Consider the following 45,058-nt stretch of genomic DNA (forward strand, 5'->3'; position numbering starts at 1 on the left):
GATTGAACGGACATGAGAACGATCATCGTCGCCGACGACGACTCGATGTTCCGGGAGCTGGTCACCGAGATCCTCAAGCAGGGCGGCTACAAGGTCCTCGCCGCGGAGGACGGGTTGGCCGCCTGGAACCTCATGCAGAAGCAGAAGGTGGACCTCGCGGTGCTCGACCTCAACATGCCCAACATGGACGGTCTCGAGCTCACGAAGAAGATCCGCGGCGACGCGCGCTACAAGGATCTGCCGGTGCTGATGCTCACCATCCGAGCGCTCATCGAGGACCAGGTCGCCGGCTACGACCGCGGCGCCGACGACTACCTGACCAAGCCCTTCGACAACAAGATGCTGCTGACCCGCGTGAAGGTCCTCGAACGCCGGATTCTCCCCCAGTAGACCGTCCAACCCCGGATCGAGCGGTGCCGGACAATCCCATTAAGTCTTCGTGATTTATTCGTGAATATCCGGGATTATCCGGCTATCTTCCCTATAGGCGGGAAGCAATCCATCACGATGACCCTGAAGACGGCATTCCAGCGCATCCTCCTCGCGGCGCTCGCGGCGTCGGCCGCGGCGCCGGCGTGCGCGGCGGGTATTCCTCCCGACGCCGTCACGGACCTGCGCGTGGCCTCCATCGTCTCGACCGGGCTCAACGCGTCGTCGATGACGGTCACCCTGCAGTGGACCGCGCCCGGCGAGGACGCCTCGCTCGGCGTCCTCAACGACAGCACCTTCAGCCTCCGCTACTCCCTGGCGGCCATCCCGGACGACGCCGCCTACGACGCGGCGTCGTTCGTCGTCGACCTCGCCACTTCCGGCGTCGAGCCGGGCTCGCTGCGGACCGCGCAGATCCAGAACCTCTCGGCGACGACGTCGTACTACTTCGTGCTCAAGACCACGGACTCCGAGAAGCTCACCGCGCAGCTCTCGGTGGCGGCCACCGCCCCCTCCTACCGCCTTGTCCAGGACGGCACGCAGGGAGACTCCTACTCCGTCGCCTGGGGCGACGCGGACAACGACGGCCGCCTCGACCTGGCGATCTCCAACTACGGCGGGGCGATCGTCCTGCAGAGCAACAACGGCGACGGGTCCTTCACGACGGACTGGCTGACGGGAGCCGCGAAGAACTCGTACGGCATCGCTTGGGGAGACCTCAACGGCGACGGCTGGCTCGACCTCGCCGTGGCCAACGCCGGGGCCCAGGACGAGATGATCCTCTGGAACAACGGCGACGGCACCTTCACGAACACGGATCTCGCGGGCACGGCCGGAGACTCGCGCGGCATCGCAGTGGGCGACTACGACAACGACGGCCGCCTCGACATCGTCGTCTCGAACTACGGCTCGACGATCATGCTCCTGCGCAACAACGGCGACCGCACCTTCACGCAGAACGCGCTGGCGGGCACTTCGGGGAACAACGTCGGCATCGCCTGGGGCGATTACAACAACGACGGCAAGCTCGATCTGGCGGTCGCGCGCAACGGCGGCCAGAACGCCGTGATCCTGCGCAACGACGGGAACGGGGTCTTCACCGCCCTGGGAGGGGTCCCGGCGACCGGCGGGAACTCCTACAGCGTCGCCTGGGGCGACTACGACGGCAACGGCACGCTCGACCTGGTCGTCGGTCAGAACGGCCTCGATGAGGGCCTCCTGCGCAACAACGGGAACGGCACCTTCACCTCCGTCGGCATGGCCGGCAGCGCGGCCTTCACCTACGGCGTGGCCTGGGGAGACTTCAACAACGACGGCCGGCTCGACGTCGCGCTCGGGAACTACGCCCAGGACAAGGCGATCCTGCGCAACGACGGGGGGAGCTTCACGAAAGTCGTGCTCCCCGTCTCCAACGGTTCCACGATCGGCGTCAGCTGGGGCGACGCCGACGGCAACGGGACGCTCGATCTGGCTGCGGCCAACTACCTGAGCGAAGACGAGTTCGTCCTCCGCAACGACACGGGGAGCGTCCTCCACGCGCCCTCCGCTCCGGCGACCGGCTTCGCCGCGAGCTTCGCCGAATACAGCGCCTTCTCCAGCAGCGGCATCCTGACCCTCTTCTGGGGGGACGCCTACGACGTGGAGACTCCGACCGCGGCGCTGCGCTACTTCGTGCGCGTGGGTACGACGGTCGCCGGCAGCAGCACGACCTACAAGCTGCCGGCCCGCTACGGCCTCGACGGCTACTCCGGCGGCGGCTCCTCGCTCTACAGCACGCGGGTCTCCTCGAGCGCGCGCGGCCTCCAACTGGAGATGCAGCGCGAGACGACGGTCTACTGGTCCGTCGTCGCCGAGGACGGCGGTCTCCTCCGTTCCGCTGAATCGGCGGAGCAGATCGCCGGCCTGGCCGCTCCCGGAGCCGTGACCGACCTGCGGGCGGTCTCCGTCTCCACCGGCCTCGGGGCGTCCTCCGTCACGGTCATGCTGCAGTGGACCTCTCCGGGCGAGGACGGCTACGCCGGCGCGCTCGCGGGCGCTGTCTATGAGATCCGCTACTCCTCCGTGGAGGCCCTGACGAGCACCGATACCTATATGGCGGCGCCGCTCGTCGTCACGATCCCCACGACGACCGCGGCGGGACAGCCCCAGAGCGCCTACTTCACCGGGCTGGATGCGATGGCGACCTACTACTTCACGCTGACCACCAGGGACCGGATCAACGTCCGTTCCTCGCTCTCCAACGCGACGACCGCGTACCCCTTCATCGTGCGCTTCACGGCGAGCGGGGGCGACGCGCGCGGCATCGCCTGGGGCGACTGCGACGGGGACGGCTGGCTCGACGCGCTCGTCACGAATTCGGGCTCTTCCGTGTGGCTCGCCCGCAACGACCGGGCCGGCGGCTTCACGGTGAGCGCGCTGGCGGGAACCTCCGGCAACGCCCGCGGCGTGGCCTGGGGAGACTACGACAACGACGGCCTGCTCGACGCGGCGGTCGGCCTGGCCAACGGGGGCGGCGGCGTCCTTCTCATGACGAACACGGGCGACTGCGGCTTCACGTCGGGGGTCCTCCCGCTCTCCGCGGGACAGGACGTCCGCGGCGTGGCGTGGGGCGACTACGACAACGACGGCCGGCTCGACCTCGCCGTCGCCGTCGCGGGGGCGGCCGGAGACTTCGTCATGCGTCAGGAGGCGGACCTCAGCTTCTCGAGCGCGCCGCTCGGCGGGACCACCTACGACAGCCAGGGCGTCGCCTGGGGAGACTACGACAACGACGGCTACCTCGACCTGGTCTTCGCGAACTACAGCAACCAGAAGCCGGTCCTCGTCCGCAACCGGGGGGACGGCGGCTTCAACGCCGGCGTACAGGTCGGCGCCGCGAACCTCTTCGGTCACGGGGTCGCCTGGGGCGACTACAACAACGACGGGAAGCTCGACTTCATCGTGGCCGTAGAGGGCGACGAGGTGCTTTACCGCAACGACGGCGGCGGGGCCTTCACGGCCATCTCCATCACCGGCGTCGGCGGCACGACGGTCGGCCTCGGGCTCGCCGACTACAACAACGACGGACGCCTCGACTTCGCGCTCGGCAACGCCGCGGGCGAGACGAAGACGCTCGTGAGCCCGCGCTCGAACGGGACCTACTTCTTCCAGAACCTCCCGCGCACCGGCGCCGCCAGCCAGGGCGTGAGCTGGGGCGACTACAACAACGACGGGAAGCTCGACCTGGCGGTCGCCAACGGCGGAGGCGTGGAGTCCTGGATCCTCCGCAACGACACGGGGGTCGTCACCGCTCCGCCCGCGGTGCCGACCGGCTTCTCGGCGTCGTTCGAGGAATACGCCTCGTTCTCGTCGAGCGGCGTCGTCACGCTGACCTGGAACGATTCCACCGATGCCGTCACCTCGACGGCGGCGATGCGCTATTTCGTCCGCGTCGGCACGACGGTCGCCGGCAGCAGCACGACCTACAAGCTGCCCGCCCGCTACGGCCTCGACGGCTACTCGGGCGGCGGCTCTTTCCTCTATAGCACCAAGGTGTCTTCCACCACCCGGGGCCTGCGCCTGCTCGGGCTCTCGAAGGAGACCACGATCTACTGGGCCGTGGAGGCCGAGAACGGAGGGCTCGTCCGCTCCGCGGAGAGCGCGGAGCAGACCTCGAACCTCTCGGCCCCGGCCGCGGTCGGCGACCTCGCGGCCGTGCAGGACTCCTATGTCTCCGGCGTCGAGACCTCCTCGACCCCCTGGATCAGCCTCAGCTGGACGATCCCCGGCGAGGACGGCTGGAGTACTCCGCTCGGCGGCTCGACGCGCTACGACGTGCGCTGGAGCACCTGGGCTCCCATCGCCGGCGAGGCCGACTACATGAAAGCCGTCAATCAGATGGTCCTCTCCGCCTCCGGAGACAGCCCCGGCGGCATGCGCACCCAGATCATCAGCGGCGCGGTGAACACGACCTACTACTTCGCGATGACCACCCTCGACAGCAACGGGGTGCGCTCCGGACTCTCGAACGTCGCCTCGGTGCTGCCGGCGACCCTGCGCATCAACATCGACGACGTGACGCCGACATCCGCGCTGCAGAACAACACGACGGCGTTCCTGCGCGTCCGGCTCTGGACCCACAACGGGTCGGTGAGCTGGACGAAGCTCCGCATCCGGCGCATCGGGACCCTCGCGGACGCCATGGTCAAGAATGCGGCCGTCTACCAGGATTTCAACGGCAACGGGGTCTTTGATTCCGGCGACCTGCCCGCGATGCGGACGCTCCCCGCGGCCTTCGTCTCGAGCGCGGCGGCGATCACCTTCTCGCCGGTACAGAGCATCGGGGCTTCGACGAAGACCTACTTCGTGGCCCTGCAGCTCGACAACAACTACATGCCCGTCGACGGCGCGACGGTGGCGGTCCGCCTCGACGCTCAGGCGTTCACGATCAAGGGCGGAGGCATCGACGCGCCCGAGTTCCCCGGCGTCCAGCTCGATGGGGTCTCCGGCCGCATCTCGGCGCCGTACAAGGCGGTCCTCAATCCCAGCAAACTCACCGTGGAGGCCTGGGTCCGCACGACCGATGACCGCATCGACCGCTCGATCGTCACGCGCGCGAGCCTGGGAGGGGCGAGCGGCTGGAGGCTCTGGCTCAACGGCGGCGGCTGCGGCGCCGGCGTTCCTACGCTCCTGATCGGGACCGACGTCCTCTGCGCGAACAAGGAGGGCGTGCCGGTCTCCATCGCCGACGGCGCCTGGCACCATATCGCCGGCGCCTACCATCCCATCGCCGGCAAGCGCGTCTACGTCGACGGGATCATGCTCTCAACGGAGCCGGCCACCGGAGCGCTCTCGGACATCACCAGCGACCTCGGGGTCGGCGGAGCGAACAGCCATATCGGCAACAGTCTCCTCGGTGAGATCGACGACGTGCGCATCTCGAACGAATATCGCTACGCCACCTCCTTCGTCCCGACGCCGCGCGCGGACATCGACGGGAACACCGTGGTCCTCTACCACTTCGACAACTTCGGCGGCACCGGGACCGTCGTCACGGACACGGCCGCCAACGACGACGGCGTCCTCCAGCCGGGCGCGGTCGGCTTCGGGCGCTCGACCTCGACGGTCGTCGTCGATGCCCAGGACCTCATGCTCTCGACCGCCGTGTCCGCCGCGCCGCCCACGCTCTACCGCAACGCCGTGAACATCCCGATGCTCAAACTTCAGTTCTGGACCGCTCAAGACTTCGTGACGATCAATCAGGTCTCGATCAAGAACGAAGGGTCCGGCTCCCCGGCGGGCGTCACGAACATCCGCTTCTGCCTCGACAACGGCAACGGGGTCTACGAGCCGGCCCTCGACACGGCCCTCACGCTGGGGCAGGACTTCACCATCGACAAGGCGACCTTCGACCTGGTCGGAGAGGGGAAGTCCCAGCTGATCTCCCATTCGACGAAGACCTATTTCCTCGTCTGGGACGTCACCGGCGGCGCCGACCTCAATCAGACCCTGGGGGTCTCGCTCTCGACGCAGGATTTCGTCCTCAACGGCGGCACCGACGCCGTCTCGACCGTGGACTTCCCTCTGATCTCCGCGGTCGCTCCCGTGCTCTCCGCGAGCGCGTTCGTCTACCCGGAGACGACGACCGGCACCTGGGTCAACGTCTCCTCTGTGGTGTTCACCGCCGACTTCTCCCTGGGGAACGTCAACCATTTCCATTATCTCTTCGACCGCATCCCGAACACGAGCATCAGCGGCGTCGAGCCCATGTGGACGACCGGCAAGGCCACGGTCACGGCGACGACCGATGCGAACGACTGGTGGTTCCACGTCCGCGCATTCGACGCCCTCGACGTCGCCGGCTCTCAGCAGGACATCGGTCCGTTCTACATCGATCGCACCCTCCCGGGCGGAGCTTCCTTCTCTTATCGCGATTCCACCGGAGGTGTGTACCTCGAGGGTCAGGTCATCGACCTCGCTTCCCCCGTCACGGCGCAGATCACCGTGCAGGACGCGCTCTCGGGTCTCGCGCCGCTCGGGCCGGCGCCGCTCGCGCCGGGTCCCGGGACCCTCTCGCTCTGGCACCTCGACGACGCCTCCGGGATCGTCTGGCGCGACAGCGGCACGCTCAACATCTCAGTGTCGAGCGTCGGGGTCGTGACGAGAGCCGCGGGTCGTTTCGCGGCCGGCGTCTATCTCGACGGAGGTGGAGACCTCCGCAACGCGGCGCCGACCGGGCTCCCCACGGGCTCGCGCACCCGCACGGTCGAGGCGTGGATCAACCCCGTCTCGACCCAGGGCGCCAACGGCATCGTCACCTGGGGCAGTGCAGGGGCGCTGAACCTCCAGCGCCTCTACCTCAACAACGGGCGCCTCGCCGTCGACATGGGCGGGGGGCCCTACACCCCCGGCGCGGTCCTGAGCACCGGCGTCTGGCAGCACGTCGCGTTCAGCTACGACGGCATCGTGGGCACGCTTTACGTCGACGGGAACGCGATCGGCAGCAACAGCTTCGGCGCGGCTTCGACGGCCCTGGGCACCCTCTACATCGGCAACACCGAGAGCGGCGGACGCTTCAAAGGCTGGATCGACGAGGTCCGCGTGCTGGCCCGGGCCATGGACTCCGGCGAGGCCCGCGACGACGCGGTCCGCGGCCATCCCTACTACGTCGCGTATTCCTCGACCGCCGGGAACGCCTGGCAGGTCGTCGTCGCGACGGTTCCGGGCTCGGGCGCCTTCGTGGGCATGACCGGGAGCCAGGGCTCGACGGCGGCGCAGACCCTCTCGGTCTCGAGCATGAGCCTCAACGTCTCGACGAGCAACGCCGTCGGCGCACTGGCGACGAACCAGGTCCTCTTCTACGTCGCCGACCGCTCCGGCAACTACGGAGTCGCGGGACCCTACGGGGTCGTGCTGGACTCCAACACGGCCGTGGCCGTCTCCACTCCGAACCTCCCCGCGGACGGTTCCTATACCGGGACCATGCCGTACTTCCAGTGGACCGGCCCGAGCACGACGACGGTCACGGGCATGGGCGGGCCGGGCGGCTCCAACGGGCGCTTCTATCTGCAGGTCTCGGCCAACGACCCGGACTTCGCCCCCGGAAGCATCGTCCTCAGCATCTCGACCCCGGCGCTCGTCTCCGACACCGGGATCTCGCGCGTCACCGGGGTCTACCTCTCGACGCACGCCCTCGTCGAGGGGAACCTCTACTATCAGCGGGTGCGCTCGCTGAGCTCACTCGGCGTCTACGGTCCTTGGAGCTCGAGCACGACCTTCCGCGTCGACAAGACGACGCCGACCGCCTCGCTCTACCGTCTCTTCAATTCGACCGGAGGGGCGCTCTCGGAGACGCAGTACACGAACCTCACGCAGGGGAGCAGCGCCCAGATCGTGCTCGACGACAACCTGTCCGGCTTCACGAACGGCCGGGAACTCCCGGTCATCCCCGGTACGCGGGGACTCTGGCACTTCAGCGAGCGCGAGGGTCACCAGCCCGTCGACTCGAGCGGCCGGGGGAACTCGGGCACGATGATCGGGGTGAACGCATCCTCCGCCGCCTACGGCGTCACGCCCTTCGGCGTCGGACTGCGCTGCGACGGACTGCAGGCCATGGACGTCGCGGGCGCGGACTTCGACTTCGCGGCCTCCACCGCCTTCACCTTCGAGTTCTGGATGAATCCGGACTATCTCTCCGGAACGCAGGTCATCGGCGGCGTCGGCAGCATCTTCCCGCCCGGCGGGAACTGGCTGCTGCGCCTCAGCGACGACCGGCTCTTCTTCACGAACAACACGGCGGGCGGCTACCTGAGCCCGGCGGGCTTCCTGAACGCAGGGATCTGGCAGCACGTGGCGATGGTCGTGCGCGGGACGCGCATCAAGTTCTACGTCAACGGCGTGCTCGTGAACACCGGCATCTCCCCCGCGGGCGGCAACGGCGGCCCCTACGGCCGCGCCTTCACGCTCTGCGCCGCCAACCGCAGCACAGGACAGCGCGACGGGCTCTTTACGGGCGCGCTCGACGAGGTCCGGGTGCTGGATTATGCCGCCGAATCCTCGCAGATCGCCGACGACTATGCCTTCTCGCGAGCCGGACGCTGGGCCGTGGAGGTCTCCTCGAACGCCGGGACCAGCTGGGGCGTCGTGAGCGCGACCTGGTCCTCGGCCGGCTGGCCGTACATCGCGCTCAGCGGCGCGGAGGGGAGCGTCGGACCCGAGACCCTCGCGATCCGGAACCTCTCGCTCACGCATTCGACGAGTTCCGCGGTCGGCGCGTTGGCCACGAACCAGGTCCGCTTCAACGTCCCCGACCGCGCCGGGAACATGCTCGTCAGCGGGCCCTACGGCCTCATCGTGGACACGGTCGCGGCCGCCGCCGTCTCCACTCCGGCCTTCCCCGTCAACGGAGCCTACGTCCGCCAGCAGCCGAACTTCATCTGGAACGGACCCAGCACGACGACGGCGGCGGGGATGGGCAAGCTCGTCTTCTACCGCCTCGAGGTGGACGTCACCCCGAACTTCAACGCCCCCGTCGTCTCGGTGAGCACCCCCGTGATCATCCAGAGCACCTCCGCGGCCTACACCTTCGCGGACTATCTGTCCACCTACACGCTGGTCAACAACGCGACCTACTACTGGCGCGTGACGGCCCAGGATTTCCTCGGCCAGCGCTCCCCGCCTCTGAGCGTCGCGTCCTTCGTCACGGATTTCAGCGCCCCCGCGGATTCGGCCTTCCGTTCCCTCAGTTCGACCGGAGGGGCCACGGCCGAGAATACGGCCAACGACATCGCGGTGAACGTGACCGCCGCGGCGACGCTCATGGACTCGGTGTCCGGCCTGCAGGTCACGGCGGCCGGAGGACGGACCAGCTACGGCGTCGTCTACTCGACGGACGCCGGCGCGACCTGGTACGACGGCGGGGTCGGCGATTCCTACCTGGACGCGAGCATCTCCACGATGACGGCGCTCGTTGCGTTCCAGAACCGGCTCTACGCCGCCGCCAGCGGCTCCGGAGGAAGCGTCGGGAAGGTCTTCGTCTACGACGGCGCCTCGTGGTCGCAGTCCCAGCTCTTCGGCGCGGAGGTGCGAACGCTCAAGGAATATGCGAACAAGCTCTACGCCGGCCTCGGAGACGGCACCGTCTACACCTTCGACGGCTTCGCCTGGACGGGCCCGCTCGCGACCCTCGACGGCCGCGTCAACGCCTTCGCCGAGTACAACGGACGCTTCTACGCCGGTACGGGCCCCGCCGGCCGGATCTGGGTCTACGACCCCCAGGTCGGCCTCTGGTACCCGTCCTATAAGGCGTCCGATCCGGAGATCCACTCCCTCGAGGTCTACAACAACCGGCTGTTCGCCGGCGGGAACCCCAACGTCTACGGTTTCGACGGCAGCAGCTGGACGGTGTCGCTCTTCACGGGCGGAGCGACCTACTCGCTGAAGACCTACGCCAACCGCCTCTACGCCGGCACGAACCTCTCCGGCCGCATCTACTCGTACGACGGCGGCGGCTGGGGGATCACGCTCGACCTCTCGGAGATCGACGCTCACGCGGTCGAATCCTTCGGCGGCCGGCTCTATGCAGGCGCCAACGACGCCAGCAGCCCCGGCCGGCTCTACGCCTACGACGGCAAGGGGACGCAGATGATCATGCATACTTTCCCCACCGTCAACGACCGGGTCTATGCCTTCGGGGAATACAACGGCCGTCTCTACATGGGCGGCGCCGACTCCTCGTTCAGCGGCAAGGTCTGGGTCTCGACCCCGCTGCCCGTCTCGCTCACCGGGACGGACGGGACGATGGCCGCACAGACCGTCGCCGTGACGGGTCTGGACCTCGCGCAGTCCCTCAACGCCAGCGTCTGCGCGGGTGTCGCGCCCTGCGCCGCCACCAACCAGGTGCGCTTCGCGGCCGTCGACCGCGCGGGCGGGGTCGCGGCGGCGGGGCCCTTCGCCATCCTCGTCGACCCGCTCCTGAGCCCGCCCACCGCGCTCTACCCCGCGTCCGGCGCGTTCATCCGCACGAGCACGCCGACCCTCGTCTGGATCGAGCAGAACGCGATGCCGCTCCATGACGTCTACATCTCGAGCCAGCCGGGCTTCGTCCCGCTGAGCGCGCAGAGTCTGACGAGCAACCCGTCCTATCTCTCGCCGATGGGCCTCACCGCCGCGACCACCTACTACTGGCGCGTTCGCGGCCAGGACGCGATCGGCATCTATTCCGGCTTCTCGGCCTCGCCGATCTTCCAGATCGACCAGACGGCGCCCTCCGTGCTCGACTTCCGCCACTTCAGCTCCACCGAAGGGGCGCTCGGTCAGGGTCAGTACACGTCCCTGACGACCGGAGTGACCGTACAGGTGACGGTCCAGGACCTGGATGCGGGCATCGACCGCGGTCCCGCGCTGAGGACCATCGACGGCACGAAGGCCCTCGTACCCTTCGACGAGGGGCAAGGGGGCGCCGTCACGAGCATCGACGGCGGGATGCGCATGCTCTTCAGCGGCGCCGCAGATTGGGCGCCGGGTCTGGTCAACTTCGCGGCGCGCTTCGACGGCGCGAGCTCCCTGGCCAGCACGGGGACCGCGAGCCTGCCCGCCGGCGACACCGCGCGGACCGTGGAGCTGTGGGTGTACCCTGAGAACGCCAACGGCGGCGGACTCATCGAGTACGGCGGGAACTTCCGCCTGCACATGAGCGGGGACTGCCTGAGCGCGGCGGCGGGGAACTCCCTGCTCTGCCTCGACCAGGGGAACGACTCCGCCTTCACGTTCACGCCCAACGCGTGGCACCACATCGCGTACACCTACGACGGTCTCGGGCACAACACGCTCTACGCCGACGGCGGCATGATCGGGAGCTTCATCCAGTCGCACGCGACGGGCTTCGGGCGCCTCTTCGTCGGCACCGCGACCGCCTGCGGACCCTTCACGGGCCGCATCGAGGAGCTCCGCGTCCTCGACCGCGCGCTCACGGCGGCCGAGGTCTCGGCGGACTACCGTCAGGCCGGCCGGATCCGGGCGTCCTATTCGGTCGACGGCGGCGCGAACTGGACGCTGGTCAGCGCGACGGCGCCCGTCGGAGGGGTCCGCGTCGCCGTGAGCGGCGGCGCGGGCAGCCGCTCCGCGGAGACGGTCTCGCTCGAGGGTCTCTCGCTGGTGCAGTCGACGACGACGGCGACCGGCGGGGCGGGGACCGATCAGGTCCGCTTCTACATCGACGACCAGGCCGGCAACGAGACCGTCGCCGGTCCCTATACGGTGCTGGTGGACACCACCGTCCCCCAGCCCTCGGTCGCGACCCTCTTCGCGCTTTCGACGACGAGCCTGTATACGGCCGTCTCGGCGACCGATTCCTTCAGCGGCATCCGCGACTTCCAGTTCGAGACCTCCTCCTCGTCGATCTTCGCGCCGCCGGTCTCGACGTCCCCGTACACGACCTCCTCCACCTATTCGTTCACGGGTCTCGCGGCGGCGACGACCTACTACGTCCGCGTGCGCGCACGCGACAACCTCCTCAACGTCTCCCCCGTCTCGGTGGCCCTGGCGACGTCGACCTTCGGCACGGTCTATTTCACGACGGGAGCGATCGCGCCCGCCTCGGCGATGCAGAACAGCGACGTGCCGATGCTGCGCTTCGCCCTGGCCGCCCCGCCCGCCTCGACCTCCAAGTTCTATTCGCTGCGCGTGCGGCGCTCCGGAACGGTGCCGGACGCCGGCATCGTCCGCGCGAGCATCTATAACGACTCCAACGGCAACGGCGTCTTCGACGGGGGAGTCGAGGTCGAGCTGGCCGGCGCGGCCTTCACGGCGGGTGAGGCGTTCATCGACCTGGCTTCCGCCGGCAACACGCAGAACATCGACCCGTCGTCGAAGACCTACTTCCTCGTCTACCGGATGCAGACCGACGCTCCGCCGACGGCGACCATCGGCGTGGACACGATGACGCCCTACGACTTCTCCCTTCAGTTCCCCTCGAGCCCGGAAGGGCCGTTCCCGACGTACGTGACGCCGATCCCCGTCACCGACGGACCCAACGGGGTGAACTTCACCGCCACGAACATCGCCCCCGCCGCGGTCCAGGCCGCGCAGGCCGATGTGCCGCTGCTGCGCCTGCTCGCGCAGGCCGACAGCAACGGGACGAGCATCATGGACCAGGTCGTCGTGCGTCTGGTCGGCACGCTGCCGGGCAACCAGCTCACGGGCCTCACGCTCTGGTACGACAAGCTCGGGCTCGGGACCTTCGACAAGGCCAATGACGACAAGCTCTCCGACGGCGCGACCTTCTCGAACGGCTACTCGACGCTCACGCTGAACGCGCCGGTCTCCTCGCGCACGGTGACGAGCGCGCCGGCCTACTACTTCCTCACCGCGAACGTCGGCATCAGCGCCCCCCAGGGCTCCTGGTTCCAGGTCGCTCTTTCGACCCCTCCGGACGTCATCCTGGACAACCCGGCCGACACCGTCTCCTTCGCGACGCTGCCGCTGATGTCGAGCACGGCGACCGTCGTCGTCAACAACCTCCTGAGGATCTCGGCGACCGACCAGACTCCCGCGAGCTTCATCCAGGGGGACCTCTACTCGGTCGTGCGCGCGTCCATGGCCGTGGACATCGGCTTCGCGCAGCTCAACCGGGTCACCGTCGACCGCACGGGCACCGCCCAGGACTCCGATCTGACGAACGCCTCCGTCTACCGGGACCAGACCGCGGACGGCAACGCGCTCAACCCCTCCGTCGACATCTTCCTGGGTTCGGCGCCCTTCGTCGCGGGCCGGGCGACGATCGACATCACGACCTCGAGCATCAACCAGGGTACGACGGCCGTGTTCTTCATCGCCTATCAGCTCAGTCCCGGCGCGAACCCGGGCCGCACCCTCGGCGCCTCCCTGACGAACGCCTCCTATTTCCGAGTCCCCAACGCGCAGACCGTCGTCACGAGCACCTTCCCGATCACGACGGGGACGCGGGGCATCGTCGCGACGGTCAACCAGCTGCTCATCCCCCTGGCCCAGTCGGCGGCGCCCGGCGGCGCCGACCAGGGGGGCAACGACATCCCGATGCTCCGCCTGGACCTCGTCTCCAGCCGCAACAACTTCAGCTGGCTGAGCCTCATCGTGAACAGCAGCGGCACGGCGCTGGACGCGGACGTCCGGAACGTGCGCGTGTACCGCGACGACGGCGACGGCGTCTTCTCGAGCGGCGCGGACACGGCGATCACGGATAGTTCCCAGAGCTTCACCGGCGGCTCGGTGAACATCCCGCTCTCGATCCCGCAGACGATCACCGCCTCGACGCACGCGTACTTCATCACGGTGAGCCTGATGCCCTCCGCCGTCCCGGGACGCACCATCGGCGTGCGCATCTCGTCGACCTCGAGCTTCAATCTGAGCTCGCCGAACTTCGTCTCGTCACAGACGGCGACGTTCCCCTTCGACGGCGGACCGGTCGTCATCAACCAGTTCGCCAACACCGTGACGGTGACGACGGTCAGCGTCGCCTCGATCCTGGGGGCCACGCCGGGGACGCAGGACGTCGCCCTCATGGCGCTGACCCTGCGCACCGACGTCTCGAACGCCGGCTGGACCACCCTCAAGGTCGACCAGGCCGGCAGCGCCATCGACGCCGACTTCGGCGACGTGAAGGTCTACTACGACGTCAACAACGTCGGGGCCTTCGACTCGTCGAATCTCACGCAGTATCTGCTCATCACCTCCACCGGGCAGCGCTTCGGGCAGGGCATGGCGGGGAGCATCACGCTCGGCTTCAACCTGCCGCCCACCCTTGGGACGACTCCTCAGCGCTACTTCGTCACCGTCGACCTCTCGACCGCCGCGACCCCCGGCCGCACGGTCGTGCTCCGCGCGATCAACGAGACCTATCTCGCGGTCACCGCGCCGAACCAGGTCGGTCCCACGAGCTTCGCGTCGCAGCCGCTGACGGTCAACGCCCCGCCCGCCCAGATGCACATCCTCGCGCTGAGCTCCGCCCCCGCGAACGTCACGCAGGGCTCGGCGAACGTCCCGATGATGGTGCTCAAGACGTGGATGTCGGCGTACACGGGGGCGTGGACACAGCTCCGTCTGGACCGCTCGGGCTTCGGGCTCGACGCCGACGTCACCGGCGTCAAGCTCTTCCGCGACGCCAACGGCAACGGCACGCTCGACGTCGTCACCGACGAGCGCCTGAGCACCGCGGCCTTCAGCGCGGGCACGGCGGTCCTCAGCTTCGCCACGCAGACGGTGACCGCTTCGACCCAGACCTTCTTCCTGACCTACGACGTCTCGGTCACCGCGGTCGCCGGTCACACGATCGGGGCGATCTTCGGAGCGCCTGGGCTCTTCAACATCGCCGCGCCCAACAGCGTGTCGGGGACCGACTTCCCGCTTCAGTCGGCGGAGTCCGTCGTCATGCCGACGCAGGCCGGCCTCTACGTCGGCGGGCAGGACAAGGCCCCGGGCCAGCTCACGCAGGGAGCGACGAACCAGCTCATGATGACGCTCTCGCTGAACACCAGCGCGTATGCGGTGCTTTGGAGCGGCCTGACGCTGCGCTCCTCGGGGACCGCGAGCGACGCCGACATCAAGGCCGTGCACGTCTGGCGCGACGTCAACGGCAACAGCCTGCTCGAGCCGGGCACGGACCAGGACCTGAGCTCCGGCCTCAACGGCTTCCTCGGCGGGGCCGCCATCGTGAGCCTGACGGTCCCGCAGACGATCGGGACTTCCCAGGCGCGCTACCTCATCACCATCGACGTCGGCGACTATGCGACCCCGGGCCGCACCTTCGGGCTCGCGCTCGATACCACGGCGGCCTTCACTCTCAACGACCCCAACACGGTCGTCCCGGTCGGTTTCCCCTTCACCTCGACGACGATCCCGATCAAGAAGCAGCCCGAGCAGCTCGTCGTCTCCGCGTCGAACCTGCTCTCCTCCGGGATCAACCAGGGCGCGCTCTCCGCGGTCGTCCTCCTGAATGTCCGGGCCTCGCGCAACATCGTGAATTGGACGAACCTGCGCCTCGCGCGCACCGGCACCCTGGGCGATGCGGGGGCCGGGCAGATCCGGGTCTACCGCGACCTCGACGGCTCCGGCGCCGTGAGCGCGCCCGACCTCCTCGTGGGGACGGGGACCTTCGCCGCGGGGTCGAGCACCATCCTGCTGTCTTCGGCGCAGGCCGTCGGCGTCGCGACGCAGAGCTACGTCCTCGCCTTCGCCGTCGACGCGGCCGCCACCATCGGCGCGACGCTGGGCTGCACCTTCTCCGACTCCGGCTTCTTCACCGTCGCGAGTCCCGACGGCGTCTCCTCCTCCGGGCTCCCCTTCTCGACGCCGCTGGCGAGCATCCTCGACGCCCGCACGCCGCAGACGCCGGTCGTGGCGGTGGATGGGCCCTTCACGAGCCAGTTCGAGTACCTCCACTTCAACTGGACGTCCTCGGTGGCGGCCGGGACGCTCAGCGGCGCGTTCTATTCGGTCGGGACGACCGCGGGCGCCGCGGACATCGTCCCGTTCACGCCGCTCTCCGCCGCGATGACGGATGTGCAGGCGACCGGCTTCGTGCTGCGCACGGGCTCGACCTACTACATCACGGTGAAGACCCAGTCGGACTCGGGCTACTTCAGTCAGCCGGGGACCTCGATCGGCGTCCTCGTCGACTTCACCGTCCCGCCCGCGCCGACGCCGGTCGTGACCGTCGGACAGAGCACGCTGCTCGTGAACTGGGGCTCCGTCCCCGGGGGGCCCTCGGGCATCTCCGGCTACATCATCGAGTACCGGAAGGGCGGCAGTCCGCTCTGGCTCAACGCCAAGACGGGTACGACCAGCAAGGCCGCCCACTTCGCGCCGACGGCCGTGAAGAACGCGGGCATCCCCGTCGAAGAGCTCGTGACCGGGGTCTCCTACCAGGCCGTCGGCATGCCCTCGGGAACCCTCTACATGCGCATGCGCGCGGTCACCGGCGCCGGAGTCGCGAGCGCGCCCAGCCCCGAGATCAAGGCGCAGGTCGGCGGCCTCCCGCCCGAAGGGATCAGTTCCGTCTCGAACTACCCGAACCCCTTCGACTCCCGCAAGACCAAGACGACCATCACCTACGCGCTCAGCGCGCCGGCGGACGTGACGATGCGCGTCTACAGCGTCTTCGGCGGGCTCGTCTTCGAAAAGAGCTACGGCGCAGGCTCTCCGGGCGGCTCCTTCGGCACCAACGAGATCACCTGGGACGGCGCCGGTTCCTCGGGCCAGAAGGTCTCGAAGGGCATCTACCTCTGCGTCCTGCAGTCCGGCGGAGCCAAAGTCATCCTCAAGATCGGCGTCATCCACTAGTTCCACGCCGGCCTCCCGAACAGAATAAACCGCGTATATCGCGATTCTTCCACGGAAACATGAAGATTCCGGAGAATCTTCGGAATGTCTTCGTGTTTAAAAGTGAGAGGCCGTTACACTAATAGTGTGAAAGTCCGAGGCATCGTTCTCGGAGCCCTTCTGCTTTGGGCCGCGTCCGCTCCCGTCCTCGCCGACGAGACGGCGGGCCGCGCCGGGCAGATCTTCAACTTCGGCGCGGGCGCGCGCGCGCTGGGGATGGGCTCCGCGCACACGGCTCTCGTCAGCGACGCCTCCTCCGTCTACTACAACCCCGCGGGACTCGGCCTGCTGCAGGCGCGCGAGGTGACCTTCATGCACGCCGCGCTCTACGAGGGCGCCGCCTACGATTACGCCGCCTATGCTCAGAACAAGCGCCGCAAGGCCGGCGGCTGGGGCGTCGAGTTCATCCGGCTCAACGTCGGCGGGGCGGAAGGGCGCGACGAGAACAACAATTCCACCGGGGGTTTCGGCTACTCCGAGATGGCGCTCGGCTTCGCGACGGCCTGGCGCGGCGTCCTCTATCCGCTGCTCTCCCTCGGCATGAAGGGCAAGATGCTGCGGCGCACGATGGGCGGCGCCTCGGGGGACAGCCTCTACGGCGTGGACCTCGGCGCGCAGATGGGACCCTACGCGGGCGATAAGCTCAGCTTCGGCTTCACCGCGCAGAACGTCATGTCTTTCAAGCAGGGGGACACCGACGACAGCCTCAAACCCGCCTTCCGCGTCGGCGCGGCCTACCGCGTCGTGGGCCCCCTCGCGCTCGCCGCGGACTACTCCGACGCCGGAGAGCTGCGCGTCGGCACCGAGTACACCATGGGGATCATGGCGCTGCGCTTCGGGCTCGTCGACCAGGCCCTCTCCTTCGGCGGCGGTTTCCTCTTCCGCAGCCGCTATTCCGTCGACGTCGCGATGCTCAACCACCCGGTTCTCGGGATGTCGCAGCGCATCTCGGTCGGCTACCGCTTCGCGCCTCAGGTCCAGGCGCGCAAGATGCAGTACTTCGCGAGCGAATACCTCAACAACGCGCAGGGGGAGCTCAAGAAGCGGAACTATCTCAAAGGCCTGCACGACCTCGAGACCGCGCTGGGCATCGACCCCAAGGTCGGAGCCGAGTGGCGCGCGCGCGCCGAGCGCCTGCACCGGCTCGTCAAGCGCATGGACCTCGAAGCCCATCCCGAGGACAGCGAGACCCTCGCCGAGGATTCGCCGGCCGCTCTCGTCGCCGCGGCGGCCATCGACGCCTACGCGTCCCGCGAGGAGGACCGCGCGACCGTGCTCGCGCACGCGGCGCTCGGCGCCGAGCCGGGCAAAGGCGTCTACGGACGACTCCTCGACGCCGTGGCGAACCTCAGCGGCCGCACCATCGACCGCGACCAGGTGCTGCCGCCGCTGCGGCTCTCCGAGCTCAAGATGCGCCGCGCGATGGAGGCGATCTACGCGCGCCGCTTCGAAGCCGCGATCACGCTGCTGCGCGAATCGCTCTGGCTGCAGCCCGGCAACGCGCTGGCCTGGACCCGACTCGGCTCCGCGTATTTCGCGTCCAGCGACAAGGAACGGGCCGCCGAGGCCTGGCGGAAGGCGCTCGAGATCAACCCGAACGACGACAAGCTGCGGGGCTTCATGACCCAGCAGGGGCTCCGGCCGTGAACGGCAACATCTCCGAAATGAATCCCGGCGTCCTCCCCGCTACACTCACGGGGGGGGAACCCCGGAAGGAGCGGACATGGGCGTAGTCGTCGTCGTCCTCGTCCCCGTCCTGTTCCTCACGCTGGCGGCCAGCATGGTCGTCGTCGGCCAGCTCTCGAGCTTCTTCCAGTTCAACAAGTATTCGCGCAAGCGGCAGACGGACCGCCAGGAGATCATGCGCTTCATGACGCAGCTGGCGACGGCGCAGAGCCAGGTCTTCCAGCGCAGCAGGGAGCTGGAGGGGCTTTCGGCGCGCCTGCAGGTGAACAACCAGGAGCTCGCGCGGCTGAACAGCATGAAGTCCAAGTTCCTCTCGATGGTCGTCCACGACATGCGCACCCCGCTGGCCTCCATCAAGGGCTTCGGCGAGATGCTCAGCCGCCAGAAGCTCGAGCCCACCCAGACGAAGTACGTGGACTACATCGTCCGCGGCACCGACCAGATGAACCGCCTCATGGCCGACCTGACCGACCTGGCCGTCATCGAGGCCGGCAAGCTCAAGATGGACAAGCAGCCCTTCGACATCTCGAGCATGCTCAACGACATCGTGCCCGCCATCGGGGTCATCGCGCAGAAGAAAGGCGTGCTCTTCGTCGCGCCCGAGATCGCGCCGGACTCCACGGTCGTCGGCGACCGCTTCCGCCTCGTGCAGGCGCTGATGAACTTCCTCAACAACGCCGTCAAGTTCACCCCTGCGGGCGGCAAGGTCGAGCTCCTCGTGAGCGTGAGCCTGCGCACCGCCACCTTCAAGGTGAAGGACAGCGGTCCCGGCATCCACCCTTCCGAGCGCAAGAGCGTCTTCGAGAAGTTCTACCAGTCGCAGTTCATGGACCAGAAGTCCCGCAAACAGGGCTGGGGGCTCGGGCTCTCCATCGCGCAGGAGATCGTGAAGTCCCACTTCGGCGAGATCGGGGTGGACTCCGCGGGCCTCGGCAAGGGCGCCACCTTCTGGTACCGCATCCCGCTCAAGCCGCCGAAGTTCCCGGCGCTCGCCCGCGCCGGAGCCGCGGCCCTGCTGCTCCTGCTGCTCCCTTTCGGCGGCCGCGCTCTGGCGCAGCAGCCGCAGACCGCGCTGCCCATCGAGGAGAAGGCGCGCTACGAGAAGGCCCTGCAGGAGAAGGCGGAGTCGGTGCTCCTCCATCTGCTCGGGCCGAGCCGCGCGCGGGTCGTCGTGGACGCGACCCTCGACTTCACCCGCATCGAACGCTTCGACGTGAAGAGCGGCGCGGTCTCCCCCGAGGACAAGAACATCCTCTTCCTCTGGCAGAACGTCGGCGCTCAGGTCTCGGGGCCGGAGCTCCTTCCCGGGGTCCCGACGCAGGACGCCATGGCCGGACCTTCGCAGACCCGCTCCTACGAGCGTCAGAACTCCTTCCCCTCCGCCTTCGTCAAGCGCCTCAACGTCATCCTGATCCTCGACCGCACGGTGGACGTCAAGCAGGGCGACGAACTCTCCAAGATCGTCTCGGACGTGCTCGACGTCCAGCCCGAGCGCGGCGACGCGCTCACGGTCGTGCGCGCGCCCTTCGCCCCGGCCTGGCGGACGATCTGGTACACCCCGGAGGCGGCCAGCCTCCTCTTCAAGTACGGACTCATCAGCCTCATGACCCTCATCACCCTCGTGGTGGTGGCCGCCTGCTTCCTGAAGCTCGCCGAGGCCATGGACTCCATGGCGCAGGCCCAGGCCCACCAGCTGCAGATGGACTTCGGCGGGCAGGGGCAGCCTGCGGCCGAGGAGGAAGAGGAAGAGAAGAAAGAAGAGGGGCCCGTGGAGGCGGCGGTCGCTCAGACGAAGATCGTCTTCAACGTGCGGCCGGAACAGGTGGACACGCTGAACGTCCTGCTCCGGGGACAGGACGCCGAGAACATCGCGCTCGTGACGGCGCACCTGCCGCCCGACACGAAGAAGGCCTTCCTCGCGAAGCTCCCCCCGAGCGTGTATGGGACGGTGCTCGCCCAGCTCGGACGGGTGCGCTTCGTGGACCAGGAGATGGTCGCCACCATCAAGGAGGAGCTCGAGCGCCGTCTGGAGAGCGCCATCGGCGGGAGCGCGAACCTCTTCGACATGCTCGAGAGCTCGACACTGCCGGAGAAGCGCGAGCTCCTCAAGCTCCTCGAGGCCCAGGACCCCGAGCTCGCGCGCCAGGTGCGCGCCAAGATCCTCCTTTTCGAGGACATCTCCGACATCGAGGAGAAGGACTGGTCGCTCGTGCTCTCCTCGGTCACCCTGGAGGAGTGGGCGTTCGCGCTCTACGACGCGCCCGAGGAGCTCGTCACGGCCCTCAAGGCGCAGATGCTCCCCAAGACCTGGAGCATCCTCAGCCAGCTCATGCAGGTCGGCCGGCCCTCGGAGGCGGCCGTCGAGAAGGCCCACGAGCGCATCGTGGCGGCGGTGGCGAAGCTCGTCGCCGACGGGCGCATCACGAACCCCGTCAGCCGTCACATCGAGATGCTCGCGGAAAGGCCGAAGGAAGAGGCTCCCCCTCCGCTGATGGAGGGGGCGGGACAGCTCGGTTAGGCGTACTAAAGGATAGCCATGGCCAAAGTCGATTCCCTTCTGGCGCGTCTGCGCGGCGAGGAGGCCCCTCCTCCGGAGGAGGCGCCTCCCCCCGCGCCCGCCGCCGCGCCGGTCTCCGACGAACTGCTCGCGCCTCTGCGCACGAAGATCTCGGAGCTCGAGCAGAAGCTCACAGCCCTCCAGGCGCCGCCCGCGCCGCCGGCCGAGGAGGCGCCCGTCGAGGAGCCGCCGCTCCCGCCGCCGCCGACCCCGCCGGCGCCGCCGACCGAGCTGACGCTCTTCCTGCACACCAAGGTCGAGCTGCTCGAGCGCAGGCTCGAGCTCGCCCAGCAGGAGGCCATCCGCGCGAACATCGTGCTCCGCGAACGCGAAGAGGCCCAGCGCAAGGCGCAGAAGGAGGTCGAGGAGCTCTTCCATTCCATGCGCGAGCAGCAGCGGGCCGTCGCCTTCGACCGTCAGCTGCGCGAGCAGTACGCGCTCGCCCAGCACCGCATCGAGGACCTGGGGGCCCGCCTGGCGATGGCCGAGCTGCGCATGCTCCCCGTCCAGGACGTCCTGGCGTTCCTCGAGAAGGAGAACGGCGCCGAGGAACTCCAGGCGCTGCTTCGCGCGCGAGTCGAAGGAGCGAAGGCCGCCGGCCTCAAAGAGGCTGCGCGCGCTCCGGCGGCGTCCGCGCCGTCGACGGGCGGAGCCGGACCGGACGCCGCGCTTCCTCCCATCCCCGTTCTCTCGCCGACTCCCGCCCCTCGGCCGGACGCCGGTGAGGCGTCCGCCGCGCCGGCGCCCGATCCCGAGCGAGCGCCGCAGAGGCCGCTGGCGCCTGCGGACCTGCGGCCCATGCCTCTGCCCGAACTCGCCGTGGTCATGGGGAAGATGGCCGACCTCGAACGCCGCCTCGAGGAGTCCGAGAAGGCGCGCATGAGCGAGAGCCAGAAGCGCCTCTCCTGGGAGAGCGGCGTGCTCCAGGCGCTCAAGCAGTCGGCCGGCAAGTGGTTCCGCGGCGGCGGCCCGGAACTGCTGGTGGAGGCCGCCCTCGAGACTCTTGTAGAATCGATGCAGAAGCGCGACGAACTCTCCGCGGAGATGACCCGGACGATCGAGGCCCTCCGCCAGGAGCCGCCGGGTTCGATGGCTTCCGGGGCTCTGCGCGCGCGGCTCGCGGAGCTGCGCCGGAGCCTCGACGCCGTCCAGCTCGAGATCGACAAGCGCATGGCCGTCGTCAACGCCTGGGTCGAACGGCACCAGGGCGGCAAGGGCGCATAGAGGAACGACATCATGGGAATGGACCTGACCACCAGCATCGGCCTCTTCGGAGTGCTCATCATGCTGACCCTCGGGCTCGTCTCCGGCGAGCTGGGCGGCATCTTCCTCAACTGGCACGGCATCGGCATCGTCTTCGGCGGCACCGCCATCGCGATGCTCGTGAACACCCCCGCGCGCTACATCCGCGAGACCATCGGCTCGGTGCTCAACCTCATCCGCAAAGACCCCTATGGCGACCCCTCCGAGCTCGTCCCCATCCTCGTGCGCCTGGCCGAGCAGGTGCAGGCGCGCGGGCTCGGCGCCCTGCGCGGCGTCGACGAGAAGACCGGGGGCGGCTTCCTCTTCCAGGCGGCGACCACCGCGATGGAGTACAACAACGCCGACTTCGTGCGCCGCGTGCTGGAGACCGAGGTCAACAACAAGGTCGACCGCTACAACGAGGTCATCAACGTCGTGCGGACGGCCGGCGTCCTTTCCCCGATGTTCGGCCTCATCGGAACCCTCATCGGCATCGTGCGCGTGCTCAAGCAGATCTCCGACCCCGACAAGGTCGGCCCCGCCATGGCCGTCGCCATCACCACGGCCTTCTACGGCATCCTGCTGGCCAACATGGTCTGCGTGCCCGTGGCCGGAAAGATGCGCTTCCGGCTCTGGGAGGAGATCAAGGTCAAGGCGATGATCATCGAGGGCGTCGTGGGCATGATGCAGGGCACGGTGCCGCTCGTGCTCGAGCGCCGCCTGCAGGCGTTCCGCTAGGGAGAGGCATGGCCGTCTACCGATTCCGCAAAGAGGAGCTCGAGGCGCACCTCAACCGAGGAGCGCTCTGGGCCGTCGTCTACGGCGACCTCATGAGCTACCTCATGATCCTCTTCCTCATCATGCTTTCCTACACCCTCGCCAAGAAGGTGAACCCCGAGAAGCACCAGGTCGAGGAGTCGATGATGCAGATCCAGCGCGTCTTCGGCGGCAAGGTCGACCCCGCGCTCCAGGAGCGCGCGCTCCAGCGCGACAAGGAGTTCTTCGCCTCTCAGCGCCTGCAGGAGCAGGCGCAGAAGGAGGGGACGGCCGGGAGCATGAACGTCATCGCCACCGAGAAGCGCGTGCGCATCGAGCTCAAGGAAGGCGTTCTTTTCGATTCCGGGAGCGCGGAACTCAAGGAGAGCGCGGTCCCGATCCTCAAGTCCATCGCCACCGAGATGGTCGATCTCAAGAACGAGATCCGCGTCGAAGGCCATACCGACAACGTCCCCATCCACCGCGGGAAGTACAAGTCCAACTGGGAGCTCTCGATGGCGCGCGCCTACGCCGTCCTCAAGGTCCTGCAGGAGGCGGGGGTGTCGCCCGAGCGGCTCTCGGGCATCGGCTATGGCGAGTACCGCCCCATGGCCGCCAACGACTCGCTCGAGAACAAGGCCAAGAACCGGCGCATCGAGATCTCGCTGCTCCGCGCCGAATAGACCGCCCGCGCCGTCCTCCCTCCCCTGTTCTTCGGCGTACTTATGTATGATTCCCGCAGGCCGCACCCGCGGCGGCCATCGCCGTTCAATCAGGAGGGAACATGCCCCGCGCCCGCGCCCGCCACATCCTCGTAGAGTCGGAGAAAGCCTGCCTCGACCTCAAGAAGCAGCTCGAAGGAGGCGCCGATTTCGCGGAGCTCGCGAAGAAGCACTCCAAGTGTCCCTCCGGCCGCAGCGGGGGAGAGCTGGGGGAGTTCGGCCCAGGCGAGATGGTCCCCGAGTTCGACAAGGTCGTCTTCAGCGCCGAGGTCGGGAAGGTGCAGGGCCCGGTGAAGACCGAGTTCGGCTACCACCTCCTCGAAGTCACCCAGCGCGCGCCCTGAACGGGGGCGTGCGCGGGGTCTGCGGATTCGTTTCGCAGACGAAAAGGTCAGGCGGCCTCGTTGGGGCCGCCTGACCTTATCCTATACTATCCGGCGTGAAGGTCCTGCTCGTCGTCAGGGACGCCGCGGTCGCGGAGCGGGTCGCTCGCGCTCTGCGCGCGGAGGCCGCGGCCGTGGAGACGCGCGCGCACGTCCCCGTTCCGCCGCAGCCCTACGACCTCGCCGTCCTCGACCTCGCCGCCTGCCGCGACCTCCAGGCCGCCGCCGCGGCGCTGCGACTCTGCGCTCCCGCCTTCGTCTGCCTTGCCGCCGAGAAGGACCTCTACGGGCCGGCGCTGAGCGTCGCGCTCGCCTCCGGCGCCTCGGACGTCGTCCCGCTCACGCTCGAGGGCGCCGCGCTCGCGCGGCGCGTGCTCGCCGGCCGACGGCCTTCGAGCGGGGAGCTCGAGGAGGGGGGACTGCGCATCGACGTGGGGCGGCGCACCCTCCGGCTCCGATACGGCCGGGGCTGGCGGAGGCCCGTGGAGCTGCCGCTCTATGAGTTCGAGCTCCTGAAGCTCTTCCTCGAGAGCCCCGGGATCGCCCTGCCGCGCGCGGCCCTGCTCGAGCGCCTCTGGCCGGGCGGGAAGGCGGAGGCGATGAACCCCGAGACGCTCGACCGGCACATCCAGCGCCTGCGCCGCCGCCTGGGTCCCGCCGCGCGGCGCCTGCGTTCGGTGCGCGGGGTCGGCTATGTCCTTGAAAGGGAGTGACCATGGAAGACGACCGGATCGATAAGGAGCAGCTGCCGCTCAAGGAGACCTTCAAGCTCCTCTTCGGGGCCTCCCGGGGCTTCTGGCTCGTCAACGTCGTGAACTTCGGGGACGGCATCGCCTACTTCGGGATGCTCAACCTCATGACCCTCTTCCTCGGGAGCATGGTCCTGCACATGAGCGACAAGCTCACCGGGCTGAGCGTCTCGATGTTCACCGGTCTGGTCACGCTCTTCATGTTCGGCGGCGGGTTCATCTCGGACCGGATCGGCGTGCGCCGCGCGCTCACGCTCTGCCTGGGGATGCTCCTCGGCGGCCGGGCGCTTCTCGTGCTCTCTCCCGCGTTCGGCGGCGCCGCGCACGCGGCGGCCTGGGCCGGGCTCATCGTGATGGCTTTCGGCGAGGGCGTGATCCAGCCCGCGCTCTACGCGGGCGTCAAGGAGTACACCGACGCGCGCACCGCGACCATCAGCTACAGCCTCCTCTACGCGATCATGAATCTCGGCATCATGGCCGAGAGCTTCTTCTCTCCTTTCGTGCGCACCGACGCGCCTTTCCTCGGAGGCGTGAAAGGCCTCGGCTGGGGCATCCCGGGGGTCTTCTGGCTCTGCATCGCCATCACCGCGCTGATGCTCGTCTCGCATCTGGGCCTCTTCACCGCGAAGGTGGAGCGCGAGGACCGCGACCCCGCGGCGGTGCCGAAGGCGGAGGGACCCGAGAAACCGTTCGGCGAGATGCTCCGGGAGCTCCCCTTCCTCGACGCGCGCTTCATGTTCTTCATCTTCATCCTGCTGCCCGTGCGCACGCTCTTCGCGCACCAGTGGCTGACCCTGCCCGACTACATCATGCGCGCCTATCCGGCCGCGGTCGGCGCGAAGTACGAGTGGATCAGCGGCCTCAACCCGCTCATCATCGTGATCTTCGTGCCGCTCATCGCCGCCCTCACCCGGCGCGTCAGCGTCATCACGATGATGGTCATCGGCACGACGCTCTCCGCGCTGACGACCTTCCTGCTCGTGCCCGGCCCGAACCTCCACGCCCTCATCGCGTACGTGCTGCTCTTCTCGCTCGGCGAGGCGGTCTGGTCGTCGCGCTTCCTCGAGTACGTCTCCGAGATCGCGCCGCCCGGCCGGGTCGGCGCGTACATGGGGCTGGCCGGCATCCCGTGGTTCCTCGCCAAGTTCACCACCGGGCTCTACTCCGGCACGATGCTCAACCGCTTCGTGCCGCAGAGCGGACCGCAGGATACCGGCACGATGTGGCTCATCTACGGGGCCGTCGCCTGCCTGAGCCCGCTGGGCCTCATCGCGGCCGGGCGCTGGCTCATGCACCGGCCCGCGAAGGCCTCCGCATGATCGCCTGCCCGAATACGAACGCGAACCGCAACGGCTGCAACTGCACCTACGACTGCTCCAAGAAGGGGAATTGTTGCGCCTGCCTGTCCTATCACCGGGACATGGGCCAGTTCCCGGCCTGCTTCTTCTCCGCGGAGGCCGAGCGGACCTACGACCGCTCCTGGGCGGCCCTCCAGCGCGACCGAGCGAAGTCCCGCTGAGCGGGTCCTATTCCTCATAGGACCACCGTCCGGGCCGCAGGGGTCCTTTCGACCCCTGCGCCGGCGCGCTGGACCGGCTAAGATATCCCGGATGACACGCTTGAGCGTCGGCGCGCCTTTGGCCCTCCTTTTGCTCTCGTCCGGCGTCTTCGCCCAGTCCGGCGCGCATAAGCGTCTCGAGCTCCCGGCCTCCCTGGCGGTCATCCAGGCGGGCGCGCCTCCGGCTCCCTGGCTCCAGCGCGCGATCCCTCCCCAGGGCGTCTGGGAAGTCCCCTCCATCGGCGGCGCGCACGCCGTGACGCCGTCCCCGCTCCGGAAGACCGGCCTCAGCGTTCCGCCCGAGACGCGCGTGACTCCTCTGGGCCCGGTCAACGCGCTGGGGGAGCCGGACGTCCGTCTCGACCTTTCCGCGCTCAAGGACCGACACTGGCACGGGGCCGACGGCTTCGACACCCCCGCGGGCCGCGTCTCCATGACGATCTCCTTCAGTCTCCAGGGAAATCCGTACCTCGCGGTGAGGGCTCCGGACTGGAAGGAGCCCGTCTTCCATCGCTTCGAGATGGGGATGAGGGGGGACTGGCGCATCGGCGGGACGGCGTACCGTCTCGACTTCGACGTGAGCATCTTCCGCCCCAAGGCCAGCAACATCGTCCAGGTCTTCCGCGCCGGGGAGGACCTGCCCGTCTATAAGCACACCATCCTCGAACTGCAGAAGAAGTCCTACATCACCGGCGCGGCCGCCTCGCTGGGGCGCCACCATTACCGCTTCTTCCATGCCGACGACGTGGATTCGTCCGCCAACCCCACGCGGCCCGACCCGCGCCGCCAGGGCCTGGTCTTCATCGAGAACGCCGGAGTCGGCACCGGAGGCTTCGCGGCCTACATCGTGGACGCCTCCATGGTGGGCCCCGAGGCGCAGGGCTTCTTCTTCGACAACGGACAGACCGTCGCTATGCGGACCACGCCCGACGGGACACTCGAGGTATTCGACCTTTCCAAGTGACGCCACAGACCCTTCCTCCATTTTGAGGACCCTTCGCCCTTCACCCCCATACCGCAGGAAGTGGAGTTGCAGGACCCAGAAAGAATACAGGCCCGCGGACCCTTTTATGAGGGGCCCAATACCTCCGATCTCCGGTCCCCTTCGGCCCAAGGTGGAACCGGCTCCGGCTGATACACTCTTGTTCTGGGAGCCCATGGAACCCCTCCGGGGCCCCCAGGAGGCCGCACGATGAAGAGCACCTTCGTCCTCGCGCTGCTCGCCGCCCTCTGTGGAACGGCGTCCGCGCAATCCCTCACCGACGGCGCGTTCGCCGCCCAGCTGCAGGGAATCCGCGTTCAGGCCCTGCGCGGCGGGAAGACCGTCGCCGCCGGCATCCAGGCCGCCGACCGCAAGGCCGCTCCGAAGCGTCTGTTGGACTCCGTCCTGGTCTCGATGAACGACCAGCCGGGCACCGCCGCTTCCCTCGTGGAGTGGCTGCGCGACAACAACGCCGTCGTCGAGTTCAACGACCTGGTCCAGGACGGCAGCGCACACGCGTGGCTGGGCGACTCCGCCGCCGATCGCAAGGTCCCCGCGGTCTACGTCAGCCCGCTGGCCATGGAGCCCGTTTCCCACCGCTACCTGGGCATCCTCATCGCCCGCGAGACGGCCGAGCTCATGCTCAAGGACTTCCCGGAGTCCGCCGAGAAGCGCTACATGGTCGCCAGCCGCGCGGCCGAGACCTTCTTCGAACTCGGCGGAACGCGCATGGACATGGAGGACATCGACGGGCACCGCGACGAGAAGGTCGCGGCGACCCTCCGCCTCTGGGTCGAGAACGACCCCTCCGGCGGGGTCCAGGTCCTCAAGTCTCGGGGAGTGCAGACGCTCAAGGACCTCGAGGCGGGCCTGGCTTCCGAGTCGAACCGCCTGGTCCAGCTCATCGGGGCCATCGACGGGATGCTCGTCGTCCCCAACGACCCGAACGCCCCCTCGCTGCAGGCGGAGCTGGACGCGACCCGCGCGGAGCTCGGCCGCGTCTCCTCAAAGCAAGCGGCCGTGAAGGCCGCGAAGGCGCAGTTCGAGACGTTCTCCCAAGACGAGAAGGCTTACCTCTGGGAGCACCAGGGGTCTCTACAGTAGGACAGCTGCTGCTGGTGACACTTCCTTACTGCCCTCCCCTACGGGGAGGGGCAGGGGAGGGGGGAATCCAGCAATAGTCCGCCGTACGACGGCCTCCAAAAGGAGCGCCCGACCCCATCAGGGGTCCGGGCGCTCTTTTTTCGTGGAGCTCAATCCGCCGGGAAGGGGAGTTAAGGAAACTGACTCAATCTTTTCTCCGATCGATCATATACCGAGACCCCGATTCAGCCTTCGCGAACTTCTTGAGCTCCGAGCCGATCCGGCTGACCTGTCCGTAGGAGGCGATGGGGCGCAGGCGGTTGTGGCAGACGCCGATGGCGATGGAGAGCAGGGGATATTCCGTGATCCGTCCCTGCCGGTCCCGCGCGGTGATGCGGCCGCGTTCGCGGTCTTCGGGCTTGTAGAAGGTCGGAGCCGTCTGGTCGAACTCGTTGACGACGCGGCGGCAGTAGGCCTCCATGAGGTCGGGACGGGTGAGCAGGATGAAATCGTCTCCGCCGATGTGGCCGAGGAAGTCCGCCCCGCCTCCGAGTTCCCGGACGATGCCGACGAGCAGCGCCGCCGTCGCCTTCAGCACGCGGTCGCCGGCGTCGTAGCCGTAGTTGTCGTTGTAGGCCTTGAAGCCGTTGAGGTCGAGATAGAGCACCGCGAAGGGCTCTCCGGAGGACACCGCGGCGCTGATGCGGTTCTCGATCATGACGTTGCCGGGCAGGCGCGTCAGCGGGTTGGCGTCGAGGCCTTCCCGGGCGCGCCGCAGGATCATGCGGATGCGGGCGAAGAGTTCGGTCATCTCCACCGGCTTGGTGATGAAGTCGTCGGCGCCGATGTCGAGGCCTTGGACCTTGTTCTCGCGCTGGCCGGCGGCCGAGAGGATGACGACGGGCAGGTGGCGCAGGCCGGGGTCGGCCTTGAGCTCGCGGCAGACGCTGAAGCCGTCCTTGCGCGGCATCCAGAGGTCGAGGATGGCCACGTCCGGGAGCTCCTCCCGGATGGCGGCGAGCGCGTCCTCCCCGTTCGCCGCGGTGCGGACCTCGTAGCCCGCGTGCTCGAGCGCGTCCTTCATGAGCAGCAGGAGGTCGGGTTCGTCGTCGGCCACCAGCAGCCGAGGTCTGCGCTCAGCGTTCACTGCGCGAGGATACCTTAATAGCGCCGCGGAAATCAAAAAAACCCGCGTTTGACCGCTTTTCGCTATCTAAGGTAGAATCAGCCCTCGCTCTTTGCATGCAAACGGAACCTGCAGGTCCGAACAAGCTCCCCGGGCGCGGCTGGAACGCGCTGGGGGCCGGCGCCGAACTCGCCGTCTCCGCGCTCGCCGGCTGTCTGCTGGGGCGCTGGGCCGACGGACGCTTCGGCACGGGGCCTTGGCTGCTGTTGACGGGCTCGCTGCTGGGGATCGCCCTTGGACTCTATCAGTTCATCCGCCAGACTTCGCCCTCTGCGCGCGGTCGTCCTTAGCGCGCTGACGGGCGCCCTGGGGCTGGGGGCGCTGGCCCGGCTCGAGGGCCTCCCCCGTGAGGCCGCGGCGGGGCTCGCCGCGGCGGGGCTCGTCTCTGCCGCGGCCGCGGCGCTGCTTCTCCTCGCAAGGAGGCGGATGCGCGGGTTCCTCTGGGCGTACGGCGCGGGCGCGGCCCTGCGGCTGGGCGGGCTGATCGCGCTGATGGGGGCGTCCCGCGGACGGACCGCCGCCGCGCAGGCCGCCCTGCTGCTGACGTACGCCGCCGGCGCGTTCGTGCTCACCCTCGTGGAGGCATGGCCCGCCGCGGATGGAAGGGATTTTTGAACTTCGAAGCCATCGTCGGACATCACGTACTCGACCACACGATCCTCCCGCTCTTCACGGCGGGGGGGGTCCGCTTCGCCCTGACCAAGCATCTGCTGATGCTGTGGGGCGCCGGGGGCCTCCTTCTGCTCCTCGCGCTTCTCTCGCGCGGGAGTTCGCGCCCGGCCCGCCTGCTGCGCGGCGCGCTCGAGGCGACCGTGCTCTTCATCCGCGACGGCGTCGTCGACCCGGTGCTCGGGCACGCGGGGCGTCCCTACCTGCACTACTTCGCGACGCTCTTCCTCTTCATCCTCTTCTGCAACCTCGGCGGGCTCATCCCCTACGGGGCGACGGCGACGGGCAACGTCGCGGTGACCGCCGCCCTGGCGAGCTGCACCTTCGGGCTCATCCTGCTGGCCGGCACGCGCGCGCAGGGGCTGGGAGGCTTCCTGGTCCACCTCGTCCCCGGCGGGCTTCCCTGGCCGCTGATCCCCTTCATGTTCGTCATCGAGGCGCTGGGGCTCGTCACGAAGTGCTTCGCGCTCACCATCCGTCTCTTCGCGAACATGATCGCCGGGCACATCGTCGCTCTGGGCTTCTTCTCCCTCATCTTCACCTTCGCCGCGGCGGGCAAGTGGGCCGGCCTCGCCGCCGCGCCGTTCTCGGTCGCGCTCGTGGTCTTCGTGTACCTCCTGGAGGTGCTCGTCTGCACGCTCCAGGCCTACATCTTCACGATGCTGACCGCCGTGTTCGTGAGCGGGGCGCTGCATCCGCACTAGCTCTCCGTACACCGCCTCCGAGGGGGGCGAGGTCGCAGGGGCCCCGACGGGCCCGAAGGAACAGCCGCACAGGAGACATCACATGATGCACATCGGACTGGGATATCTGGGAGTCGGACTGGCGGTGGGCCTCGCCCTCATCGGCGCGGCGGCCGGCATCGGCAAGCTCGGCGCCGCGGCCCTCGAGGGCACCGCGCGTCAGCCCGAGGCGCAGGGCTCGCTGCAGATGATGATGATCATCGCGGCCGCGCTCATCGAAGGCATCGCGCTCTTCGCGCTGGTCATCGCCTTCCTCGCGGTGAGCACGCTCAACAAGGTCGCCTCGGCGGGCGCCGCTCCGGCCGCGGTCGAAGCGCCGGCGCAGCACTGAGCGCGGGCCCCCGCGAGGGGGCACGGAGGACGCGATGGATACGCTGCTCAACCCGGACCCCGGGCTCTACATCTGGACGGTCGTCAGCTTCCTCATCCTCGTGGGGCTGCTGAAGGCCTTCGCCTGGGGGCCGCTGCTGAAGGCCGTCGAGGAGCGCGAGGAGCGCCTGCGCGCCGAGCGCGAATCCGCGGAGGCCGCGCGCCGGGACGCCGAGCGCATCCGTTCGGAACTCGCGGCCCAGCTCGCGGGACACGAGGCGCGCCAGAAGCAGGCGCTGGCCGAGGCCCTGCGCGAGGGCGAGGCCCTGCGCTCCCGCCTCAAGGACGACGGCGAGGCCGAGGCGCGGCGCATCGTCGAGAAGGCGCGCGGACAGCTCGAAGAGGAGAAGGCGCGGCTCATCGGCGAGCTGCGCCGCGAGGTCGCCGCGCTCTCCGTGCTCGCCGCCGAGCGTCTCGTGCGCAAGAGCGTCGACAAAGACGTGCAGAAGCGCGTCCTCGACGAGTTCCTCGGCGAGGTCGGCGGGCTCGGAGGACGCAAGGGATGAAGCCGGGCGAGCGGGTCCTTGCGCGCCGCTACGCGGCCGCTTTCGTCGCAGCGGCCGCGCGGACCGGCGTCGAGGAGCAGGCCGTCGCCGAGCTCTCCGCGGCCGCCCGGGGTCTTTCGGGAGCGCTCGCGGGCTTCCGTCATCCTCGGCGCACGCACGCCGAGAAGCGCCAGGAGCTCGGACGCCTGGCGGGGAGCGTCTCGGCGGTGACCCTGCGCTTTCTGGAGCTGCTGCTCGAGAAGAAGCGCATCGACCTGCTGCCGGCGTCGGCCGTCGAGGCCGCGATCGTCCTCGACGAACGCCGCGGGATCCTGCGCGGGAAGGCGCGGACCGCCGCGCCGCTGCCGCCGGAGGCGGCCGGGACCCTGGCCGCGGGCCTCTCCCGCTTCACCGGGCGCAAGGTCGTGCTGGAGACGGAGACGGACGAAGACCTGATCGCCGGCGCCTCGGTGCGCGCGGGAGACTGGGTGCTCGACGGAAGCCTGCGCGGACGCCTGAAGCGGCTGAGCGAGAACTTGAGCAAAGGATAAATCATGGCGATCAGACCGGAAGAGATCACGGGAATCCTCGAGAAGAAGATTTCGGGCTTCGAAGGCGGCGTCGCGGCGGCCGAGGAGGGCTTCGTCCTCCAGGTCGGCGACGGCATCGCGCGAGTCTACGGACTCGAGAACGCGATGGCCGGCGAGCTCCTGGAACTGCCCCACGGCGTGTTCGGGATGGTGCTCAACCTCGAGAAGGAGAACATCGGCTGCGTCCTTTTCGGACGCGACGAGCAGATCCGCGAGGGGGACCCGGTCCGGCGCACCGGCCGCATCATGGAGGTCCCCGTCGGCGAGGCGCTCATCGGCCGCGTCGTCAACCCGCTGGGCCAGCCCATCGACGGGAAGGGGCCCATCGCCGCGAGCGGCCGCCGGACGGTCGAGGTCATCGCCCCCGGCGTCTGCGAGCGTCAGCCGGTCAACGTCCCCCTCCAGACCGGGCTCAAGGCCGTCGACGCCATGATCCCCATCGGACGCGGCCAGCGCGAGCTCATCATCGGCGACCGCCAGACCGGCAAGACGGCCATCGCCATCGACGCGATCATCAACCAGAAGGACGCCCCCAACCGGCCGATCTGCGTCTACGTGGCCATCGGGCAGAAGCAGTCGACCGTCGCCTCCGTCGTGAAGATCCTCGAGGACCACGGGGCGATGGACTACACCCTCGTCGTCTGCGCCGCCGCGTCCGACCCCGCGCCGCTCCTGTACATCGCGCCCTACGCCGGGTGCGCGATGGGCGAGGAGTTCCTCTGGAAGGGCAGGGACGTCCTCGTCATCTACGACGACCTCTCCAAGCACGCGCAGTCCTACCGCCAGCTCTCGCTGCTCCTGCGCCGCCCGCCCGGCCGCGAGGCGTACCCGGGCGACGTCTTCTACCTCCACTCGCGTCTGCTCGAGCGCGCCTGCCGCCTCTCGAAGGAGAAGGGCGGCGGCTCGCTGACCGCGCTCCCCATCATCGAGACGCAGGCCGGCGACGTCTCGGCCTACATCCCGACCAACGTCATCTCCATCACCGACGGGCAGATCTACCTGGAGAGCGGCCTCTTCTACTCGGGCATCCGCCCGGCGGTGAACGTCGGACTCTCGGTCTCGCGCGTGGGGGGCGCCGCGCAGGTGAAGGCGATGAAGCAGGTGGCCGGCTCCCTGCGCATCGACCTCGCGCAGTACAACGCGCTGGCGGCTTTCGCCCAGTTCGGTTCCGACCTCGACAGGGCCTCGCAGCAGCAGCTCGCGCGCGGACAGCGCATGGTCGAGCTCCTCAAGCAGGACCAGTACCGGCCCATGCCGGCCTCCGAACAGGTCGCCGTCCTCTTCGCGGGCGTCTCGGGCTTCCTCGACGACCTGCCGATCGCCTCCGTGCGCCCTTTCGAGGGGGCGCTGCTCGAGGAGCTGCGCGTGCGCCGCAGCGACCTTCTGCGCGACATCGCGGAGAAGGGCGTTCTCGACGACGAGCTCAAGGGCCGCCTCAAGCGGGCCTGCGAGGAGTTCAAAAAGGGGTACACGCCATGATGAAGGTCTTCGCCGCCGCCGTCCTCACCGCCGCCCTCGTCCTGCCTGCCGCGGCGCAGGCGCCGAACGTGCCGGCGCCCGCCCAACCGCCCCAGCAGATCATCAACCTCAGTCTCATGGAGGCGCTCATCACCGTCGAGCGCGTCGACATGGCGGGGGTCTTCAGCTTCGTCCCCGAGGTGAACACGCCGCTCGCCTTCGCCGACTACCTCCTGCGCAGCCCCGGGTCCCTCAAGCGCTTCATCAAGAAGTGCCGCAAGGATTACAAGGTCGCCCAGGGGATCAGCGAATGGGACAAGCAGGTCCTCCTCTACATCGTCGGGCTCAACCCCTCGTCCGTCGCCCTCGGTTTCGAGCAGGTCCCCGAGGGGAGGATGAAGGAGGTCGGCGAGCTCTGCATGCTGCCGGGCATCCCGCTCCAGGTCATCGTCCAGAGGAGGGGGAAGTGAAGAAGGCGCTCGTCACGGGAGGAGCCGGCTTCATCGGCTCCAACCTCTGCCTCGAGCTCGAGCGGCTCGGCTGGCGGGTCGTCGCGCTCGACGATTTCAGCTCCGGCCATTTCGAGAACCTCCGCGGCTTCCGCGGGGACGTCGTCGCCGCCGACGTCGTCTGCCGCGCCGACTGGGAGGGACGCGTCGGGCCGGTCGACGCCGTGTTCCATGAGGCGGCGATCACCGACACCACGGTGAGCGACCAGCACCGGATGATGCGCGTCAACGTCGAAGGCTTCCGCAGCGTGCTCGAGTTCGCGAAGCGGGTCCGGGCGAAGTCGGTCGTCTACGCCTCCTCGGCGGCCGTCTACGGCCCGGGACCCTGTCCGATGCGCGAGAGCCAGGAGCCGAACCCCCTCAACGTCTACGGCTTCTCGAAGGAGGTGATGGACCGCGTCGGAGCCTCGTTCGCCGTCGGGAACCGCGCGATCAAGGTCACCGGCCTGCGCTACTTCAACGTCTTCGGCCCGAGGGAGCGCCACAAGGGCAAGGTCGCCAGCATGATCTGGCAGCTGCACCTGCAGATGGAGGCCGGCCGCCGGCCGCGCATCTTCAAGATGGGCGAGCAGGCGCGCGACCACATCTACGTGAAGGACATCGTCGCGGCGAACCTCCGGGCGCTGGCCGCGAGGACGAGCGGCGTCTACAACGCCTGCACGGGGAAGGCCGTGGACTTCAACGCCGTCGTGAAGGCCCTCAACGGCACGATGGGGACCTCCCTGGAGCCGGAGTACTTCGACAACCCCTACGGCTTCTACCAGAACCACACCCAGGGCGACCCGGCGGCCGCGCGCAAGGCGCTCGGCTTCGCCGCGAAGTGGTCGGTGGAGGCGGGCGTGAAGGACTACCTCGGAGACGGAGCCTAGAGTGGCCTCCCTGCGCGAGATCCGCGGAAAGATCCGCTCGATCCGCTCCACCGAGCAGATCACCAAGGCCATGAAGATGGTCGCGGCGGCCCGCATGCGCAGGGCCCAGCAGGCCATCCTCTCCTCGCGCCCGTTCGCGCTCCAGCTCGAGCACACCGTGCTCGACCTCGCGCGCGCCGCGGCCGACGGGGGCGAGGACGGCGGCCTGCTCGAGCACCCCTTCTTCCGCGCCCCCGCGGCGGGCCGGCCCTGCCTCGTCCTCGTCACCGGCGACAAGGGGCTCTGCGGGGCCTTCAACACCAACGTCCTGCGCGCCGCCGTCGTCTGGCTGCGCCGCCACCAGGAGACCGGGGCGGCCGTCGCCGTGGCCGGGCGTAAAGGCCGCGAGTTCCTCGCCCGCCTGAAGGGCTACGACTACGAGCTCCTCTGCGAGCTGCCGGGGATCTTCCCGAAGGTCTCCTACGCGCACGCCGAGCTCCTCGGGAAGGCCCTCATCGGCGCTTACGAGGGAGGACGCATCCGTTCCGCCTGCGCCGTCTACAGCGAGTTCAGATCGGCCGTCTCCCAGCGCGTCGTCGAGCAGCCCCTGCTGCCGGTCGTGCCGCCGGACCTCCGGGACGCCGGGCGGGCCTCGCGCGGCATCGACTTCCGCTACGAGCCGGACCGTCCGCGCCTGCTCGCGGCGCTTCTCCCGCGCCAGCTCAAGGCCCAGCTTTACAGGATCCTCCTCGAGTCGCAGGCGGCGGAGCTCGCCGCGCGCATGAACGCCATGGATTCCGCATCGAAGAACGCCGCCGAGCTCATCGATAGTCTGACGCTGACGCTCAATCGCACGCGCCAGGCGCTCATCACCCGCGAGATCGCCGAGCTGGTCGGCGGAGCCGAGGCTCTTTCCCAATGAGGAGCGGGAGTTCGCACTATCAGCTTCCGCAGCGTGCGATCCCGGCACTATCAGTGTCGGGGTGCCGGCGAGGACCGGAAGGGGGGGAATCCCCCTCTCCCACGCCCTCCTCTCAAAAAGGGCAAGGATTTTGAAGACGAAAGGAGTTTCACCATGTCCGAGAAACGCAGGCATCCCCGCTTCCCCGTCGACATCACCATGGAGGTCCGCACGAAGAGCCGCGTGGTCGGCAAGGGCGTCGGCCGCATCCTCGACCTCTCGGTCGGGGGGATGGCCATCAAGACCGACACGGAGATCGAAGAGGGCTCCTCGCTCTTCCTGAAGATCAACATCCCGCTCGAGATCCGGGGCGAGGTCCGTCACATGCGCTCCAGCGTCGTCGGCGGTCTGCACCGCTACGGGGTGCGCTTCCACCGCATCGGTTTCGTCTCCCCCGAGGCCGCGAAGCCCGAGCATCACGTCACCGCGAAGTTCCGGAGGAAGTCATGAGCGCCGGCAAGCTCACGCAGGTCGTCGGACCCGTCATCGACGCCGAGTTCCCCTCGGGGCAGCTCCCGGCGATCCTGAACGCCCTGCGCGTGCGCGTGCCGGGCGAGGGGGGCAAGGAGACGACGGTGACCGCCGAAGTCGCCCAGCACCTCGGCGACAACACGGTCCGGGCGATCGTGCTCGGACCCACCGACGGCATGCGGCGCGGCATGCCCGTCGAGGACAGCGGCGCCCCCATCACGGTCCCCGTGGGCCGCGGCTGCCTCGGCCGCCTCATCGACGTGCTCGGCGAGCCCAAGGACCCGCTCGGTCCGGTCCAGGCGCAGGTGCGTCTTCCCATCCACCGGGCGCCGCCCCCGCTCAGCGAGCAGCAGACGGTCCCCCAGATCTTCGAGACCGGCATCAAGGTCATCGACCTCCTCGAACCCTACATGAAGGGCGGCAAGGTCGGCCTCTTCGGCGGCGCCGGCGTCGGCAAGACCGTCGTCATCCAGGAGCTCATCAACAACGTCGCCAAGCAGCACGGCGGCGTCTCCGTCTTCGGCGGGGTCGGCGAGCGCTCGCGCGAGGGCAACGACCTCTGGCTCGAGATGCAGCACACGAAGCTCTCCGACGGGTCGCCGGTCCTCTCCAAGACGGTCCTCGTCTACGGGCAGATGAACGAGCCGCCGGGCGCCCGCGCGCGCGTCGGACTCACCGCGCTGACCCAGGCCGAGTACTTCCGCGATCAGGAGGGACAGGACGTCCTTCTCTTCGTCGACAACATCTTCCGCTTCGTGCTCGCCGGCAGCGAGGTCTCGGCCCTGCTCGGCCGCATGCCCTCGGCCGTCGGCTACCAGCCCACGCTGACCACCGAGATCGGCGCGCTCCAGGAGCGCATCACCTCGACGAAGAAGGGCTCGATCACCTCGATCCAGGCGATCTACGTCCCCGCCGACGACCTCACCGACCCCGGCGTCGCGAACACCTTCACCCACCTCGACGCGACCACGGTGCTCTCGCGGCAGATCTCCGAGCTCGGCATCTACCCGGCCGTGGACCCGCTCGACTCGACCTCGCGCATCCTCGACCCCAAGATCGTCGGCGAGGAGCACTACGCGGTGGCGCGCTCCGTCCAGAAGGTCCTGCAGCGCTACAAGGACCTCCAGGACATCATCGCCATCCTCGGCATCGACGAGCTCTCCGACGAGGACAAGCGCATCGTCGGTCGCGCGCGGCGCATCCAGCGCTTCCTCTCGCAGCCCTTCCACGTGGCCGAGACCTTCACCGGCTTCCCCGGCAAGTACGTCCCGCTCAAGGAGACCGTGCGCGGCTTCAAGGAGCTCGTCGAGGGCCGTCACGACGACCTTCCCGAGCAGGCGTTCTTCATGGTCGGCGGCATCGAGGAGGCCGTCGAGAAGGCCGCGGCCCTGGCGCGCGCATGAGCACGCCGGCGCTGACCTTCGAGATGACCACGCCGGAGCGCCCGGTCCTCTCTCGTCCGGCGGACTTCGTCGTCCTTCCGGCGGTCGACGGTGAGTTCGGCGTGCTCCCCGGACACTCCCCCTTCGTGGTCCAGCTCCGGGCGGGCGAGCTGCGCGTGCGCGCCGGAGAGGAGACCCTCCACTACGCGGTCTCCGGGGGCTTCGCGGAGGTCCTCGACGACCGCGTCGCCGTCTTCGCCGAGACCGCCGAGATGGCGGGGGACATCGACGTCGAGCGCGCCCGCCTCGGGCTGGAGAAGGCGAAGGCGGCCCTGCACGGCGACGGCGGAGACCTTTCGCTGTCCCAGGCCGAGGCCATGATGCACCGGGAGGCGGCGCGCCTGCGCGTGGCGAGCCAGCACCGGCGCGCCGGCCGCGGCAAAGGGTAGCCCTTGGAGCCGGCGTCCTCGACCCCGCGGAAATCCCCTCAGACCGCCTTCCGGCGGCGCTTTCTCCTCGCCCTGTGCCTGTCGGTGTGCGGCTTCCTCGCTGCTGCGGCGGCGCACTATCTGCAGCAGTCCCGGAAGCACCGCAGCGTCGTCTATGAGGGGCTCGTCGCCCGCGCCGAGCTCAAGGCGCGGGCCGTGCGCACTCTCCATGCGGACGCCCTGCGGCTGGCCGAACAGCGCTGCAAAGGGCCCGTGGCGAGCGAGGACGTCCCGGCTTACCTCGCGCGCAGGGACGAGGCCGCTCGCGGGCGCATCCTGGTCTGGATGCGCAGCTTCATCGATTACGGCAACGCCTGGGGCTTCCGGCGGATGTGCCTCGTCAACACCGCCGGCAGGTCGCTGGAGACCTACGGCGGGGGCATGCACCGCGAGCTGGCGGACGTGCCGGGAGGGCTCGCGGCCCTGCGCGCCGGAAGCTTCTCCTATCTGGACGTGTCGCGCGAGGAGCGCACGGACGAAGTCGAGTCCCTCGTGCTCCAGCCAATCCTCGACGGGCGTCGCCGCGTGGTCGGAGGCGTCGTCTTCCACCTCGATCCCCGTGTGCGCCTCTTCCCCGAGCTGACGGCGGACCCTTCCAGCGGCGGGGTGGAATCCCTGCTCGTGCGGCGGGAGGGCGACGAAGTCCTCTTCCTCACCTCGCCTCGCGGACGCAACGCCCCGCCCTGCTCCCTTCGACGGCCCATCGGCGACGGTTCGGACCCGGCGGCGCGAGCGGCGCGCGGGGAAGCGGCCGCGTGCCGGGGTCGCGACGAGGCCGGGCGGCGGGTCTACGCCGTCACGCGGCCGGTGGCCGGCACTCCCTGGGGTCTCCTCGTGCAGACCGGCGCGGATGAAGTCGACGGACCCTTCCGGATCGGAGCGCTGATCGCCGCCCTGCTCGGAGGGACGCTCCTTTCGCTCATCGCGTTCCTGGGGCTTGACGTCTGGCGCCGGCGCGAGAAGCTCCTCCAGACGGAGCGAGCCGCTAAAGCCGCGCTCTATGAGACGCTCCTTCGGCAGGCCGGCGACGTCATCCTCCTCCTCGACGAGGAGGGGAAAATCCTCGAGACCAACGACCGTGCGGCCGCGCTCTACGGCCGCTCGCGCGAGGAGCTGCTGAGACTCAATATCAAGGAGCTCCGAGCGCCCGAGACGCTCAAGGACTTCCAGCGCCAGCTCCAGCGCGTCCTCACCGATGAGGGCCTGCGCTTCGAGACGGTCCACGTCGCCAAGGACGGGACCCGCATACCCGTGGAGGTCACGGCGCGCGCGGTCGGCGCCGAGGGCTGGCGCTGCATCCAGAGCATCGTGCGCGACCTTCGTGAGCGCCGCGTGGCCGAGCGCGCGCTCGCGGAGAACGAGCAGAAGTTCGTCGTCCTTGCCGCCGCCACCCAGGACGCCATCGTGATGATCGACAACGCAGGGGCCGTCACCTTCTGGAACGCGGCCGCCGAGCGCATGCTGGGCTGGAGCGCGAAGGAGATCGCCGGACGCAACCTGCACGAGGTCATCGCGCCCGAACGCCTGCGGCAGGCGCATCGGGACGCCTTCCCGCGCTGGCAGAAGACCGGGCAGGGCGGCGCGGTCGGCCGCATCCTCGAGCTGCCGGCGCTGTGCAAGGACGGCCGGGAACTGCGCATCGAGCTCTCCCTGTCCTCGGTCGAATCGGGAGGGGAGTGGCACGCCGTGGCCATCCTGCGCGACGTCACGGGCCGTCGGCGCTACGAAGAGGCGCTCAAGGAGAGCGAGGAGAAATACCGCGCCCTCGTGGAGACGACTCGGACCGGCTTCCTGATCCTCGACGCCGAGGGGCGCGTCGTCGATGCGAACGCCGAGTACGTCCGTCTTTCCGGACACGCTTCTCTCTCGGAGATCCGCGGCCGCAGCGTCGTCGAATGGACGGCCGCAAGCGCGCGCGAGAAGAACGCCGCCGCGGTGCGTCAGTGCGTACGCGACGGCCACATCTTCGGGCTGGAGCTCGACTACGTCCACGGCGACGGCACGGTCGTCCCCGTGGAGATCAACGCCACGGTCGAGGAGAGCGGCGAGTCGATGCGCATCATCTCGCTCTGCCGCGACATCTCGCCGCGCCACCGCATAGAGGAGGAGTCGAAGGAGAACGAGAGGAAGTTCCGCCGTCTCGTCGAGAACCTCCACGGCGACTACTTCTTCTATCGCCATGACGCGCAGGGGGTCTTCGAATACCTGAGCCCTTCGGTGGAGCAGGTCCTCGGCTACGGGATGGAGGACTTCAAGAGGCACTATACGACCTACCTGAGCGACGACCCCGTCAACAAGCTCTGCGTCGCCCACACCGACGGCAGCCTGCGCGGCGTACAGCAGCCGCCCTACGAGGTCGACATCCTGCACAAGAACGGGAGCCGGCATCGCATGCAGGTCCTGGAGTTCCCGGTCTTCGGCCCGGACGGGAAGGTGACGGCCGTCGAAGGCCTCGCCCACGACATCACCGCCATGCGCCGCGCGGAGGAGCGTCTGCAGGAACGCCAGGACTTCCTGCGCACGATGCTCGAATCCATCCCGAACCCCGTCTTCTTCAAGGACGCGAAGGGCCTCTATCAGGACTGCAACGCCTCCTTCGCGCAGTTCCTGGGGGTCCCGCGCGAGCGCATCCTCGGGAAGACCGTCTTCGAGGTGTCCCCGGAGGAGAACGCCCGCGTCTACCATGAGAAGGACCTCGAGCTCATGCGCCGGGGCGGCGTGCAGGTTTACGAGGCCCGGGTCCACACGGCGGACAAAGGCGAGCGCGTGGTGGTCTTCTACAAGGCTCCGACCCATCACCGCGACGGGAAGGTCTCGGGGCTCGTCGGGGTCATCCTCGACATCACGGAGCGCAAGGGGCTCGAGCAGAAGACGCTGCTGCTCGAGAAGATGGAGTCCCTCGGCGTGCTCGCCGGCGGCATCGCGCACGACTTCAACAACCTGCTCACCGCGATGCTGGGGAACCTGTCGCTGGTGGAGTCGGCCGCGGCGGACCCCAAGGAGCTCCGGGAGATCGTCGGCGACGCGATCGCGGCCTCGCGCGAAGCCCAACGCCTGACCCAGCAGCTCCTCACGTTCGCCCGCGGCGGCCGGCCCGTCAAAAAGGTCCTGTCCCCGACGGGCCTGCTCCACGAGGCGATCCGTCTCGCGCTGCGCACCCCGCGTCCGCGCTGCGAGGCCGAACTTCCCGAGGACCTCTGGAACATCGAGGCCGACGAAGGGCAGCTCCTTCAGGCCTTCCACAACCTCCTTCTGAACGCCGCGCAGGCCTCCCCGGAGGGGGGGGTCGTTCGCGTCACGGCGGAGAACGTCGAGCTCCCGAAAGGCGCTCCGCCGCCGCTCGGGCACGGTCGCTTCGTCCGGGTGAGCGTGAGCGACGAGGGGCGCGGCATCCCGCCGGAGAACCTCAAGCGCGTCTTCGAGCCTTACTTCACGACCAAGGAGCGCGGCAAGGGCCTGGGCCTGGCGACCTGCTTCTCCATCATCCAGAGCCACGGCGGACTCCTCGAGGCCCGCTCGGCTCCCGGCGAGGGCGCGTCCTTCACGGTGACGCTCCCCGCCACGGCCGAGGCCCTCGCCTCCGCCGCGCTGCCCGGTCAGGCGGCGCGCCATCGCGGCAGCGGACGCATCCTCGTCATGGACGATGAGGAGGCGGTCGCGCGGGTGCTCGGGCGCATGCTCGAGGTGCTGGGCTACGAGACCGACGCCGTCGCCGACGGGTCCGCGATGCTCGCGTGCTACCGCGCGGCCCGGGCCGCTGGGCGGCCCTTCAAGGCCGTCATCCTCGACCTCGTCGTCCCCGCCGGCATGGGCGGCAAGGAGGCCGTGCTCCTGCTCAAGGCGGAGCACCCCGACGCGCTCACCATCGTCTCGAGCGGCTACTCCGACGACCCCGTGATGGCGGAATTCCGTCGGCACGGCTTCTCCGCCGTGCTCTCGAAGCCGTATCAGCTCGACGAGCTCTCCGCCGTGCTCGAAGGGCTGCTCCCGTCCTCTTGAACCGTCGCCGTCCACCGGTATAAACTAGCGGGGCCATGAAGACCTTCCTCGGCGTTCTCCTCGCGTCCCTTCTCGCGTCCGCGCTCCGTGCGGCGGATCCCGCGCCCGCGGCGCCGCCCGCCGCTCCGGCGCCCTACTGGCTCAAAAGCTGTCCGCGGCCCGAACGCGGCGGGATCTGGCACGTCGAGCTCCGGGTCCAGGACCTGCCCAAGCGGACGGGCAAGGTCTATGACGCGCTCAAGAGGAACGGCTGCGACCTCACACAGCCGCTCGCCAACTTCCCTTTGACGAAGGATGGGCGGCACCAGCAGCTCTCCTGCCGCATCCCGCGGACGGGCGCCGAGAAGGCGCTGCTGCGCCTGCGGCGGCTCGGAGAGGTCGTGCGGCTCGAACGCCGGGAGGAGGATCCCGCCCCGTCGGTCGAGTGCTCCGAGAAGCTCGCGCGCCTGAAAGCCGACCGCGACGCGGAGAAGCTCGCGCTCGCTCGCGCGCCGGCGGTCTCCGCGCTCGTCGACGAGACCGCGGCTTCTCTCGAGGCGTCGGCGCGCGCCTATACTGAGAACAAGGACATCCTCCTCCTCAACCTCGCGCTCGACGAAGCGCGACCGTGAGACGGAGCCTCCTCGCGGCCGCCGGAGTCCTCCTCGCCGGCTGCGCCGGCGTGGGCGGTGCGCCGAGCTCCATCCTCGCCGAACGCCTGATCAAGCCCCCGCCGACCCCGACCGACCTGCCCAAGCCGTCGAGGACCTTCGCGCTCGACCTCATCACCCGGCGCGCGGCCGGAGGCCTCTCGCTCGAGGCGTACGACACCGGGACGCTCCATGTGCGCGGAGAGGTCGTCAGCGCTCTTAAGAGCTGGCATGCCAAGCTCAAGCTCCAGGTCCCGGCCTTCCTGATCCGCCATCCTAAGGAAGGGATGATTCTTTTCGACACGGGGCTGTCCACGACCACGCAGAGAAGCGACAATCTTCTCCTGGAGCTTGTGGACCCCGCCCAGCCGCAATGGACCTCGAAGGCGGGACAAGACCTCCCCTCCCAATTAAAGGAAGCAGGCATAGATTCCTCAGAAATACGATATATCGTTCTTTCCAGTATGAGGGAAGAGCATATCGGCACTATATCGCAGTTTTCAAGTGCGACGATCATCGCGACACGCGTAGAGTATGAAGCTGCTAAAATCAATAAAAACAAGGAAATAAGCGATAAAATAGCTCAGATTCCTGAAAGTCGATTTAAATTGATTTCAATGGACGAGAAGCCGACTCTTGGTCCGTTCGTACACGCCATAGATTTGTTCGGTGACGGGACCATCTACCTGACCGACCTGGCCGGAAGGACTTCCGGCAGCATGGGGGCGCTGGTCCTGCTGGACCCCGGACCGGTGATGCTCGCGGGGGACGCGGCGCTGGTGGTCGACAACTACCTGGACCTCGCTCTGCCGCTGCGCGGACAGGTGGAAGACCTCGGACTTTTCTGGCGCTCGCTCCACATCCTGCGCGCGCTGCGCGAGGCCGTTCCGCGCACCGCCGTGGTGCCCGGACACGAGCTGCGCGCGCTGCGCGTCGCGATGAACGCGAGCGTCCTCATCCGCGAGTTCAGCGTGAAAAGACGTTTTTCTCGTCGAGAAAAGCCTCCGCGCGTCCGCTGAAATATTTTCCGAAAAAAAAGCTTGACACTTGCGCGCGCAGTGTGATATTATTTCCACACAGCGCAAGTCGAGAGACTTCGCATGGGGAAACTCCCCCAGCCGCAGAGTGGGGCGAAGCGAGTTTTGTTCTTTGAAAAATTGGTTTTGCGAGCGAATGGGCATCCTGCTCATCTCGTTCCGATGCGCTTCGGCGCAAAGGCACTGAACCCCTAGTATGAGGGGAAGTGAGGGATGGGAAGGATATAAGGATCAATTAGGTGTGCTCGGTCCCTGTCGGACGTTCGGCGGGGACCACCAAGACGAGGTCAATTCACTCCATTTTTGAGACGCAAGCGCGGACGACCGGGTCAAACCGGCCAGATGCGCCAAAACGGCTTTAAATGGAGAGTTTGATCCTGGCTCAGAGTTAACGCTGGCAGCGTGCATAACACATGCAAGTCGAACGAGACTATCTGAGATTACATCAAGGGTAGTTTAGTGGCAGACGAGTGAGTAACACGTAAGAAACCTACCCTGGAGTGGGGGATAACATGCCGAAAGGCGTGCTAATACCCCGTACGATTCAGCGGCGGCATCGCCGTTGGATGAAAGACGTAAGTCACTCTAGGAGGGTCTTGCGGCCTATCAGCTTGTTGGCGGGGTAACGGCCCACCAAGGCTATGACGGGTACCCGGCCTGAAAGGGCGAACGGGCACGGAGGCACTGAGACACGGGCCTCACTCCTACGGGAGGCAGCAGTGGGGAATTTTGGACAATGGGGGAAACCCTGATCC

Annotated in this window: 31 protein-coding genes and 1 rRNA gene (1 of these 32 cut by a window edge); 31 read left to right on the top strand and 1 reads right to left on the bottom strand. The window is 68.5% G+C overall.

The window, feature by feature from the left end:
* The 14 genes from WC969_09270 to WC969_09335 form a co-directional block, all read left to right on the top strand.
* Window positions 1-6: the final stretch of a winged helix-turn-helix domain-containing protein gene (locus WC969_09270; GenBank protein ID MFA6030031.1), read on the top strand. 705 nt of this gene lie to the left of the window's left edge; the window shows 6 of its 711 coding nt (coding positions 706-711); the start codon falls outside the window, past its left edge; the stop codon is at window positions 4-6.
* 6 nt (window positions 7-12) lie between these two features.
* Window positions 13-390, top strand: coding sequence for a response regulator (locus tag WC969_09275; protein MFA6030032.1), 378 nt, complete (start codon window positions 13-15; stop codon window positions 388-390).
* Between the two features lie 117 nt (window positions 391-507).
* On the top strand, window positions 508-16,722 hold the full coding sequence (locus WC969_09280) for an FG-GAP-like repeat-containing protein (protein MFA6030033.1): 16,215 nt from the start codon (window positions 508-510) through the stop codon (window positions 16,720-16,722).
* A gap of 126 nt (window positions 16,723-16,848) precedes the next feature.
* Window positions 16,849-18,408: a tetratricopeptide repeat protein gene (locus WC969_09285; protein MFA6030034.1), complete on the top strand. Its 1,560-nt coding sequence runs from the start codon at window positions 16,849-16,851 to the stop codon at window positions 18,406-18,408.
* Window positions 18,409-18,484: 76 nt separating this feature from the next.
* Entirely contained in the window at window positions 18,485-20,965 is a 2,481-nt protein-coding gene (locus WC969_09290; GenBank protein ID MFA6030035.1) for an ATP-binding protein, read from the top strand.
* An 18-nt stretch (window positions 20,966-20,983) separates the two neighbouring features.
* Window positions 20,984-22,228 carry a hypothetical protein gene (locus tag WC969_09295; GenBank protein MFA6030036.1) on the top strand — a complete coding sequence of 415 codons (1,245 nt, stop codon included), beginning with the start codon at window positions 20,984-20,986 and terminating at the stop codon, window positions 22,226-22,228.
* Between the two features lie 12 nt (window positions 22,229-22,240).
* Window positions 22,241-22,984, top strand: a complete 744-nt coding sequence (locus WC969_09300) for a MotA/TolQ/ExbB proton channel family protein (GenBank protein ID MFA6030037.1) — start codon at window positions 22,241-22,243, stop codon at window positions 22,982-22,984.
* A gap of 8 nt (window positions 22,985-22,992) precedes the next feature.
* A complete protein-coding gene (locus WC969_09305) occupies window positions 22,993-23,685 on the top strand; it encodes an OmpA family protein (protein ID MFA6030038.1) in 693 nt (230 codons plus the stop codon).
* A 101-nt stretch (window positions 23,686-23,786) separates the two neighbouring features.
* Window positions 23,787-24,068 carry a peptidylprolyl isomerase gene (locus WC969_09310; protein ID MFA6030039.1) on the top strand — a complete coding sequence of 94 codons (282 nt, stop codon included), beginning with the start codon at window positions 23,787-23,789 and terminating at the stop codon, window positions 24,066-24,068.
* 95 nt (window positions 24,069-24,163) lie between these two features.
* Entirely contained in the window at window positions 24,164-24,820 is a 657-nt protein-coding gene (locus WC969_09315; GenBank protein ID MFA6030040.1) for a winged helix-turn-helix domain-containing protein, read from the top strand.
* Between the two features lie 2 nt (window positions 24,821-24,822).
* Window positions 24,823-26,175, top strand: coding sequence for an MFS transporter (locus tag WC969_09320; protein ID MFA6030041.1), 1,353 nt, complete (start codon window positions 24,823-24,825; stop codon window positions 26,173-26,175).
* The gene (locus WC969_09325) at window positions 26,172-26,375 is read left to right on the top strand and encodes a hypothetical protein (protein ID MFA6030042.1); all 204 of its coding nucleotides are present in this window, start codon (window positions 26,172-26,174) and stop codon (window positions 26,373-26,375) included. The genes WC969_09320 and WC969_09325 overlap by 4 nt, the downstream gene beginning before the upstream one ends.
* Window positions 26,376-26,466: 91 nt before the next feature.
* Window positions 26,467-27,378 carry a hypothetical protein gene (locus tag WC969_09330; GenBank protein ID MFA6030043.1) on the top strand — a complete coding sequence of 304 codons (912 nt, stop codon included), beginning with the start codon at window positions 26,467-26,469 and terminating at the stop codon, window positions 27,376-27,378.
* Between the two features lie 228 nt (window positions 27,379-27,606).
* Window positions 27,607-28,500, top strand: coding sequence for a hypothetical protein (locus tag WC969_09335; protein MFA6030044.1), 894 nt, complete (start codon window positions 27,607-27,609; stop codon window positions 28,498-28,500).
* Between the two features lie 184 nt (window positions 28,501-28,684).
* Here the strand turns inward: WC969_09335 and WC969_09340 are convergent, their stop codons facing one another.
* Window positions 28,685-29,626, bottom strand: coding sequence for a response regulator (locus WC969_09340; GenBank protein ID MFA6030045.1), 942 nt, complete (start codon window positions 29,624-29,626; stop codon window positions 28,685-28,687).
* Window positions 29,627-29,721: 95 nt separating this feature from the next.
* Between WC969_09340 and WC969_09345 the strand changes: the two genes are divergently transcribed.
* The 17 genes from WC969_09345 to WC969_09425 all read left to right on the top strand — a co-directional run.
* Window positions 29,722-29,955 (top strand): AtpZ/AtpI family protein, encoded by a 234-nt coding sequence (locus WC969_09345; protein MFA6030046.1) that lies wholly within the window; start codon window positions 29,722-29,724, stop codon window positions 29,953-29,955.
* The gene (locus tag WC969_09350; GenBank protein ID MFA6030047.1) at window positions 29,900-30,280 is read left to right on the top strand and encodes a hypothetical protein; all 381 of its coding nucleotides are present in this window, start codon (window positions 29,900-29,902) and stop codon (window positions 30,278-30,280) included. Before WC969_09345 ends, WC969_09350 begins: the two co-directional genes overlap by 56 nt.
* Complete coding sequence (gene atpB / locus WC969_09355) at window positions 30,277-31,038, top strand: F0F1 ATP synthase subunit A (protein MFA6030048.1); 762 nt, start codon at window positions 30,277-30,279, stop codon at window positions 31,036-31,038. Before WC969_09350 ends, atpB begins: the two co-directional genes overlap by 4 nt.
* A gap of 85 nt (window positions 31,039-31,123) precedes the next feature.
* Complete coding sequence (atpE, locus tag WC969_09360; GenBank protein ID MFA6030049.1) at window positions 31,124-31,408, top strand: ATP synthase F0 subunit C; 285 nt, start codon at window positions 31,124-31,126, stop codon at window positions 31,406-31,408.
* A 34-nt stretch (window positions 31,409-31,442) separates the two neighbouring features.
* Window positions 31,443-31,952, top strand: a complete 510-nt coding sequence (gene atpF / locus WC969_09365; protein ID MFA6030050.1) for a F0F1 ATP synthase subunit B — start codon at window positions 31,443-31,445, stop codon at window positions 31,950-31,952.
* Window positions 31,949-32,482: an ATP synthase F1 subunit delta gene (atpH, locus tag WC969_09370; protein MFA6030051.1), complete on the top strand. Its 534-nt coding sequence runs from the start codon at window positions 31,949-31,951 to the stop codon at window positions 32,480-32,482. Before atpF ends, atpH begins: the two co-directional genes overlap by 4 nt.
* Before the next feature lie 3 nt (window positions 32,483-32,485).
* The gene (gene atpA / locus WC969_09375) at window positions 32,486-34,000 is read left to right on the top strand and encodes a F0F1 ATP synthase subunit alpha (protein MFA6030052.1); all 1,515 of its coding nucleotides are present in this window, start codon (window positions 32,486-32,488) and stop codon (window positions 33,998-34,000) included.
* Window positions 33,997-34,449, top strand: a complete 453-nt coding sequence (locus tag WC969_09380; GenBank protein MFA6030053.1) for a hypothetical protein — start codon at window positions 33,997-33,999, stop codon at window positions 34,447-34,449. The genes atpA and WC969_09380 overlap by 4 nt, the downstream gene beginning before the upstream one ends.
* Window positions 34,446-35,357, top strand: a complete 912-nt coding sequence (gene rfaD, locus WC969_09385) for an ADP-glyceromanno-heptose 6-epimerase (protein MFA6030054.1) — start codon at window positions 34,446-34,448, stop codon at window positions 35,355-35,357. Before WC969_09380 ends, rfaD begins: the two co-directional genes overlap by 4 nt.
* 1 nt (window position 35,358) lies before the next feature.
* Window positions 35,359-36,258, top strand: a complete 900-nt coding sequence (gene atpG / locus WC969_09390) for an ATP synthase F1 subunit gamma (protein MFA6030055.1) — start codon at window positions 35,359-35,361, stop codon at window positions 36,256-36,258.
* Window positions 36,259-36,411: 153 nt separating this feature from the next.
* The gene (locus WC969_09395; protein MFA6030056.1) at window positions 36,412-36,747 is read left to right on the top strand and encodes a PilZ domain-containing protein; all 336 of its coding nucleotides are present in this window, start codon (window positions 36,412-36,414) and stop codon (window positions 36,745-36,747) included.
* Complete coding sequence (atpD, locus tag WC969_09400) at window positions 36,744-38,171, top strand: F0F1 ATP synthase subunit beta (GenBank protein MFA6030057.1); 1,428 nt, start codon at window positions 36,744-36,746, stop codon at window positions 38,169-38,171. The genes WC969_09395 and atpD overlap by 4 nt, the downstream gene beginning before the upstream one ends.
* Window positions 38,168-38,599 (top strand): F0F1 ATP synthase subunit epsilon, encoded by a 432-nt coding sequence (locus WC969_09405; GenBank protein MFA6030058.1) that lies wholly within the window; start codon window positions 38,168-38,170, stop codon window positions 38,597-38,599. The genes atpD and WC969_09405 overlap by 4 nt, the downstream gene beginning before the upstream one ends.
* Window positions 38,600-38,602: 3 nt before the next feature.
* Window positions 38,603-42,637: a PAS domain S-box protein gene (locus tag WC969_09410; protein MFA6030059.1), complete on the top strand. Its 4,035-nt coding sequence runs from the start codon at window positions 38,603-38,605 to the stop codon at window positions 42,635-42,637.
* Window positions 42,638-42,672: 35 nt separating this feature from the next.
* Window positions 42,673-43,248, top strand: coding sequence for a hypothetical protein (locus WC969_09415; protein ID MFA6030060.1), 576 nt, complete (start codon window positions 42,673-42,675; stop codon window positions 43,246-43,248).
* A gap of 50 nt (window positions 43,249-43,298) precedes the next feature.
* Complete coding sequence (locus WC969_09420; GenBank protein ID MFA6030061.1) at window positions 43,299-44,285, top strand: MBL fold metallo-hydrolase; 987 nt, start codon at window positions 43,299-43,301, stop codon at window positions 44,283-44,285.
* Between the two features lie 377 nt (window positions 44,286-44,662).
* Window positions 44,663-45,058 (top strand): 16S ribosomal RNA (locus WC969_09425); the annotation flags it as partial.

Source organism: Elusimicrobiota bacterium, assembly GCA_041660925.1.
Taxonomy (GTDB): Bacteria; Elusimicrobiota; Elusimicrobia; order UBA1565; family UBA1565; genus JBAZUV01.

Coding starts and splice junctions, on each gene's coding strand:
- WC969_09275 (MFA6030032.1), top strand. CDS start 13: ATGAGAACGATCATCGTCGCCGACGACGACTCGATGTTCCGGGAGCTG.
- WC969_09280 (MFA6030033.1), top strand. CDS start 508: ATGACCCTGAAGACGGCATTCCAGCGCATCCTCCTCGCGGCGCTCGCG.
- WC969_09290 (MFA6030035.1), top strand. CDS start 18,485: ATGGGCGTAGTCGTCGTCGTCCTCGTCCCCGTCCTGTTCCTCACGCTG.
- WC969_09295 (MFA6030036.1), top strand. CDS start 20,984: ATGGCCAAAGTCGATTCCCTTCTGGCGCGTCTGCGCGGCGAGGAGGCC.
- WC969_09300 (MFA6030037.1), top strand. CDS start 22,241: ATGGGAATGGACCTGACCACCAGCATCGGCCTCTTCGGAGTGCTCATC.
- WC969_09305 (MFA6030038.1), top strand. CDS start 22,993: ATGGCCGTCTACCGATTCCGCAAAGAGGAGCTCGAGGCGCACCTCAAC.
- WC969_09310 (MFA6030039.1), top strand. CDS start 23,787: ATGCCCCGCGCCCGCGCCCGCCACATCCTCGTAGAGTCGGAGAAAGCC.
- WC969_09320 (MFA6030041.1), top strand. CDS start 24,823: ATGGAAGACGACCGGATCGATAAGGAGCAGCTGCCGCTCAAGGAGACC.
- WC969_09325 (MFA6030042.1), top strand. CDS start 26,172: ATGATCGCCTGCCCGAATACGAACGCGAACCGCAACGGCTGCAACTGC.
- WC969_09330 (MFA6030043.1), top strand. CDS start 26,467: ATGACACGCTTGAGCGTCGGCGCGCCTTTGGCCCTCCTTTTGCTCTCG.
- WC969_09335 (MFA6030044.1), top strand. CDS start 27,607: ATGAAGAGCACCTTCGTCCTCGCGCTGCTCGCCGCCCTCTGTGGAACG.
- WC969_09345 (MFA6030046.1), top strand. CDS start 29,722: ATGCAAACGGAACCTGCAGGTCCGAACAAGCTCCCCGGGCGCGGCTGG.
- atpE (MFA6030049.1), top strand. CDS start 31,124: ATGCACATCGGACTGGGATATCTGGGAGTCGGACTGGCGGTGGGCCTC.
- atpF (MFA6030050.1), top strand. CDS start 31,443: ATGGATACGCTGCTCAACCCGGACCCCGGGCTCTACATCTGGACGGTC.
- atpH (MFA6030051.1), top strand. CDS start 31,949: ATGAAGCCGGGCGAGCGGGTCCTTGCGCGCCGCTACGCGGCCGCTTTC.
- atpA (MFA6030052.1), top strand. CDS start 32,486: ATGGCGATCAGACCGGAAGAGATCACGGGAATCCTCGAGAAGAAGATT.
- WC969_09380 (MFA6030053.1), top strand. CDS start 33,997: ATGATGAAGGTCTTCGCCGCCGCCGTCCTCACCGCCGCCCTCGTCCTG.
- WC969_09395 (MFA6030056.1), top strand. CDS start 36,412: ATGTCCGAGAAACGCAGGCATCCCCGCTTCCCCGTCGACATCACCATG.
- atpD (MFA6030057.1), top strand. CDS start 36,744: ATGAGCGCCGGCAAGCTCACGCAGGTCGTCGGACCCGTCATCGACGCC.
- WC969_09405 (MFA6030058.1), top strand. CDS start 38,168: ATGAGCACGCCGGCGCTGACCTTCGAGATGACCACGCCGGAGCGCCCG.
- WC969_09415 (MFA6030060.1), top strand. CDS start 42,673: ATGAAGACCTTCCTCGGCGTTCTCCTCGCGTCCCTTCTCGCGTCCGCG.